Source organism: Sulfurospirillum arsenophilum NBRC 109478 (genome assembly GCF_000813345.1).
Taxonomy (GTDB): Bacteria; Campylobacterota; Campylobacteria; order Campylobacterales; family Sulfurospirillaceae; genus Sulfurospirillum; species Sulfurospirillum arsenophilum.
On the sequence record NZ_BBQF01000002.1, the window covers coordinates 1 to 56,327 of the forward strand.

60 protein-coding genes (1 of these 60 running past the window's edge) are annotated in these 56,327 nt (G+C 39.5%); 36 read left to right on the forward strand and 24 right to left on the reverse strand.

All coding sequences use genetic code 11. The features are described from left to right. The first annotated feature begins 79 nt into the window (after nt 1-79). From SAR02S_RS04395 to SAR02S_RS13420, 3 genes are all read left to right on the forward strand, one after another. Nucleotides 80-3,208 carry an efflux RND transporter permease subunit gene (locus SAR02S_RS04395; RefSeq protein WP_041957371.1) on the forward strand — a complete coding sequence of 1,043 codons (3,129 nt, stop codon included), beginning with the start codon at nt 80-82 and terminating at the stop codon, nt 3,206-3,208. Further along, on the forward strand, nt 3,198-4,622 hold the full coding sequence (locus SAR02S_RS04400) for an efflux transporter outer membrane subunit (protein WP_041957373.1): 1,425 nt from the start codon (nt 3,198-3,200) through the stop codon (nt 4,620-4,622). The genes SAR02S_RS04395 and SAR02S_RS04400 overlap by 11 nt, the downstream gene beginning before the upstream one ends. A gap of 158 nt (nt 4,623-4,780) precedes the next feature. Beyond that, entirely contained in the window at nt 4,781-4,942 is a 162-nt protein-coding gene (locus tag SAR02S_RS13420) for a hypothetical protein (protein ID WP_156961443.1), read from the forward strand. A 49-nt stretch (nt 4,943-4,991) separates the two neighbouring features. Here the strand turns inward: SAR02S_RS13420 and SAR02S_RS04405 are convergent, their stop codons facing one another. The 3 genes from SAR02S_RS04405 to SAR02S_RS04415 form a co-directional block, all read right to left on the reverse strand. Beyond that, complete coding sequence (locus tag SAR02S_RS04405; RefSeq protein WP_041957375.1) at nt 4,992-5,729, reverse strand: TIGR03915 family putative DNA repair protein; 738 nt, start codon at nt 5,727-5,729, stop codon at nt 4,992-4,994. Then, on the reverse strand, nt 5,729-6,961 hold the full coding sequence (locus tag SAR02S_RS04410) for a putative DNA modification/repair radical SAM protein (protein WP_041957377.1): 1,233 nt from the start codon (nt 6,959-6,961) through the stop codon (nt 5,729-5,731). The genes SAR02S_RS04405 and SAR02S_RS04410 overlap by 1 nt, the downstream gene beginning before the upstream one ends. 98 nt (nt 6,962-7,059) lie before the next feature. Further along, nucleotides 7,060-7,689, reverse strand: a complete 630-nt coding sequence (locus SAR02S_RS04415; RefSeq protein ID WP_041957379.1) for an NAD(P)H-dependent oxidoreductase — start codon at nt 7,687-7,689, stop codon at nt 7,060-7,062. Nucleotides 7,690-7,888: 199 nt separating this feature from the next. On the opposite strand from SAR02S_RS04415, the gene SAR02S_RS04420 reads away from it, so the two are divergent. Next, on the forward strand, nt 7,889-8,512 hold the full coding sequence (locus SAR02S_RS04420) for an NAD(P)H-dependent oxidoreductase (RefSeq protein ID WP_041957381.1): 624 nt from the start codon (nt 7,889-7,891) through the stop codon (nt 8,510-8,512). Here the strand turns inward: SAR02S_RS04420 and SAR02S_RS04425 are convergent. Both SAR02S_RS04425 and SAR02S_RS04430 read right to left on the reverse strand, forming a co-directional pair. Further along, nucleotides 8,502-9,854 carry a cryptochrome/photolyase family protein gene (locus tag SAR02S_RS04425; RefSeq protein ID WP_041957383.1) on the reverse strand — a complete coding sequence of 451 codons (1,353 nt, stop codon included), beginning with the start codon at nt 9,852-9,854 and terminating at the stop codon, nt 8,502-8,504. The two genes, SAR02S_RS04420 and SAR02S_RS04425, sit on opposite strands and share 11 nt — an antisense overlap. A 2-nt stretch (nt 9,855-9,856) precedes the next feature. After that, nucleotides 9,857-10,804 carry a YbgA family protein gene (locus tag SAR02S_RS04430; protein WP_041957385.1) on the reverse strand — a complete coding sequence of 316 codons (948 nt, stop codon included), beginning with the start codon at nt 10,802-10,804 and terminating at the stop codon, nt 9,857-9,859. A 134-nt stretch (nt 10,805-10,938) separates the two neighbouring features. On the opposite strand from SAR02S_RS04430, the gene SAR02S_RS04435 reads away from it, so the two are divergent. Beyond that, nucleotides 10,939-11,871, forward strand: a complete 933-nt coding sequence (locus SAR02S_RS04435; protein ID WP_041957387.1) for a hypothetical protein — start codon at nt 10,939-10,941, stop codon at nt 11,869-11,871. An 18-nt stretch (nt 11,872-11,889) separates the two neighbouring features. Next, on the forward strand, nt 11,890-12,918 hold the full coding sequence (locus tag SAR02S_RS04440; RefSeq protein WP_041957389.1) for a virulence RhuM family protein: 1,029 nt from the start codon (nt 11,890-11,892) through the stop codon (nt 12,916-12,918). Nucleotides 12,919-12,969: 51 nt separating this feature from the next. On the opposite strand, the gene SAR02S_RS04445 is transcribed toward SAR02S_RS04440, so the two are convergent. The 5 genes from SAR02S_RS04445 to SAR02S_RS04465 are packed head-to-tail and all read right to left on the reverse strand — an operon-like array spanning nt 12,970 to nt 18,356. Continuing rightward, entirely contained in the window at nt 12,970-14,268 is a 1,299-nt protein-coding gene (locus tag SAR02S_RS04445) for a phenylacetate--CoA ligase family protein (protein WP_041957391.1), read from the reverse strand. Nucleotides 14,269-14,277: 9 nt separating this feature from the next. Further along, the gene (locus tag SAR02S_RS04450) at nt 14,278-14,712 is read right to left on the reverse strand and encodes an ACT domain-containing protein (protein WP_041957393.1); all 435 of its coding nucleotides are present in this window, start codon (nt 14,710-14,712) and stop codon (nt 14,278-14,280) included. Then, nucleotides 14,712-16,010: a phenylacetate--CoA ligase family protein gene (locus SAR02S_RS04455; protein WP_156961444.1), complete on the reverse strand. Its 1,299-nt coding sequence runs from the start codon at nt 16,008-16,010 to the stop codon at nt 14,712-14,714. Before SAR02S_RS04455 ends, SAR02S_RS04450 begins: the two co-directional genes overlap by 1 nt. Next, entirely contained in the window at nt 16,007-16,543 is a 537-nt protein-coding gene (locus SAR02S_RS04460) for a 2-oxoacid:acceptor oxidoreductase family protein (RefSeq protein ID WP_041957395.1), read from the reverse strand. The genes SAR02S_RS04455 and SAR02S_RS04460 overlap by 4 nt, the downstream gene beginning before the upstream one ends. Nucleotide 16,544: 1 nt before the next feature. Then, the gene (locus SAR02S_RS04465; RefSeq protein ID WP_041957396.1) at nt 16,545-18,356 is read right to left on the reverse strand and encodes a thiamine pyrophosphate-dependent enzyme; all 1,812 of its coding nucleotides are present in this window, start codon (nt 18,354-18,356) and stop codon (nt 16,545-16,547) included. A gap of 218 nt (nt 18,357-18,574) precedes the next feature. Here SAR02S_RS04465 and SAR02S_RS13480 point away from each other — a divergent pair, with 218 nt between their 5' ends. Both SAR02S_RS13480 and SAR02S_RS04470 read left to right on the forward strand, forming a co-directional pair. After that, nucleotides 18,575-18,742 (forward strand): symporter small accessory protein, encoded by a 168-nt coding sequence (locus SAR02S_RS13480; RefSeq protein WP_198133081.1) that lies wholly within the window; start codon nt 18,575-18,577, stop codon nt 18,740-18,742. Then, on the forward strand, nt 18,742-20,382 hold the full coding sequence (locus SAR02S_RS04470; RefSeq protein WP_041957398.1) for a sodium:solute symporter family protein: 1,641 nt from the start codon (nt 18,742-18,744) through the stop codon (nt 20,380-20,382). The genes SAR02S_RS13480 and SAR02S_RS04470 overlap by 1 nt, the downstream gene beginning before the upstream one ends. A 25-nt stretch (nt 20,383-20,407) precedes the next feature. Here SAR02S_RS04470 and SAR02S_RS04475 read toward each other — a convergent pair whose 3' ends face one another. Genes SAR02S_RS04475 through SAR02S_RS04490 form a run of 4 tightly spaced genes read right to left on the reverse strand, consistent with a single transcriptional unit; the run spans nt 20,408 to nt 23,093 of the window. Beyond that, nucleotides 20,408-20,659, reverse strand: coding sequence for a hypothetical protein (locus SAR02S_RS04475; protein ID WP_041957400.1), 252 nt, complete (start codon nt 20,657-20,659; stop codon nt 20,408-20,410). Further along, nucleotides 20,646-21,023 (reverse strand): flagellar export chaperone FliS, encoded by a 378-nt coding sequence (gene fliS / locus SAR02S_RS04480; protein WP_041957402.1) that lies wholly within the window; start codon nt 21,021-21,023, stop codon nt 20,646-20,648. Before fliS ends, SAR02S_RS04475 begins: the two co-directional genes overlap by 14 nt. A gap of 15 nt (nt 21,024-21,038) precedes the next feature. Then, entirely contained in the window at nt 21,039-22,727 is a 1,689-nt protein-coding gene (gene fliD, locus SAR02S_RS04485; RefSeq protein ID WP_041957404.1) for a flagellar filament capping protein FliD, read from the reverse strand. Nucleotides 22,728-22,730: 3 nt separating this feature from the next. After that, nucleotides 22,731-23,093 carry a flagellar protein FlaG gene (locus SAR02S_RS04490; protein ID WP_041957406.1) on the reverse strand — a complete coding sequence of 121 codons (363 nt, stop codon included), beginning with the start codon at nt 23,091-23,093 and terminating at the stop codon, nt 22,731-22,733. Between the two features lie 196 nt (nt 23,094-23,289). Between SAR02S_RS04490 and SAR02S_RS04495 the strand changes: the two genes are divergently transcribed. The 19 genes from SAR02S_RS04495 to SAR02S_RS04585 all read left to right on the forward strand — a co-directional run bounded on the left by SAR02S_RS04495 (nt 23,290) and on the right by SAR02S_RS04585 (nt 38,595). Next, nucleotides 23,290-23,652, forward strand: a complete 363-nt coding sequence (locus SAR02S_RS04495) for a hypothetical protein (protein ID WP_041957409.1) — start codon at nt 23,290-23,292, stop codon at nt 23,650-23,652. Then, on the forward strand, nt 23,642-24,217 hold the full coding sequence (rsmD, locus tag SAR02S_RS04500; protein ID WP_041957410.1) for a 16S rRNA (guanine(966)-N(2))-methyltransferase RsmD: 576 nt from the start codon (nt 23,642-23,644) through the stop codon (nt 24,215-24,217). The genes SAR02S_RS04495 and rsmD overlap by 11 nt, the downstream gene beginning before the upstream one ends. A gap of 1 nt (nt 24,218) precedes the next feature. After that, nucleotides 24,219-24,938: a DUF1003 domain-containing protein gene (locus SAR02S_RS04505; protein ID WP_041957411.1), complete on the forward strand. Its 720-nt coding sequence runs from the start codon at nt 24,219-24,221 to the stop codon at nt 24,936-24,938. A gap of 41 nt (nt 24,939-24,979) precedes the next feature. After that, the gene (locus tag SAR02S_RS04510) at nt 24,980-26,032 is read left to right on the forward strand and encodes a flagellar basal body P-ring protein FlgI (RefSeq protein WP_198133082.1); all 1,053 of its coding nucleotides are present in this window, start codon (nt 24,980-24,982) and stop codon (nt 26,030-26,032) included. Next, nucleotides 26,032-26,334, forward strand: coding sequence for a rod-binding protein (locus SAR02S_RS04515; protein WP_041957413.1), 303 nt, complete (start codon nt 26,032-26,034; stop codon nt 26,332-26,334). Before SAR02S_RS04510 ends, SAR02S_RS04515 begins: the two co-directional genes overlap by 1 nt. Nucleotides 26,335-26,395: 61 nt before the next feature. Further along, nucleotides 26,396-26,596 (forward strand): flagellar biosynthesis anti-sigma factor FlgM, encoded by a 201-nt coding sequence (locus SAR02S_RS04520; protein ID WP_041957414.1) that lies wholly within the window; start codon nt 26,396-26,398, stop codon nt 26,594-26,596. 26 nt (nt 26,597-26,622) lie between these two features. Beyond that, complete coding sequence (locus SAR02S_RS04525) at nt 26,623-27,051, forward strand: hypothetical protein (protein ID WP_041957415.1); 429 nt, start codon at nt 26,623-26,625, stop codon at nt 27,049-27,051. Nucleotides 27,052-27,053: 2 nt separating this feature from the next. After that, a complete protein-coding gene (flgK, locus tag SAR02S_RS04530) occupies nt 27,054-28,901 on the forward strand; it encodes a flagellar hook-associated protein FlgK (RefSeq protein ID WP_041957416.1) in 1,848 nt (615 codons plus the stop codon). Between the two features lie 26 nt (nt 28,902-28,927). Then, the gene (locus SAR02S_RS04535; RefSeq protein WP_041958333.1) at nt 28,928-29,713 is read left to right on the forward strand and encodes an ABC transporter permease; all 786 of its coding nucleotides are present in this window, start codon (nt 28,928-28,930) and stop codon (nt 29,711-29,713) included. Further along, nucleotides 29,703-30,458 (forward strand): TIGR02757 family protein, encoded by a 756-nt coding sequence (locus tag SAR02S_RS04540; protein ID WP_041957417.1) that lies wholly within the window; start codon nt 29,703-29,705, stop codon nt 30,456-30,458. Before SAR02S_RS04535 ends, SAR02S_RS04540 begins: the two co-directional genes overlap by 11 nt. A gap of 47 nt (nt 30,459-30,505) precedes the next feature. After that, entirely contained in the window at nt 30,506-32,161 is a 1,656-nt protein-coding gene (locus SAR02S_RS04545; protein ID WP_041958335.1) for a SulP family inorganic anion transporter, read from the forward strand. A 2-nt stretch (nt 32,162-32,163) separates the two neighbouring features. Continuing rightward, on the forward strand, nt 32,164-32,370 hold the full coding sequence (locus tag SAR02S_RS04550) for a tautomerase family protein (RefSeq protein ID WP_041957418.1): 207 nt from the start codon (nt 32,164-32,166) through the stop codon (nt 32,368-32,370). Nucleotides 32,371-32,430: 60 nt separating this feature from the next. Continuing rightward, nucleotides 32,431-33,108, forward strand: a complete 678-nt coding sequence (locus SAR02S_RS04555) for a F0F1 ATP synthase subunit A (protein WP_041957419.1) — start codon at nt 32,431-32,433, stop codon at nt 33,106-33,108. 11 nt (nt 33,109-33,119) lie between these two features. Next, nucleotides 33,120-33,404 (forward strand): hypothetical protein, encoded by a 285-nt coding sequence (locus SAR02S_RS04560; protein WP_041957420.1) that lies wholly within the window; start codon nt 33,120-33,122, stop codon nt 33,402-33,404. After that, complete coding sequence (locus SAR02S_RS04565; protein ID WP_052433533.1) at nt 33,379-33,936, forward strand: thiamine phosphate synthase; 558 nt, start codon at nt 33,379-33,381, stop codon at nt 33,934-33,936. The genes SAR02S_RS04560 and SAR02S_RS04565 overlap by 26 nt, the downstream gene beginning before the upstream one ends. A gap of 15 nt (nt 33,937-33,951) precedes the next feature. Beyond that, nucleotides 33,952-35,382: an Asp-tRNA(Asn)/Glu-tRNA(Gln) amidotransferase subunit GatB gene (gene gatB / locus SAR02S_RS04570; RefSeq protein ID WP_041957421.1), complete on the forward strand. Its 1,431-nt coding sequence runs from the start codon at nt 33,952-33,954 to the stop codon at nt 35,380-35,382. Nucleotides 35,383-35,394: 12 nt separating this feature from the next. After that, nucleotides 35,395-36,282 (forward strand): NAD(P)H-dependent glycerol-3-phosphate dehydrogenase, encoded by an 888-nt coding sequence (locus SAR02S_RS04575; RefSeq protein WP_041957422.1) that lies wholly within the window; start codon nt 35,395-35,397, stop codon nt 36,280-36,282. Next, on the forward strand, nt 36,282-37,376 hold the full coding sequence (locus SAR02S_RS04580; RefSeq protein WP_041958340.1) for a glycoside hydrolase family 3 N-terminal domain-containing protein: 1,095 nt from the start codon (nt 36,282-36,284) through the stop codon (nt 37,374-37,376). The genes SAR02S_RS04575 and SAR02S_RS04580 overlap by 1 nt, the downstream gene beginning before the upstream one ends. Further along, entirely contained in the window at nt 37,366-38,595 is a 1,230-nt protein-coding gene (locus tag SAR02S_RS04585) for an amidohydrolase family protein (RefSeq protein ID WP_041957423.1), read from the forward strand. Before SAR02S_RS04580 ends, SAR02S_RS04585 begins: the two co-directional genes overlap by 11 nt. Here SAR02S_RS04585 and truA read toward each other — a convergent pair. The 6 genes from truA to glmU are packed head-to-tail and all read right to left on the reverse strand — an operon-like array spanning nt 38,589 to nt 44,307. Then, a complete protein-coding gene (truA, locus tag SAR02S_RS04590; protein ID WP_041957424.1) occupies nt 38,589-39,323 on the reverse strand; it encodes a tRNA pseudouridine(38-40) synthase TruA in 735 nt (244 codons plus the stop codon). The two genes, SAR02S_RS04585 and truA, sit on opposite strands and share 7 nt — an antisense overlap. A 6-nt stretch (nt 39,324-39,329) precedes the next feature. Continuing rightward, nucleotides 39,330-40,355, reverse strand: a complete 1,026-nt coding sequence (locus SAR02S_RS04595; protein WP_041957425.1) for an LptF/LptG family permease — start codon at nt 40,353-40,355, stop codon at nt 39,330-39,332. Then, nucleotides 40,348-41,076, reverse strand: coding sequence for a prepilin peptidase (locus SAR02S_RS04600; protein WP_041957426.1), 729 nt, complete (start codon nt 41,074-41,076; stop codon nt 40,348-40,350). Before SAR02S_RS04600 ends, SAR02S_RS04595 begins: the two co-directional genes overlap by 8 nt. A gap of 6 nt (nt 41,077-41,082) precedes the next feature. After that, nucleotides 41,083-41,805, reverse strand: coding sequence for a hypothetical protein (locus tag SAR02S_RS04605; protein ID WP_041957427.1), 723 nt, complete (start codon nt 41,803-41,805; stop codon nt 41,083-41,085). Further along, a complete protein-coding gene (gene coaBC, locus SAR02S_RS04610) occupies nt 41,802-43,013 on the reverse strand; it encodes a bifunctional phosphopantothenoylcysteine decarboxylase/phosphopantothenate--cysteine ligase CoaBC (RefSeq protein WP_041958342.1) in 1,212 nt (403 codons plus the stop codon). Before coaBC ends, SAR02S_RS04605 begins: the two co-directional genes overlap by 4 nt. Beyond that, complete coding sequence (glmU, locus tag SAR02S_RS04615) at nt 43,006-44,307, reverse strand: bifunctional UDP-N-acetylglucosamine diphosphorylase/glucosamine-1-phosphate N-acetyltransferase GlmU (protein WP_041957428.1); 1,302 nt, start codon at nt 44,305-44,307, stop codon at nt 43,006-43,008. Before glmU ends, coaBC begins: the two co-directional genes overlap by 8 nt. Before the next feature lie 157 nt (nt 44,308-44,464). On the opposite strand from glmU, the gene fliP reads away from it, so the two are divergent. The 3 genes from fliP (at nt 44,465) to SAR02S_RS04630 (ending at nt 46,641) form a co-directional block, all read left to right on the forward strand. Then, nucleotides 44,465-45,166 (forward strand): flagellar type III secretion system pore protein FliP, encoded by a 702-nt coding sequence (gene fliP, locus SAR02S_RS04620; RefSeq protein WP_041957429.1) that lies wholly within the window; start codon nt 44,465-44,467, stop codon nt 45,164-45,166. Next, nucleotides 45,120-45,983, forward strand: a complete 864-nt coding sequence (locus SAR02S_RS04625; RefSeq protein ID WP_052433534.1) for a D-hexose-6-phosphate mutarotase — start codon at nt 45,120-45,122, stop codon at nt 45,981-45,983. Before fliP ends, SAR02S_RS04625 begins: the two co-directional genes overlap by 47 nt. Before the next feature lie 67 nt (nt 45,984-46,050). After that, nucleotides 46,051-46,641 carry an NAD(P)H-dependent oxidoreductase gene (locus tag SAR02S_RS04630; RefSeq protein WP_041957430.1) on the forward strand — a complete coding sequence of 197 codons (591 nt, stop codon included), beginning with the start codon at nt 46,051-46,053 and terminating at the stop codon, nt 46,639-46,641. Nucleotides 46,642-46,676: 35 nt separating this feature from the next. On the opposite strand, the gene SAR02S_RS04635 is transcribed toward SAR02S_RS04630, so the two are convergent. From SAR02S_RS04635 to SAR02S_RS04645, 3 genes are read right to left on the reverse strand one after another with little or no spacing between them, the layout of a single operon-like run. Beyond that, a complete protein-coding gene (locus tag SAR02S_RS04635; RefSeq protein ID WP_041957431.1) occupies nt 46,677-47,198 on the reverse strand; it encodes a restriction endonuclease subunit S domain-containing protein in 522 nt (173 codons plus the stop codon). A 47-nt stretch (nt 47,199-47,245) separates the two neighbouring features. Continuing rightward, nucleotides 47,246-47,557: a thiamine-binding protein gene (locus SAR02S_RS04640; RefSeq protein WP_041957432.1), complete on the reverse strand. Its 312-nt coding sequence runs from the start codon at nt 47,555-47,557 to the stop codon at nt 47,246-47,248. A gap of 26 nt (nt 47,558-47,583) precedes the next feature. Further along, nucleotides 47,584-49,299: a YgiQ family radical SAM protein gene (locus SAR02S_RS04645; RefSeq protein ID WP_084218449.1), complete on the reverse strand. Its 1,716-nt coding sequence runs from the start codon at nt 49,297-49,299 to the stop codon at nt 47,584-47,586. A 113-nt stretch (nt 49,300-49,412) separates the two neighbouring features. Here SAR02S_RS04645 and SAR02S_RS04650 point away from each other — a divergent pair, with 113 nt between their 5' ends. Then, the gene (locus SAR02S_RS04650) at nt 49,413-50,672 is read left to right on the forward strand and encodes a glucose-6-phosphate isomerase (protein WP_041957433.1); all 1,260 of its coding nucleotides are present in this window, start codon (nt 49,413-49,415) and stop codon (nt 50,670-50,672) included. Between the two features lie 31 nt (nt 50,673-50,703). Here the strand turns inward: SAR02S_RS04650 and SAR02S_RS04655 are convergent, their stop codons facing one another. Further along, complete coding sequence (locus SAR02S_RS04655; protein WP_232294008.1) at nt 50,704-51,093, reverse strand: TerB family tellurite resistance protein; 390 nt, start codon at nt 51,091-51,093, stop codon at nt 50,704-50,706. 116 nt (nt 51,094-51,209) lie between these two features. On the opposite strand from SAR02S_RS04655, the gene SAR02S_RS04660 reads away from it, so the two are divergent. From SAR02S_RS04660 to SAR02S_RS04680, 5 genes are all read left to right on the forward strand, one after another. Continuing rightward, complete coding sequence (locus tag SAR02S_RS04660; protein ID WP_369384986.1) at nt 51,210-51,797, forward strand: TetR/AcrR family transcriptional regulator; 588 nt, start codon at nt 51,210-51,212, stop codon at nt 51,795-51,797. Then, entirely contained in the window at nt 51,797-52,687 is an 891-nt protein-coding gene (locus SAR02S_RS04665) for an NADH-quinone oxidoreductase subunit B family protein (RefSeq protein WP_052433535.1), read from the forward strand. Before SAR02S_RS04660 ends, SAR02S_RS04665 begins: the two co-directional genes overlap by 1 nt. Beyond that, a complete protein-coding gene (locus SAR02S_RS04670; protein WP_041957435.1) occupies nt 52,674-54,017 on the forward strand; it encodes a nickel-dependent hydrogenase large subunit in 1,344 nt (447 codons plus the stop codon). The genes SAR02S_RS04665 and SAR02S_RS04670 overlap by 14 nt, the downstream gene beginning before the upstream one ends. A 242-nt stretch (nt 54,018-54,259) precedes the next feature. Further along, on the forward strand, nt 54,260-55,417 hold the full coding sequence (locus SAR02S_RS04675) for a hydrogenase small subunit (protein WP_041957436.1): 1,158 nt from the start codon (nt 54,260-54,262) through the stop codon (nt 55,415-55,417). 15 nt (nt 55,418-55,432) lie between these two features. Then, nucleotides 55,433-56,327, forward strand: partial view of a nickel-dependent hydrogenase large subunit gene (locus SAR02S_RS04680; protein WP_041957437.1) — the 5' portion only. 854 nt of this gene lie beyond the right edge of the window; only the first 895 of its 1,749 coding nucleotides appear in the window; the start codon lies at nt 55,433-55,435; the stop codon falls past the right edge of the window.

Here is a 56,327-nt window from a genome sequence, read left to right on the forward strand (position 1 = left end):
TGATGTGGTTATTACGAATAACCTAACAAAGATACGTCCAGGTTCTGCCATTAACCTTGCAGAAGCGAAGGAATAAGCTATGTTTTCAAAATTCTTTATCAACCGTCCAATCTTTGCAACCGTTCTATCGATTGTTGTGATTATTGCGGGGTTAATGGGTATAAGAGGTTTATCCATTGAAGAGTATCCTAAGGTAACACCACCGCAAGTCAGTGTTCAAGCTTCCTATGCAGGTGCTAGTGCAGAGACGATTGCTAAAACCGTTGCAGCACCGCTTGAACAACAGATTAATGGTGTTGAAGATATGATTTATATGTCTTCAACCGCATCTTCTTCAGGAACATTGACCATCAATGTCTATTTTAAGATTGGTACCGATCCTGATCTAGCGACGATTAACGTCAATAACCGTGTGCAATCCGCACTCAATAAACTACCTTCTGAAGTCCAAGCGCAGGGTGTAACGGTTACGAAACAATCTTCAACGATTCTTGAAGTTATTTCAATTATTTCACCGAACAATAGCTACGATGAAATTTATATGGCTAACTATGCACTGATTAATGTCATTGATGAGTTGAAGCGTGTTTCTGGTGTTGGTAATGCTTCATTGTTTGGGAATCAAAACTATTCGATGCGTATCTGGATGAAACCTGACCAACTTGCTAAGTATAATTTAACACCTAATGATGTCATCTCCGCTATTTCTGAGCAAAACGCTCAATTTGCTACAGGACGTTTCAATCAAACGCCTACAAAAGGTTCTCAGGCTTATACCTACACGGTAACTACCCAAGGGCGGTTTGATAAGGTAGATGAGTTTGAAAATATCATTTTAAAATCGAACAAAGATGGCTCGACCCTTCGCCTTAAAGATGTTGCTCGTGCAGAGTTAGGCGCGGAGTCGTATAATGTTACTGCAACTCAAAATGGGCAAACAATGGTGCCTATTGGTATCTATTTACAATCAGGTGCCAATGCGCTTGATACGGCTAAAAAAGTTAAAGAAACGATGGATCGTGTAGCAAAATCTTTTCCTGAAAATATGGCGTACAATATTCCTTATGATACAACAACGTTCATTCAAATTTCAGTTAATGAGGTGGTTAAAACCTTCATTGAAGCTTTGCTTTTAGTCATTGCGATTGTCTATCTTTTCTTGCAGAATATGCGTGCAACCATCATTCCTGTGCTTGCTATTCCTGTTTCGATTATTGGAACGTTTGCGGGGATGTATGCGCTTGGTTATTCGATTAACCTTTTAACGCTTTTTGGGCTGGTGCTTGCCATTGGTATCGTAGTCGATGATGCTATTATTGTTATCGAAAACGTTGAGCGTATCTTACACTCTGAGCATGACATTAGTGTTAAAGATGCAACGATTAAAGCGATGCAAGAGGTCACTGGACCTGTTGTAGCGATTGTATTGGTTTTATGTGCCGTGTTTATCCCTGTTTCTTTTATGGGTGGTTTTACGGGACAAATGTACCAACAATTTGCGATTACCATTGTTATCTCAGTCGTTATCTCGGGTATGGTGGCTTTGACATTAACACCTGCCTTGTGCGCAATTTTTCTGAAAAAACAAGAGCCAAAACCGTTTTGGTTTGTGAAGAAATTTAATGAGTTCTTTGATGCCTCAACCAACTGGTTCACCAGTGGTGTCAGTCTGGTTGTTCGTCATGGAGTCATTAGTATTATTGTTTTTGCGGCACTGATGGGCGTTACCTATGAATTGTTCCAAAAAGTTCCAAGTGCCCTTGTTCCGATGGAAGATAAAGGGTATCTGATTGCGGTGACTTCATTGCCACCAGCAGCTACCCTAGGTCGTACAGAAGCGGTGAGTGCACAAGTCAGTGGGATTACCAAGGCAATGCCTGATATTGAATATAATATGGCGATTACAGGGTTTGATCTTTTAAGTGGTGCAGCAAAAACCAATGCGGCAACGTCATTTTTAATCTTGAACGATTGGAGTACACGTAAAGCGCCTAATCAACACTCTCAAGCAATCAGCGGTGCTTTAAATGGCGCGTTATTTGGTGTTTCCGATGCAACGATTTTTGCGTTAAATCCTCCTCCAATTATGGGTCTTAGTATCTCTGGTGGATTTGAAATGTACTTGCAAGATAGAACAGGTGGAACACTCCAAGCGCTTGGTGCTGTAACACAAAAAATTGTTGAAAAAGCAAGCCAACGACCTGAAATGATGATGGTTAGAAGTACATTTAATATGAATATACCTCAGTATAAAGTCACTTTGGATCGTGAAAAAGCGAAAGCAATGGGCGTTTCGATTAGCGATGCCTTTAAAACCTTGCAGTCCACTTTTGGTGCTTACTATGTGAATGACTTTAACCTCTTTGGTCGTACCTATCAGGTCAATGTACAGTCTGATGTTGATTTCAGAGAAAAACCTGAAGATATGAAAAATGTCTTTGTCAAATCAAGCTCAGGTAAACTCATTCCTCTAAGTTCATTGGTCAGTTATGAAAGAAGTGTAGGGGCAGATGTTCTTGAGCGTTTTAACGTTTTTGCTGCGGCGAAAATCGAAGGTGAACCAGCTCCTGGTTATACTTCCGGTGATGCATTAAAAGCTATCGAAGAGGTCGTAAAAGAAGTTGCACCAGAAGGATATACTCCATCATGGGCAGGAACATCTTACCAAGAAAAAGAGATGGCAGGTAGCGGTTCTCAAGCGTTCATCTTCGGAATCGTCTTTATCTTCTTGATTTTGGCAGCGCAGTACGAACGATGGTTGATGCCACTCGCCGTCGTAACAGCAGTACCCTTTGCCGTCTTTGGAGCGATTATGGCTGTGTACTTAAGAGGTCTTAGCAATGACATCTACTTCCAAATCGGTCTGTTAGTCCTCATTGGTCTTTCAGCAAAGAATGCCATCTTGATCGTTGAGTTTGCGATGCAAGCCCAAGAGAGAGGTAAGTCCATCTTTGATGCAACCCTAGAAGCGGCACGTCTTCGTTTCCGTCCGATTGTTATGACATCACTTGCCTTTACGATTGGTGTTTTACCACTAGCACTTAGTTCAGGTGCAGGAGCAGGAAGTCGTCATGCGATAGGGACTGGTGTTATTGGTGGAATGATCGCCGCAACAACCATTGCGATCTTCTTTATTCCACTCTTTTACAACTGGCTCGCACAGCTTAATGCGAAGTTTGCACGTAAAGGAAAAAAAGATGAAGAATAGTCTCTATTACAGTGCTGTTATAGCCTTAATTCTAAGTGGATGTTCACTCTCTCCAGAGCTGAACATCCCAACAACACAGTTTCCTGAAGCGTACCGCGCTGATGTAAAAAGTGAATCACCGTATGTGGACGCAGCATGGTGGAGTAGTTACCATGATGCAAAGCTTTCAGCTCTTATTGAAGAGGCACTGGCAAATAACTATGACCTTCAAACGTCTATGGCAAATATCTCTTTAGCTAGAGCAACGCTTTCCAGCAGTACCTCCAATCGTTACCCAAGCCTTGATGTCCAAGGTTCAGGTCAAAGAATCAGAAGTAGTGCCGATACGTATAACTCTAAAGCGCATAACACGTACAATGACTTCTCACTCAGTGCAGTGCTAAGTTATGAGCTAGACCTATGGGGCAAATATAAAGAAGCAGAAGCCTCTTCAAGATCTTCACTTATAGCAACCTATGCTGCTAAAGATACGGTGAAGATCTCTTTAGCTTCCAGTGTGGTGGACAGTTACTTTACCCTTATTAGTTTGTATGAACAACTGGACATTACCAATGAGACCATCAAAGCAAGAGAAGAAGGACTTAAACGTAATGAGTCTAAGTACACCCTTGGAGCTATCTCTAAAGGAACGCTTTTATCAGAACGTGCAGAACTTAACAGTGCTCAAATCACAAAAGATGCCTTAGAACAATCTATTGCTTTACAACAAAGTGCACTTGCCGTTTTAGTAGGTAAATCACCTGAAGCCATAGCTGCTTTTAGTCAAGATGGCTTACCAAGAGTATTGCCAAGTGATATCGTGGTACCGTCTAACTTACCATCAGAACTGTTAACCAAACGTCCTGATATCAAACAAGCCGAAGAGAATCTCAAAGCGGCGAATGCAAACATCGGTGTGGCACGTGCTGCTTATTTTCCAAGCATTAGTCTCTCAGGCGCACTTGGGTTTGAAAGCACGCAGCTTTCTAACTTGATGAAATCACAATCAGCCATGAACAGCTTTGGTGGAAGCCTTGCCTCACCACTGTTTAATATGGGTAAAACCAGCTCCAACGTTGAGAGTGCCAAAGCCAATAAAGAGCTAGCAGAGATCGCGTATGCTAAGACAGTGCAACAAGCGTTTCAAGAAGCGTATGATGCGCTCAATACTCGTCATACACTCACTCAAAAACTTGAGCATCAACTCTCTTATGAGAAGAACATTGAGCAAGTGTACTTACTGGCTAAGAAACAGTATGAGAATGGTTATGGAGATTACTTAACGCTCTTAGATGCCAAGCGTAATCTGCTCTCGGCCAAACTCGCCACATCACAAACCAAACAAGCCTTGCTGAGTTCGGGTGTATCTCTTTACAAATCACTTGGTGGTGGTTGGGATAAAGAGGTCTTTGAAAGACACGCTGATACCTTATAATTTTTAACATGTCAAATGCTCTAACGTAAGATAGAGCGTTTGACACTTCTATAAATCGTTTAAAAAATACTAAAAAATCATAAATTTACAGAAAAAGACTCTTTGAAGAACCTTTGAGTTATTACAATTCTTGTGATAATTCAAATAAGGTTAAAAAAATGAAATTTAAACTTCTTTCTTTTTGTGTTCTTTTTGTTTGGTGTTTTAGTGTTAATTTTATTTTCAATGGAAAAACACCTAGGTATGTTGACATCGTTGAGCTTCACGCTCAAGAGATACTTAATGCACATGCTCAAGGCATGCTTGTTGTGAGTGCATAGGTTCTTTTAACAATGTAACGGTGGCTTTTAGCAGCCACCGTCACAAAAATTAAATATCGTCCATAAACTCACTCATATACGTTCTATAAAGCAATGGAACCCAGCTTTTTTGAAGCTTGGGATTGTACCTGCTTTCCACTGCCGCCGCTTTAAAAAAGCTCTTCCATAATGCTTTAAATTTTTCCTCTTCGCTTGAATAGATGGGTGCATCAAAAGAGGCAATAGAGCGAATTTCTCGCAGTTCATTATTTTTGACAAAAGCAAGAGCACGTTTAACATCGTGGATGATGAAAGGTATGTTTCCTAAACGTTTGCAAAAATGCTCACCCAAAAAAGGGACAATGTTAAACTTCGTTTCAATCTTGGCATAGAGCGTTCCATCTTCTAATTCCTCAAAGCGGGTAAAACCGTACATTTTATGCACCAAACACAAAAGCTCTTTTTCGAGATTTTGGATGTAAAAAAGGTTGGTGTTGTTAATGTTACGAAGCTCTTTTTTGTTTTTAAACCCGATGCGAAGATATTCCAAAAGCGCCATCTCATAGTCTCGCGTGTCGCATAAAACAATGTGAAAGATAGTATGTTGTTGCTCTTTGGTAAAGTGCTTGGTAATGGCGTCTAAGACTTTTCCCGCTTTGGCTTCATCGGTAAAAATCTCATGAAAACGCTCAAATAGAAGCGTTTCGGGCATTTTTTTGACAATAGAATTTACCTGTAACTTTTCATAATAAACCTCATACACCAAGGACAAAAACCCTTCAAAACTGCCATCGTAGAGCAAGATCATCACAGCTCTCCCGTGTAGATGGAAGTGTCAAACAATGTAGGCTGAATGATGTTCGAGCCTTGATGAATGAGGGCTAGTTTGATCTTCTCCGTATAAAGAGAGGAACTTCTGTGAAAATCTTTGCCTGCTATGATGAAATAACGCGCTTTCTTGAGTGAGATTTTAAGGTTTACGAGGTCTTCAAAGCAAAGTTTCTTAAAGCGTCGTGCTTGCAAAATTTTCAGCGCTCCACGGATGCCAATACCCGGAATGCGTACTAAAATCTCTTGGGGTGCATGGTTGACATCGATGGGAAAAAGGTGAAGATTTGAGAGTGCCCAAAAGGTTTTTGGGTCAAACTGAATGTCGAGGTTTTGGTTCTCACTCAAAATCTCATCGTACGAAAAACCGTAAAATCGCAACAACCAATCGGCTTGATAAAGCCTATGTTCACGTAGAAGTGGTGGCTTGGAAAGCTCAGGTACGGGTAGATGCTTGTGATTATTGACCGCGATATACGCAGAGTAATAGACACGCTTTAACAGTGCTTTTTCATACAACGAGGAAGAGAGTTTTAATATCTCAAAATCACTCTCGCTGGTTGCTCCTATAATCATCTGTGTACTCATAGATATGGGCTTTGCGCTTCGTTGCAGTGTGATGTCACGCGCGTGTTTGAGGGGTGAGAGAAGCTTCTCTTTGGTTTTGTCAGGTGCGAGTAGGGCAAGGCTTTTGGAGCTAGGAAGTTCGATGTTGGAGCTGACACGGTGTGCTAAAAGGGTGGCTTCTTCGATGAGTTCTTTGGATGCCCCAGGGATGAGTTTGACATGAATATAGCCGTTAAAACGGTACTCATGGCGCAATATACGCAAGGTTTGAAGCAGTAAACTCATCGTGTGGTCTTCATTTTTGATGATGCCAGAGCTTAAAAAAAGTCCTTCTATGTAGTTGCGTTTGTAAAAGTTGATGGTAAGGTCTGCCAGTTCTCTTGGGGTAAATGCCGTTCTTGGAGTGTCATTGCTCACACGGTTGATGCAATAGGCACAGTCGTAAATGCAAACATTGGTAAGCAAAACTTTTAAAAGTGAAACACACCGTCCATCGCTGGTGAAACTGTGGCAAATACCACTGGTATGCGCACAGCCAAGTTCGCCTGTTTTGTAGTTGTTCTCACTGCCACTGGAGGAGCATGAGACATCGTACTTGGCACTGCCTGCTAAGAGGGAGAGTTTATCTTCGGTGGTTAATTTCATACTGGGATGATAGAATTTTTTTACATGTAAAGGCTAAAATATTTCAAAATGAAATATGAAAGGGGAGAGGAGAGCCTAATTTCTAGGCTCTGGGTGTGTTACTTAATAAACTCTACTGCTTCGTTAAATGGTACGCGAAGTTGCGGAGATTGTGGGTTGATGCGGTAACCAAAAGGAAGCACCATTGCGAGTTGGTATTTGCTCGTATCAAGTCCCAAAATGGCTTCAACTTTCTCTTTTTCAAAGCCTTCAATCGGGCATGAATCAATGCCGATAAATGCGGCGGCAGTCATCATGTTACCAGCAGCGATGTAGCTTTGTTTTGCTGTCCATGCATAGATGTTTTTATCTGAACTAAGCGTCTCTTGGAGGTGATTGGCGTATAAATTGAGGTAAAAATCTTTTTTCTCTTGTGGCATTTCACGTCTTCCAAAACGAAGCGCTGGTACGCCACTCTCAACTTTGACTGCGTCAATCGCCGCTAGGATAATCACAAGATGTGAACTGGTGGTAACTTGGGGTTGATCCCAGCATACTGGGCGAAGTTTTGCTTTAAGCTCTTCGTTGGTAATGACCAAAAACTTCCACGGCTCCATACCAAACGAAGAGGGCGATTTGTGACCTGCTTCTAGGATAAAGTGCATCTGCTCATCTGTGATCTTTTTAGTTTCGTCAAAGAGTTTGCACGCATGGCGAAAGTCCATCGCTTTTGTAAAGTCGTTTTGCATTATGAATCCTTTTTTGTTTTAATACTGAGGTAATTGTATGAATAATTTACTTTAATTTCCCTTACAGTATTTTTTGTATGTAATGGTGTTTTCTCTTATTAAGTTAATAGATTTCTTAAAAAATAGTGTTGCTTTTTAGCTTAACGCAAAGCGCGTTTGAGTTACATTATAATCTACTAAATTAACAAGGAGATTTTTAATGGATAGCAAAAAACTATTTTTAGCGGCGATGAATTATCGTCATGCATGTAAACTGTTTGATGGCAAAAAAATACCAGCGGAAGACTTAGAATTTATTTTAGAAGCAGGGCGTTTGAGTCCTAGTTCATTTGGTATTGAGCAGTGGAAGTTTGTCGTCGTACAAAACCAAACACTCAAAACTGAAATCGAAAAAGTTTCATGGAATCAACCACAGATCTCTACATGTAGCGACCTTCTCGTTATCCTAGCACGCAAAGATGTTAGAAGTAGTGATGTTTACACCAAAAAGCAATTAAGTCGTTGGGGATTGGCGGAAGATGCGTTTAAAGGTTTGATGGGCATTTATAAAGGTTGGGTTGACGGTAGAGATGACCATACCATCGAGATGTGGAGTGAGAAACAGTGTTATATTGCGGCAGGAAACATGATGACTGCTGCTGCGTTTATCGGCATTGATTCGTGTCCTATTGAAGGCTTCGAGTATGCAAAAGTCGATGCACTTTTGGGTGTTGATACCTCTGTGTATCAAAGCGCACTTGTCATTCCATTTGGCTACCGCGCAAATGAGCAAAGAGGTAAACACCGTTTGTCTCTGAGTGAAGTCGTGGAGTTTAAGAAGTAAACGAACTTAGAAAGCGCCTTCGTGCGCTTTCATGCCCAATAATGGGCTTTGGATAGCTTTCGATATCATGCGTCATTAAGTAATCTTCTTTATGTAAAGATGAGGCTGGAACATCTTTTAAAAGAGGAAGATGTCGCTTAATGTAGCGTGCTTCTTTATCAAACTTCAACGACTGTGCATAAGGGTTAAAGATACGAAAATAAGGTTGCGGGTCTATCCCTGTTCCAGCACACCACTGCCATGAAAGTATGTTTGCCGATGCATCATAATCCAAAAGATACTTCGCAAAAAATGCCTCACCCCTTTGCCACGGTAACATCAAATGCTTCGTAAAAAAAGAACCGATTACCATGCGAGCACGGTTGTGCATCAACCCTGTTGTGAGCAGTTCAGTAACTGCGGCATCAATAAGTGGATAACCCGTTTGAGCCGAGATAAATCGCTCATAGACTTCAGCATCATTTGAAATAGGCGGAGAGTATTTATAATTCTCCCATGCAAGTTTTGGAAAATGGTAGAGCAAATAAGCATAAAATTCGCGAAACATAAGCTGTCTAAAAAAGGGTTCTGTGTCATGCCCTTGTGCTTTGAGTTTCGCTAAAAAGCGCACGACTTCACGAATAGAAAGTGTGCCAAAACGAAGATGAACGCTCAAATGAGACGTGGCATCTGTATCTAAAAAATCACGTTTTTGGGCATATGAATCTACTTTACATGTAAAGATTTCTAACGCTTTTTGAGGCTCTAAAATGTTTACATGTAAAGACTCAAACCCCATACTTTCTATCTTTACATGTAAAGGTTTTTTGTCTCCAATTTGAATACACCAAAGCTCGTTGTACTCGAAGTTTGAAAGGCTTTGTTTGCCTCTTGTGTATTCTAATGCGTAAAATTTTGTGTAAAGTGCTTGAACAGCCCTATAATATGGGGTGAAAACAAGGTAAGGAGAGCCGTCTTTTTTGAGGACTTCGTTTGGCTCAAAAAGGTAACAATCATTGAGTGCATGAAAGCTTAATTGCTCTGCGATTTTAGCATCACGCTCTTTGGCATGAGCATCATAATCCACACTGGCATAAACCTCACTAATCCCTAATGTTTTGAGGTAAGTAAACACTTCTAAAGGCGTGCCATAAAAGAGCGCAAGATCAAGCCCCATCGCTTTAAGATCATCTTTGAGTTTAAGCACCTGCTCAAAAATAAAAGAGACTCTTTTATCACTCTTTTCAAGAGCATTTAAAATGTTCGTATCGAAAATAAAAATGGGTAAAACCTCACCCTCAATCGCTAAAAGCATCGAGTCAAAAACACGCAAATCGCGTCTAAACCAGAGGACTTTTTTCATGCTCATTTGCCTTCTTGTATTATAGAGCGAAGGGAGAGGTCTTTAGGGTAAGGATTCAAAAATTTCTGTCCCAAAAGGTAGGTTGTGTTGTACTTTTTCGCTAAAAATTCAATGGTGCTCATCACCGCGATAAGCGGAATGATCTCGTCGCGAAACTCTTCGATTTGTAAATGTAGTTCTTGTTTTTCACTGCTGGTCAGCTCTTTTTTGAAAAAACCGACCATGTGTTGAAGTACATTGACCGTTTTCCCAATCGTACCTTTATGTGCGATGGTTTGTTTAAAAAGGCTGATGTACTCTTGCGTGATCTCTTTCAAACTCTTTTTCTCATGGTTGGCAACAATTTTGCCCAAAAGGCGGTAGTTCGTCTCATGTTTGCTTTGAAGCAGAAACTTATACGCAGTGTGAAATGCCACAAGCTCTTGCATCGTTTTGATGTTTTTTTGAAGCTGCATTGCATCCTCATACGCAAAGAGTTGCATCACAAAGTTTTCCCTTAGCCAAGGGTCGATCAAACGTGCCTCTTCCTCGATAGGAAAATCCACAAAATGTGCTTTACATGTAAGCGCAAAAAGCCCATCTTTCTTACCTTCGCTCATCTCTTTCATGTAGTACTTGGTACTGCCAAGCCCACAACTGGGTGACTTTGACTTGAGTATGATGCCACAAATCTCTTCGTTTTGAATTTTGTGAAGTTCATGCGCTACCGCATCATTCATGGCTTGTGTAACATCGTTTTTGGAAAAGACAGTGATGACGTTTTTATGCCCCTCTTCAAGCACAATGCGTATGGTCTCGCGTGGTGTTCCAAAGGCTAAATGCTCAGGGCAAAATGGAATAAACGAAGCGTACTTGCCTAACTTGTCGGTAATAAAACGATCTCGTTGTCCTGTTTTATCGTAACGTATAGGCTCACCCAGTAAACAGGCGGAAACGGCGATTTTGAGCATGCAATTCCTTTGAAAAGCTTTTGACTATTATAGCCACTCCTTTTGATAAAAGGCTTAGTGAAAATCTTGTTATAATACGGAGATGTCTGTTCGTGAATACTTTAAGTGATTTTGATATAAAGGTAATATGACTTATGGATAATACTGCGAAAAAGTTCGAATTACACTACTATTTAAAAGATAAGTCGCATTCTATGAATGCTTTCGTAAGGAATAAGGCTGAAAAAGATTTTCTTGAAGCTATCAAACGAATAGGTGAGCTTTTAGATAGTGAACTAAAAATAGAAACAGAGGCATATCAAGAAGGTGGATTAGTTGAAATTTTAACTTTTTCTGGCTTTGTTATAGATAGAACACTAAGTTATTTATCTCCTGCCTTAAACAATATAGTTACACATTATGCGACTCGCAATGCTCAGACTGAGAAGTTAGATATAAAGATAAAACAAGAAACTCTTAAAAGTCTAAAACTTGATAATGTAAAAAAAGAAATAGAAATAGAGAAACAAATTGATGAAAAATTAAATGATAAATTAGTACAAAAATATATTTCAAATTTTTATAAAAAAATTGACTCTTATGAAAAAGTTGAAAAAATTGGATACAGAAGTTTAGAAAACAATGAAGATGAATATCTAGTTGAGAGAAAAGATTTTAAGAACTTTATTTTACATGATGACACAACAACCTTAAAAGACGATGATGCAATAATAGAAATAATATCACCAGTTTTAAAAGAGGGAAAATATAATTGGCGTGGAAAATATAAAAATGAAAAAATTGATTTTAGTATGGCTGATTCTAAGTTCAAACAAGAAGTAATTGAAGGTAAACATACATTTTTAAATGGTTCATCAATCAGTTGTCATTTAGAAATTAAGATTATTTTTGATGAATTCGGGGATGAAAAGAATAAAAATTATCGTGTTTTAATGGTTTATGGAACCAGAGAATTAGATTTAGGAGAATTAAAACTTCGTGAAGCTGGGAAAAAACGAAAATATCAAAAACGTTTAAATGAACGTCAAATGCATTTTTTTGATGAAATTGAGGAAGATACCAAATAAAAATGAGGCAAGTATAATATGACAAACAATCCAACAACATCAAACATTCTTATCTATCAAAGTGAAGATGGTAAAACGAGAATAGAAACGAGGCTTGAAAATGAGACAGTTTGGCTCAATATTGAGCAAATGGCGGAGCTATTTCAAAGAGATAGAACGGTCATATCCAAACATATAAAAAATATTTTTCAAGAGGGAGAACTTGATGAAACTGTGGTATGTGCACAATGTGCACATACCACTAAACACGGTGCGATAGAAAACAAAACACAGATTTCTTACACAAAATATTTCAATCTAGATGTCATCATTTCTGTTGGCTATCGTGTGAAGTCGTTGCAAGGTACAAAGTTTCGCCAATGGGCAACGGCAAGGCTCAAAGAGTACATAGTCAAAGGCTTTACGATGAACGATGAGCTACTGAAACTTGCAGGTGGCGGTAATTATTTTGAAGAGCTTTTAGCGCGCATCCGCGATATACGAAGTAGTGAGAAGATTTTTTGGCGTAAAGTGCTTGATATTTATTCTACGAGCATAGATTATGACTCAAGAGCGGAGCAAAGTATTCTCTTTTTTCAAACAGTGCAAAATAAAATGCACTGGGCAATTCACGGCAACACAGCGGCTGAACTTGTCTATGAAAGGGCAGATAGTGCCAAGCCACATATGGGGCTTACCAATTTCAAAGGCACACATCCCACAAGGCAAGAGATCGGTGTTGCCAAAAATTATCTGAGTGAAGATGAACTCAACCTTTTAAATCGTATGGTAACGGCTTACATCGAACTGGCAGAAATCCAAGCGATGAGTAAAACACCTATGTATATGAGCGATTGGATAGCAAGATTAGATGATTTTTTGAAAATGACAGGCAAAGATATACTAGAACATGCAGGAAAAATTAGCCACGACAAAGCTATCCAAAAAGCATACAATGAATATGAAAAATACAAAGAAAAAACAAAAAATGAACTTTCACGTGTCGAGCAAGATTTTATAGAGTATATTGATACAACGGCGAAGATGCTTAAAAAAGCCAAGTCATAATGCACTAAAAGCATTTTACATGTAAGGCTTTAAAACCTTACATGTAAGAAATTATTTGGGTCGCTTATCCAAAACTCTCACCGCTTTTCCCTCACTTCTTTGCAAAGATTTGGGTGCTACGAGTTTGACTTCGACGTTGATGTAGAGATTGTTCAAAAGGGCGTGTTGGAGCTCCTTTTTGAGGTTTCCTAGGTAGCTGACATCATCGCTGATTAAGTGCTCATCAAGTTCCACGTCGATTTCGAGTTTATCGAGGTAGCCTTTTTTATCGGCGATGATTTGGTAGTTGAGGGTGATGCCTTCTTGCGTGGAGAGTACATGCTCGATTTGCGATGGGAAGACGTTGACACCGTTGATGAGGAGCATATCGTCACTTCTGCCGACGATGCTCTCGATTCTGCCGATGGTTCTGCCACAACGACACGGAATGCGCGTCAGTGAGGTAATGTCACCCGTTCGGTAGCGAATGATCGGCAAACCTTGTTTGGTAAGGGTTGTGATGACAAGTTCGCCTCTTTGACCCTCTGGCAAGACTTCGCCCGTTTCAGGGTTGATGATCTCAGGGTAGAAATGGTCTTCGTGAATGTGCAGTAAGTTTGAGTGTTTGCAGTTGCACGCCACACCCGGTCCGATGATCTCAGAGAGTCCGTAAATCTCGTGGTAGTCGATGCCCCAAATGTGGGCTATCTCATTTTTAAGCCCTTCGCTCGTAGGCTCTGCTCCGAAAAATCCAACGCGTAGTTTAAAGTCTTTTGCGATGTCGTAGCCCTCAGCCTTTGCAACTTCTGCCATGTGTAAGGCAAACGAAGGTGTTGCTGTCAGTACGGTTGCGCCGAAATCTTTTAGAAGCAAAAGTTGGCGAGAGGTAAAACCTGTTGAGCTTGGGATGACGGCGATTTTCATGCGTTCTGCGGCGTTATGAAAGCCTAGACCGCCTGTGAAAAGTCCATATCCGTGGGAGTTTTGCATGATGTCTTGGCATGTCACACCGCCCATCGTAAAAGCACGCCCCATCACTTCCGCCCAGATGTCCATATCGTGCTCAGTATAGCCCACAACGGTAGGTTTGCCTGTCGTGCCACTTGAGCTGTGGATGCGTACAATTTGATCCATATCGACCGAGAACATGCCAAAAGGGTAGTTGTCACGAAGGTCTTTTTTCTTCGTAAAGGGGAGTTTAGCAAGGTCTTCCAAAGATTTGACGTCTTGCGGTAAAACACCGTGTTCATCGAACTTATTTTTGTAAAAAGGAACGAGATGATAGACCCTAAGCAGTGTCTCTTTAAGATGTTTTAACTGTAACGCTTGAAGCTCATCTTTGCAAAGGCTTTCGTTTTTACTAAATGTCATAGAAACCCTTTACATGTAAAAGTGTTTGGCTTGAACGATCTCAATATTTTTAGCTTGCAATGCTTTGATAGCATCATCAAAGCGATCTTTATCGACGCTGAAAATGAAAATACCCGTACTTGCCTCATAAAAGCTGTACGTGTAAAGAATGTTAATGCCAGCTTCGGAGAGGGCACTCACGGCTTTATCAAAGCTTCCCACAACATCTTCGATCTTGACACCAAAAACATCGGTAAAACGCACGCTAAAGCCTTCATCTTCGAGCACGGTTTTGGCTTTTTCAGGATTGTCCACGATGGTGCGAACCAAACCAAAGTCGGTCGAATCTGCGAGTAAAATGGACTTGATAGAGATGCCATTTTTGGAGAGAATGTGAGTAAGAACGGAAAGCTCACCCGCCTTATTTTCTAAAAAAATCGTTAGTTGTTTAATGTTGCATTTCATTATAGACTCCTTTTATCGATGACGCGGACGGCTTTGCCGACACTGCGCTCTATGGTTCGTGGCTCAACAAGTTTGATCTCTGCGTTAATGTAGAGGTTGTTGAGCAGTTCATGTTGGATTTTCTTTTTCAAGGCTTCGAGTTGTCCGATGCTATCAAGAGGCATATCTTCAGTGACTTCCACCATAATTTCAAGCTTATCGAGGTAGCCTTTTTTATCAGCGATGATTTGGTAGTTCAGTGTAATGCCTTCGATGTTGGAGAGCACATGTTCTACTTGTGAAGGGAAGACATTGACACCATTGACGATGAGCATGTCATCGACACGCCCCATAACGCTTTTCATGCGTACATGCGTTCTGCCACACTTGCACGGAGTTTGGTCAAGCGAGGTGATGTCACCTGTTCGGTAGCGAATGATCGGAAACGCTTGCTTGGTAAGACTGGTGATGACCAACTCACCTTTTTCGCCATACGGCAACACTTCAAGCGTTTTAGGGTCGATGATCTCAGGGTAGAAATGATCTTCAAAAACGTGCAGGTCTTTGCTCTCAAAACAGTTAGAAGAAACGCCCGGTCCGATGATCTCAGAAAGACCGTAAATCTCGCAGTAGTGAATGCCCCATACACGGGCTACTTCTTCTTTGAGTCCAAGACTTGTGGGTTCTGCTCCAAAGATGCCGCATTTGAGTTTGAAATCTTTTTGGATGTCATAACCTTCAGCAAGCGCCGCTTCTGCCATGTGGAGCGCAAAAGAGGGCGTAGAAGTCAAAACGGTTGCTTCAAAGTCTTTCATAAGCATCAGCTGACGTGACGTAAAACCACCACTGCTTGGAACAACCGTAGCTCCCACGGTTTCAGCGCCATAATGAAGCCCTAAGCCACCCGTGAAAAGCCCATATCCATAAGCATTATGCGATGTATCTTCGCTTGTGACTCCTGCCATTGTAAAGACACGAGCCATCACTTCGTTCCATGTGTCAAGATCGGCTTTGGTGTAGCCAACAACCGTTGGTTTTCCTGTTGTGCCACTAGAGCTATGAATACGCACCACGGCATCTTTTTTAACTGCGAAAAGCCCGAAAGGGTAGTTGTCGCGCAAATCTTGTTTTTTGGTAAAGGGAAGTTTTGCGATGTCGTCAATAGCGGTAATATCCGAAGGCGTAATGCCAAGTTCTGCAAACTTTTTTTGGTAAAAAGGCACATGCGCATAGACGCGTGCTACAGTGTCTTGAAGCCTTTGGCTTTGAAGTTCAGTGAGTTTATGGCGTGGAAGCGTCTCTTCTTTCGACCAGATCATTTCTTATCCTTTGCATCGTTAATGCCTTGATGAAGTACTACGATATTTTTCTCCGCTACTTTCGCGTTCATTTGCGTAATGGCTTCTTCGATCTCTTTACAAGAAAATGGAAAATGAGGATCGAGTGCAAGTGTTACACCTAACATATAAACATTTAAAGCGTCTATTGGAAACTCATTGGCTTTTGCTTTTTTAAACGCATCAACGCTATGGGTTTCAAAGCTGACTTTTGGGAAGTTTTTAGGCGCATTCATCACAATGACACCTTTGTCTTTGTTCAAATATTGGATGTTGCGAAGTGCTTCATTGCCCTCAAGTGCGATGAGAAGATCGGCTTGTCCTTCATCAATAGCTGGGGCGTAAAAGTCACCGATTTTAACGTAGCACGAAACAGAACCTCCGCGTTGGCTCATACCGTGATTTTCCGTTCCTAAACATTTTTGATGCGCAAGTGCAGAGGCGATACTCAGAACTTTGACCAAAAAGACAGCACCTTGTCCGCCGATGCCTGCGATAACAATTTGATACTTCATCTTACTTCTCCTCTTTTTTGACAAACGCATCGGTGGGGCAGATCACATCAAGGCATGAACCACAACCCGCACACAAGAATGGGTCAATTTCCATTTTACCAGCATCGTTGTAGTGCATTGGAGGGCATTTGTAGTTAGTGATGCACGAATCACACGCGACACATTTATCCTCATCAACTTCTACAGTCACATTTCCAAGACGACCCATAGCATTTTCTCTATCCAGAACACAAAATTCACGTACTACCGCTACAACAGGAGCGGTTGCCGTCTTATACATCTCGTGAAGTGATTTCATAAAGTCAACAGTTTTGTTAATATCTTGTACATACACATACTCGTGGCAACTCACGCCACATCCCTCAACAATGCGTTTGATGTCAATTTGATGTGGATTAGTGCGTTCAGGTGTCGTTTGACGACCCGTCATGGCAGTCGTGGAGTTGTCTAAGATGACAAGAATAAATTTATGGTTTTGATACACAGCATTAATGAGTGGCGCAACACCCGAGTGCATAAACGTACTATCTCCAATGGTTGCAATAACAGTTTTATCAGGATCAGAGATGCTAAAACCACTCGCCATGGAAATGCTCGCCCCCATACACAAAATCGTATCGATCGCCGCTTGATTGAGTCCTAGTGTGTAGCAACCAATGTCGGATGTGTAGATAGACTTTTTCTTTTTAAAGACTTTGGTAATGGCATAGTGAACATCACGGTGAGGACAGCCTGGGCACATATTGGGTGGGCGTTTGGGAAGTTCTTCGGTGTATTTTTCACTTTTATACGCATGACTTGGCGCTATAACACCCGCATTTGCAAAAGCGGAAAGTACTTTGTCTTTGGAAAATTCATCAATAACATGAACATGCTTGGTCAGTTTTCCATACAGTTTTGGCGAGCTTAACTGCTCTTCAATACAGGGAAAGCTCTCTTCAAAAACAATGACTTTGTTGTAATGGACAAAGAGTTCTTCGAGCTTTTCTTTGGGAAGCGGGTAGGGCATATCGAGTTTGAGCACATCGGCATGAATGTCAAGTTCACTAATGGCTTCACGGACATAACCATCACCCGTTCCACTGGTAAGGCAGAGAACATTTTCACCTTTAAGTGCATGGGTTTTAGGCTTAATGAGATGATCCCAGTTCCATGCTTTGATGGCTTCCAAACGATCGATCTGTTCCAAACCTTGTCTAAATCTTCCAGCAGGTGGTACAGCGCCCCAACGTGGAATGTTACGCTCAAAATTGCCTTGATTTGCCTTTACATGTAAACTATCATCGACTTCACAAATCTCTCTGGCATGGCTGACACGCATGACAGGGCGAAGCATGACAATCGATTCAAATTGATGGGAAAGTTCAACTCCAAGTTTAACCATGTCATAGGCTTCTTGTGGCGTGGAAGGGTCAAGCACAGGAATGCGCGCAAATTTGGCAAAACTTCGGCTATCTTGCTCGGTTTGAGAGGAGTAAAAACCAGGATCATCGCACGAGATGAGTAGCATGGCACCCTTAAGTCCGATGTAAGAAGCACTCATTAAAGGGTCACTCGCCACGTTGAGTCCGACTTGCTTCATGGTTGCACAGGTGCGTTTACCAGAGATGGCTCCCGCATAAGCTACTTCAAAACCTACTTTTTCATTGGTCGCCCACTGTGCGTATGCTTCTAGTTTAAATTTATCTCTAAATTTTTGAAAATTTCCCAAAATTTCACTTGAAGGCGTTCCTGGGTAACCTGAAACCATATCAACCCCTGCGTGAATCAAACCAAGGGCGATGGCGTCATTTCCCATCAAAATCTGTTTCATAATCGTTGTGCTCCGTTGCTGATAGATAGTAATGGTTTAAAGAGTATTGAAACTTACTTTATAAAATACTTATCTAAGTATATGTGTCAAAAGTGTAACGCTTAAAGTGAGCAATTTTGAAACTTATAGTTTTTTTACAAATGTTTTAAGATAAAAATAAAGTTTCATTAAAGGATTTTATATTACTTTTAAGGAACTTTTAAAAGGAAGGGATTGTGATGGGAACATTTGATTTGGGCGTTGGATCGGCATTTTGGTTAATGAATGCAAGTGCTCTTTTGTGCGTTATTTACGGTGTAATAAACTGGAATAAGGACAAAGAGGAGAAGGTGCTAAACACGAAATCTTGGGATAAAGATGAAGCTCGAATCAATGAGGATCTATGATGAGTATACTTGAAAATATCATCATCATTATTTACCTAGCCGTATTGGGTTATCTTGGCTTTGTGGGCTATAAACAGACAAAAAGTTCAGCAGATTACCTCATAGCAGGTGGCGATACGCATCCATTTGTTATGGCATTAAGCTATGGTGCTACTTTTATCTCCACAGCAGCGATCGTAGGTTTTGGTGGTGTGGCTGCATGGCTAGGAAATTCGCTTCTTTGGCTTACCTTTTGTAACATCTTCATTGGTGTCTTTATTGCATTTGTCTTCTTGGGCAATCCTACCCGTAAAATGGGCATTCGCCTTAATGCACACACCTTTCCTGAATTACTAGGACGACGTTTTAACTCTAAGTTTATTCAGATGTTTGGTGGTGTTTTGATTACAATTTTTATGCCTTTGTACACTTCGGCTGTTCTAATTGGTGGAACAGAGTTCTTGGTGGCTTACTTTAAAGTAGATTATCATCTAGCCCTTTTAGTCATGTCCGTTATCGTGACAGGTTATGTTTTAGCGGGTGGCCTTAAAGGGGTAATGCTCACCGATGCCTTGCAAGGTGTCATCATGTTTGTAGCAATGCTTATGCTTTTGTTTATGGTTTTTGATGCTGTAGGTGGTATTGATATAGGTTTTACTAAACTTGAAACCGTCTGGAATGAAACGGTAGCATCGCTTGGTAGTGTCAACATCAAAGATCTTAACGCAGGTAGCCCTGATTTTATGATGAAACTCTCTATGAATTGGGGTTTTCAAGGATGGAATAAGATGCCTGTTTTCCTCTCTGAAGGATGGCTTTTTGTTATTACGACGATTACTATGGGCGTAGGTGTCGGCGTTTTAGCACAACCTCAGTTGGTTGTTCGTTTTATGACCGTTAAAAGTAAAAATGAACTCAATCGTGCGGTTTTAATTGGGGGTGTTTTTATCATTGCGATGACGGGCATCATCTTTATTGTAGGGGCACTTACCAACGTTTGGTACTATGAGTTTAATGAAGGTAAAAATGCACTTCAAAGTGCTGGTGGCATTGGTAAAGTCATTCCTCATTTCATTAATGCAGCGATGCCAAAATGGTTTGCATTTATCTTTTTATTTGCGCTTATTTCTGCGGCTATGAGTACACTCTCAAGCCAATTTCATGCGATGGGAACAGCCATAGGTCGTGATGTTTATGAGCAGATTGCAGGAAAACATAACCCTAATTCACTGCTTATTACACGTGTGGGTATTGTGGTGATGATCGTTATTTCTGTAACCTTAGCCTATATTTTTGATGATCAACCAGCGATTATTGCACGAAGCACTGCTATCTTTTTTGCTCTGTGTGCGAGCATCTTTTTGCCGACCTATTTTGGTGGACTTTTTTGGAAACGTATGACTAAAAAAGGAGCTATTGCCTCAATGATTGTGGGTACAATTGTTACCACTTTTTGGCTTTTGTTTGTTCACTTTCAAGAGGCAAAAGAGTTGGGTCTTTGTAAAATGCTTTTTGGCGTCAATACGCTTTTAATGGGGAAAATAACTTTTGTAGACGCCATGATTGTTGCTTTACCACTCTCTGCACTAACAGCAGTTGTTGTTTCGTTAATGACAAAGCCAGAGAGTTCTTCGTTAATTAAAAAGTGTTTTGAAGATTAAGAATTAAGAAGAGGAGGGTAAGGTTTTACCCTCTGTATTCTTGTAAGTATGAGTCGGGGGATGTATCAATAAATTTACGTGTTTTTTTAAGTTTTTGCATAGCTTCAAATGTATTTGCTTTCTCTCTTTCCATAATCACCAAAGCTTCTTGAATCAATGCACATGCTGTTTGTGCTTCTTCAAGGGTTTCAAAATGAGGCATAGTATCTATAAGCTCACCAATATTTGTGTAATTCTCTTCTACGATAGCAATCGTAAAATTTTTAATCCACGACATACTCAGTCTCTTCTTTCCAAGCTTGTAATAATTCTCTAGCAACATTAATGACTTCATCCAGTTTGGTTGTATCATTGTACATATTGGCTTCTGCAAGAAGTTTCACTTGGTGAATGTAAAGACCACTAAGATAATGCGCTATTTGACCCCCATCGTAATTGAGTGAGTTAATAAGCTCTGTGTAGATAGCTGATGTACGATTGATCCAATACGTTCGTTTCTCAATATTTCCATCTTCAATGGCTTTTTTTGCTTGTGATGCAAAGCGTAAGACACCTTCGTATAGCATTCTAATCAACTTTTCAGAAGATTCAATAGAGGCGTTGTTTTGTGAGTAAGTTGAGTATGCTAAATTGGTATACATAATGGTTTCCTTGAATTAGTTGCTGGTGCTATAAGATTGTTTGATCATACTAGAGAGTGAACTAAACTGATTGGTTAGTTTACTAATAATACTATCATAGGCGGCAAATTTTGTTGCCATAGCTTCATATTTTGTATCTAGTCGTGTAACAGCGGTTGCTCTTGTTTTTGTTAATGTGGTTTTTTCTGTCGCCAAACTTTTGTTATATTGTGTTAGGGTTCCATCCGTAGTATTCACATAACCTGTGAGCATCGAATTAAACTTTGTAAAAAGGCCCTCTTTCGTGGTTGGCGAAGAGTAAATATTGGCTGTTTGCAATCCTAGAGAAGAGAGTGCCGTGCTATCACCTGTAATGACAATATCCGCACCTTTAGCACCGTTTATAACGATATTATTATTGGTTCCAAGGCTTGCTTCAATACCTGTGATGCCAGCATTATTAATGGCTGTTTTAATAGCAGCTAAATTATCGTCTATGGTTGCGGTTGAAAGTGTTGTAAAGGTAATAGCCTTGCCATTAATCGAAAATGCGCTAGCACCAATACTCAACCCTCCAGCTGCAACGGAAGCTCCTTTATAGGATGTGGTGCTATAAGTTGTTGAACCTAAAAAATAGTCTTTAACATCTGCAGGATCAGCTGCTACTTTGGCATTGAATGTTGTTGCATTAAACTCAAGTTTACCCTCAGTATTCATGCTAACACCATAGTCACTAAGACCTCTGCCTTCACTATCAACACCTAAAACTTGCTTACGAATATCGGCACTTAATGTGTTGATTTGTGTAATGCCTTGGAATGTTCCTGCTGTTTTTGCTGTTGTATCAAAGGCCGTTGCTGTTTTTAATTTTGTCATCAAATCATTGTATGACGTTACAAGTGATTTCAGATTGGTACTAATATTGCTCCAATCTTGTGTAATTGAAACAGTTGTATTGGTTGACGCATCTGTTTGTTCTTTGTTTAATACAATACTTGTACCCACAACAAGATCATCAATGGTATTTGATGAGCGTGATACGGTAACACCATTGTAAATAAGAGAAGCATCTCTCGCAGTTTTGAGATGATTGGCGCTTTGATCTAATCCTAAATCGGTCAGAGCAGTTCCTGTTGCTGATAATGTAATGGCATTATCAGCCCCTGTCGAATTTGATTTGATAACAAGTTTATACGGATTGGTTCCACCAACATTAAGGATAGAAGCAGTGACCTTACCACCAGCTTTTTCATTGATCATGCTTTGAAGCTCAGTCAGTGTTGTAGCCGATGTTACATTAATAGCATATGTGTTGGTTCCAATTGCAAGAGTAAGCGTGTCACTCGCAGATGTAAATGTACTTGTTTTACTCGCAAAACTGGTTGATTGATAAATATCTTGCTGTGCAAGTTTGTCAACATGCAGTGTAAAATTGTCTACCGTTGTACCTGCTTTTGTTGTTACCGATACGGCATCATTTGAAACAGTGGTAGTTCTTTGAAGGTAGTTGTTCTCTGTTGATAATGCAGATGTTGATGACTTCAAGGTGTTCGCCAATGACGTAAGTGTCGCTAAATCTGTCGTTTTGGTCGTGTTTGTGGTTATCTTTGCATCAATAGGATTAAGTATAGCTTTCTCATCGACTGCTCTTAATTTATCAATTGTATCGTATGAAAGTGCACCATCACTACCAAGACCTAATGAGCTTAAGCTTGAAGTTGCCATCGTCTATCCTTTTTTATCAAAAATTATTCCTACGATCTCTTTCATTTTGGCAGAAAGGCTCATCGCTTCTTCTGTAGGAAATTTGCGAATGACTTTGCCTGTACTTTTTTCTATAACGTTAATAAACATTTGATTTATTTTATCGTTATATCCAAACGTAATATTGGTATTAAGTAAGTCCATCTGTTTATTAAGCTCACTAACCGTTTCACTTAATGCTTTTGGATCTTCTTGTTCCTTATTATTTTGCTGATTCACTTTGGATGTATCAGCCGTTTGTTCGACTTGCCTCATTGGAGCTGAATTTTCTACCTTAGGAGCAGTTGCAGCTTCAACTTGTTTACTTGTTGCGCTAAAGATGTCCATAATTGTCCTCCTTGTCGTTTTGTAATTTTCCTACTAGCTAGATCGACACATCTTTTTTTTTGTTTAATTGCTTATAGCGATATGCTTCATAATAAACACATCGTTTTCATAAATATATTATACTTTAATAGACTATACAAGAAGTCTATTAAGATTTAGTGTGTTACTATTTCAGGTATATAAAAAGAGGAATATCATGAAAGTAGCTTTAGTTTGCCAATCATTGCTGTTAAGTCGCGCACTGAAAAGTTTTTTAGGAGATATCGTTGTTCCTTATAAACAGTGTGATTTTGTGATCAGTGATAAAAAAATTGAACTTGACAAACCTATCTTTTATATCTCTTCCACGGAAGGCAATTTAATCATTCCTTTTTCGAAATCATCACTGTTCATAGAGCTTGATAAATTTTTTCAGCATCTGCTTATGTTACACGGTAATGTGGATGATATGATGCCTCAATCCAAAACAACCCATGCTCTTGAAGAAAAAATTACGGCTTTGACTGAAAAGTTTAGAACAGAGCTTATTCAAACGATTCGAGGCTATTATGGCAATTAAGCCTCTGATGGCAACGATTAGTGCTGGCAAATACAAAGGCAAGAAGATAATGCTTCCTTCTCTTGAAAGTACCAGAAGTACGAAAGGTATTCTCAAGGGCTCTTTGTTTGATACATTACAATATGATATTGTGGATGAAGTTTTCGTTGAAGTCTTTGGTGGTAGCGGTTCTATGGGGCTTGAAGCACTCAGCCGTGGAGCAAAGCATGCTTATTTTATTGAAAAAGACAAAGCCGCATTTGGAACGCTTAAAAGTAACTGTAAAGTAATTGATGAAGCACATACAACACCGCTTTATGGCGATAGTTTTATCATATTTCCAACACTCATTCCAACCTTTACATGTAAAGCCTATTTCTATTTTGATCCTCCTTTTTCGATTCGAGAGGGAATGGAAGAAATTTATGTAAAAGTGATTGATCTTATTGCTTCAATTCCCCCTGAAAAAGCTCATTTGATCGTCATTGAACATATGAGTACACTTGCACTTCCTGAGCGTATTGGTGCCTTTGGGTTACAAAAAACTAAAAAATTTGGAAATAGCTCTCTAAGCTATTACATGTAATATGGAAAACAGTACTTTTATAAGCGATATATCTCATAAAGCGTTTCCCCTCTCTGAACGTATTTCTGCTACCACCATTCGTCACTCTATCTTGAAATCTATTCAAGAAAAATATCCTGATTTTGGTGAGAACAGTTATGTAGCCAATAGCGAACTCAATGTTTTTCGTGAAAAATATATTACGGATTATTTGACAAAAGAGTTAGGACAGCTCTCCGATTTGGAACAACGTGTTCTAAGTTCGTTTCAAAACAATTCAACACTGAGTGATAAAGTCGAGAATGACGACAATACGGCATTGACCTTTGGTCAAAAAGTAGCGGATAAAGTCGCAACTTTTGGTGGTAGTTGGACCTTTATTATCTCTTTTTGTTCTTTTCTGCTCGTTTGGATTTTAATCAACATCTTTTGGTTTAAAAATCAAGGTTTTGATCCTTATCCTTACATCTTACTCAATTTAATATTGTCGTGTATCGCAGCATTACAAGCTCCTGTTATTATGATGAGTCAAAACAGGCAAGAAGAAAAAGATAGAATCCGCGCAAAAAATGACTATATGATCAATCTCAAATCAGAACTTGAAATTCGTATGCTTCACGAAAAAATTGACCATCTTATCATGCATCAACAAGAAGAATTGCTTGAAATTCAAAAAGTTCAAATCGATATGATGCAAGATATTTTACAACGCGTTAACCAAAAGGAATTATTGGAACATTAATTGCTTTAAATTGGCAAGAATGTCAAATTTAAAGGAAATTGATGAAGATCCTCACATTATCTTTAGTATTAATTTCAACGCTTAGTACACTGTATGCACAACGATTAGGTGATATTGCCAATGTTATAGGCGTACGTGATAACCAATTGATAGGATATGGTCTTGTTGTTGGTCTTAATGGAACAGGCGATGGCTCTTCTTCTCAATTTACATTACGTTCACTCTCAAACCTTTTGCAAACCGTAAACGTCAAAATTGATCCTGCTGATATTAAATCTAAAAACGTTGCAGCTGTTATGGTTACAGCAAAACTTCCAGCATTTGCAAGACAAGGTGATAAACTGGATGTTTCTGTATCCTCTATTGGCGATGCAAAATCATTGCAAGGTGGAAATCTCCTCCTTACCGCGCTTAAAGGTGTGGATGGAAAAATCTACTCTTTAGCACAAGGTTCACTGACTATCGGTGGCATGAATGGTAAAGAAAAAGGCCAACTTAATCACCCATTATCTGCAAATATCTTTTCAGGTGCTTTAGTCGAGCGTGAAATCGAAAATGACCTCCATGAACAAGAATTTGTTAATCTCTCTTTAAAAGAAGCCAATTTTAATACGGCCGTTTCTGTCCAAAATGTACTCAACTCGATGTTTGGTAAAAAAATTGCCGTTGCAACTGACTCTCGCACCATTCGATTGATGCGTCCAGAAAATCTTTCAACGGTTGAGTTTTTAGCAAAAACATTAGACGCTGATGTTAAATATGAAAAAGAATACAAAATCGTGATAGATGAACGAACAGGCACTATTGTTTCAGGTGTTAATATTAAAGTTGATCCAGTGGTTGTCACTCACGGCGACATTACCATCAAAATTGAAGCAAGCAATGCACCTCTTGATGATAAAAGCGTTGATATTGGTGGCGATGTTCAGATAGCCAGTACCGAAAATCGTATTAAGATCAAAGAAGAGAGTATGACGGTTGCAAATATTGCACGCGCACTTACCAAGCTGGGTGCAAAACCAAAAGACATTATCTCGATTTTAGAAAATATCAAACGTTCAGGTGCCATTACTGCACCATTGGAGATCATCTAATGCAAACAGCCGATAACAGTGTTGCTCTTTTAAATGCCAATTTCAATGGTTCCATGAGCAAACTAGACACCAAGAGCAAAAGTGATGCGTCACTAAAAGAGCAGACCGACAAATTTGAAGCCTATTTTGTGAAACAAATCCTTGATATTGCTATGAACAGTGAAGAAGAGAATGGCCTTTACCCAAAAGATGCAGGAGATAAAATCTATAAATCTATGTATAACGATACGATGAGTACAGCTTTAAGTGGAAATTTGGGTTTGAGTCAAATGTTATTTACTTATTTGAAAGAAGGGCGTTAAAGTTTTATCATTTTGGACGATATGGTTGTAGACAACTACAATCTAAAATAAAGGGTTTAAAATGATTTCAAAAATTCAATCGTCCAACGTGGCGTATTTACAACAGAGTACTCCTAAAGATGATTCATCTAAAGGTGTCTCAAAAACAGAAAAAAGTGAAGGGGTAGACAAAGTCTCCGCACTCAAAGAGCAGATCGCAAATGGAACGTATAAAGTCGATCTAGCAAAAACTGCTCAAGCAGTCGCGGAAGAGTTGATCTAGATCCTTACATGTAAAAGGATAATAAGATGTTGACGCACTATTTACACAATGCTATTAAAGATATAGAGAATCTCATTGAACAAACACACAAAGATATAGCAGACATCAAAGTCGCAAAACATAGTGAGGTTTTTGAGAGAGCAAAAATTAAAAATGATTTAATTCAATCCTTTGAAACTAAAAAGTCTCTTTTAGACAATGAACTGATGAAGATGCTCAAAGAGAGCGGTCAAACTTCATTAGAAGAGTTGCTAAGTGTTGAACAAAAAGAGCTTTTAGCACAAATGAAAGTAAAACTCTCAGAGCTTAAGATTTGTAATAAGCAATATGCAAAATATGTCGTCACCATCAGCCAATTTTACAACGTACTCCTCGATAGTATTTTCCCACGCGATATGGAAGGCTACAAAGTCGCAAATCATAAGCCAGCGTCTTTACTCAAAGTAAGGGCTTAGTCATGAGTAACTTATTTGGGATTTTCAATACAGGTAATTCAGGACTAAATGCTGCTCAAGTAGCCGTTGCAACTACCAGTCAAAATATTGCTAATGCCAAAAATGAGTTTTATACACGCCAAAGGGTAAATTTTTCTGCAAGCCCTGCGCTAAGTGGACAAGGTGTCAGTGTAGGTTCTGGTGTCACGGTGACATCTATTGTTCGTATCCATGATGAATTTGTTTTTGCAAAATTAAGAAGTGCTTCTACAAATCTCTCATACGATACCTATTCTTCTCAGTCACTTCAAGAAGTTGCAAAAAATTTCCCAGACCTAGCCGATGCTGGTATCTCCAAAGATTTAACCAATTATTTTACACAGTGGAATAATCTTGCTTCCAATGCAACCGCTGGTTCTCAAAAGATTGCTTTAACTCAAGCTGCAACGACATTAAGTGGAGACATCCAATCAACAAGAGAAGCCATTAGGGGGATTCAAGACTCTATCAATACACAGCTAAAATCATCTCTTGATGAAATCAATAGTCTTGGTGAGCGAATCGCAAATGTTAATAAACAAATTGCTAATATTGAATCTGACAAAGGAAATTATGCGAATGACCTTCGTGATAAACGGGATGAACTAGAACTTACATTATCTAAAATGCTTGATATTACAGTTGCTAAGGGTAATATTACCAGTAACAATACCGTTGATGCAAATATGACAGACTCTGGTACACAATACTATCTTAATATTGCAGGTGCTTCTTTTGTTGATGGCTCAACGTTTCATCCTTTGGTTATTGATAATACGTCTAATGGCAGTAATTACTATTCTATTTATTCTGAAATACAAGATGGCACACGCTATAACCTTACAGAGCAGTTATCTGGAGGGAAAGTTGGCGCAATGCTAGATCTTCGTGGTCGTGTTATTTCTCCAAATGTGAATGGTGGTTATCCTCAAGATGGAACGATTCAAAATTATGTTGATAACCTTGATAGTCTTGCTCAAACCATTATTACAGAGACCAATAACATTTACGCAAAAAGTGCTCAAACCAGTATGCAATCACCTAATTTGGATATTAAAAGTAATACTTCGTTACAAAATGCCTATAATAACATTGAAGATGGTTCGTTCGATATGATTGTTTATGATAATTCTGGCAAAGAAGTAGCACGTAAAACTATTAATATAAATAATACAACAAGCATGGGTGATGATACTTTTTCTTCTAGCATATTGACTCAAATGAATAAAAGTACCGATGATAATAAGGATAATAACTCGCTTAACGACGTGGATGACTATTATAAAGCGACATTTATGGATAATGGAACATTCTCTCTTTCGCCTACTTCACTTAATAATGGTTATACAATAGCACTTCAAGACAATGGAACTAACTTCCCTGGTGCAATTGGTGTCAGTCAATTTTTCACAGGAACGGATGGCTCCAATATTGATGTCAAAACCGAATATAAGAAAAATCCGCTGTTAATGCAAGCATATGCTGCACCTGTTGTTGGTAATCATGATGTTGCCAACGCTATGGTACAGCTACAATATAATTCATTGAATTTTTATGCAAAGGATGGTAGTTCATCTAAAGAGACAGTAGCTGGGTATTACAGTTCCTTAACAACAACCGTGGCAACAGATGCTTCAGCTGCATCAACAAGTTATGATACCAATGAAGCATTGCATAATACAATCAATACGCAATTCCTATCCATAAGTGGTGTTAACAAAGATGAAGAGTTAGCCAATTTGATGCAATATCAAAGTTCTTACAGTGCGGCTGCAAAGATCATTACAACAATAGATGAAATGCTACAAACTCTCTTAGGCATTAAACAATAGTGAAACGATTTCCTTTTGTGAGCACCATGCTTTTGGTGCTCATCTTCTTATTTTGCTTTCTCTTCCCTTATTTTTATGCAGGGTCAGCGTATGATCTCAATCCCACCGCTATTTTGTTGCCTCTAAGTTATGAACATTTTTTAGGAACCGATAGGCTAGGGCGTGATCTTTTAGCTCGTTTGATGGTAGGTGGTCAAGTTTCACTGATGATTGGTATTTTAAGTGCCTTGATTTCGAGTTTTGTAGGGCTTATGATTGGTATTAGTGCGGGATTTTTTCAAAAGAGTGTTGATAAGCTCATTATCGTTGTGATTGATCTTTTTTTAACCTTTCCGACGTTTTTTCTTCTTTTGGCATTGATTAGTTATATGAGTGCTTCGGTGTGGGTTCTTATTTTTATCATCTCTATTACAGGTTGGATGGGTATGGCGAGAATGATACGAAGTGAGAGCTTCGCGATTTCGAATGCTCCTTTTATTAAAATTCTTAAACTCTCCAACGTCAATACATTCAAAATTATTTTTAAATACTTTGCTCCCCTGCTTGCTCCTATCTTTTTCATTAGCTTTACCTTTGGTGTGAGTGGAGCGATTTTAGCAGAGAGTGGGCTTAGCTTTTTAGGTATTGGTATTACGCCTCCACAGATGAGTTGGGGTGTGATTATCAGTGAAGGTAAAGAAGTGATCGATATTGCATGGTGGCTGAGTTTTTTCCCAGGTTTTCTCATCTTTCTTGTCACCTTTTCTTTGATTAATCTCTCTGATTATCTGCAAAGTAAGAGTAACGAAAAAGATGTCTTAAATGACGTTTGATCAGGTTGCGAAACTTTTAAACGAAGAGGCCAATAAGCGTAATCATGTAGAAGAGATCAGTTTAAATCGTCCAGACCCTCTCATGGTCGCATCACGTTATAAAGATGAATTTAGCGCATTGATTTGTGCGCTATTTGCTTATGGTAACGTTCCTGCAATCATTCAATTTTTAGAGAGTTTAGATTTTTCACTACTGGATACTGATGATCAAACCATTGAGACAACATTAGCACATCACTATTACCGTTTTCAAAATGCTAAAGATATTCAAGCACTTTTTACAACGCTAAGACGTGTTAAACACGACATTGGATCATTCGAGTCAATTTTTCTCCCTGCATATCAAAAAAAATCAGATGTGATGGACGGTTTACGTGCCGTTATTGGTTTACTCTATGATATTAATGCGTATCGTTCACGTGGCTATCAGTTTTTATTGGGTACAATACCTCCCATAACCCCAGTATCTCCTTATAAACGATGGCATATGTATCTTAGATGGATGGTTCGTAAAGATCATCTTGACCTTGGTCTTTGGCATGGTGTTGATACCAAAGATCTGCTCGTTCCTCTTGATACCCATACCTTTGCGTTGGGAAAAAAACTGGGCTTGATTCAGCGAAAGTCGTATGATTTTAAAGCTGTGTTAGAGTTGAGTCACGCACTCCAAAAGATTGATCCGAGTGATCCTGTCAAATATGATTTTGCACTCTATCGCTTAGGACAAGAGAAAATTCTTCTTTAAGGTTCACAATGAATGTGAAGTATTGGCTCCCTAGGAGCTTTACGGTTTTGAGGGAAGGGTATAGCCTCGCAAAATTATCGTCTGATATAGTAGCTGGCTCTACGGTTGCAATTATTGCTTTGCCTTTAGCCATGGCATTTGCCATAGCCAGTGGTGTTAGTCCTGAAAAAGGACTGTTTACAGCGGTTGTCGCTGGGTTGATTATCTCTCTCTTTGGAGGGAGTAGGTACCAGATTGGAGGTCCTACGGGGGCTTTTGTTGTGGTACTCTATGCGGTTATTTTAAAACATGGATACGATGGCTTAGTGATTGCCACGTTTTTAGCCGGCATCATGCTTTTTTTTATGGGTGTTTTTAAGCTTGGAAATATCATCAAGTATATTCCCTATCCCGTTACAGTTGGGTTTACCACAGGTATAGCACTCATTATCTTTTCTTCACAGATCAAAGATTTTTTTGGGCTTCCTATTGCAAAAATGCCAGCTGAATTTGTAGATCAGTGGAAGCTTTATTCTACTGAGTTTTTACATGTAAACTATTATGCATTGGCTATTGGCGTTATTAGTATTGCGCTTTTGCTTAAATTGCGCCATCGTTTTCCTCATATTCCTACACCTATTATTGTCATTATTCTTTCAGCACTTGCCGTCTATCTTTTTAAACTCCCCGTTGAAACGATTGGTTCTAAATTTGGAGCATTGCCTTCTACCTTGCCATACCCATCCATTCCTGCGTTTTCATTGGAAAAAGTGCGTGCTGTTTTCCCAGATGCTATCACGATTGCGCTGTTAGGAGCCATTGAATCTCTACTTTCGTGTGTTGTGGCAGATGGTATGACAGGAGATCGTCACCACTCTAATAAAGAGCTTATGGCACAGGGTACGGCTAATATTTTTTCTGTCCTTTTTGGTGGTATTGCAGCAACGGGAGCCATTGCAAGGACAGCGACTAACATCAAAGCTGGTGCATATAGCCCTATTGCTGGCGTTATTCATTCTTTAATGTTACTTATTTTTATGTTCTTGTTTTCTAAATTCATTGTGCTGATTCCTTTAGCAACATTGGCTGCTATCTTAATCGTGGTGGCTTGGAATATGAGTGAATTTCACCACTTTAAAGCGATTGCTCTTAAGTCTGAGCGTAACGATACTGTTGTACTTTTAATGACGTTTTTCTTAACCGTCTTAATCGATCTTAACACGGGTGTTCAAACAGGCATTATGTTAGCAGGTCTGCTATTTATTAAGCGCATGATTGATGTTACGGGTATTGTCGATACGAAAAATACGATTGGCATGCCTTTAGATGAAGACGATGAGCCTATTGAAATGGATGATGTGAATGCCATTTCTAAGAAAATTGTCCCTAAAGATGTGGAAGTGTATGAGATCGATGGACCTTTCTTCTTTGGTGTTGCCGATCGTCTTAAAAATGTACTAGGAGAAGTGAGCAATCCTCCAAAAGTCTTTATATTACGTATGCGTCACGTTCCTATGATTGATGCAACGGGACTTCATGCCTTAGAGGAGTTTTTTGATCTTTGCCAAAGCAACGGAACGATTCTTGTACTTTCAGGGGTCAATGAGCACATTAAGCTTAAAATGCGACGTCTTGGCTTTGAGAAAAAAATAGGGTTAGAAAACATTACTGACAATATTGATATGGCACTTTCACGTGCACATAGACTATTAATCAAGGAGTAAAAATGCCTTATGTTAACATCAAAATCACCAAAGAGGGTGCAACAAAAGAGCAAAAAGAGAAGCTTATTGCAGGGGTAACAAACCTCTTAGTGAGTGTTTTGGGTAAGAACCCAGCCACAACGGTTGTCACGATTGACGAAGTTGATATGGATAATTGGGGTATAGGTGGGCAACAGGTCAGCGAACTTCGCAAAAAACCGAAGCCTTAAACTACTATTAAATGATTTAACGATACAATCACGCAAAATTATTAACGAAGGAAATGTGTAATGGGCGAAATGTTTACATTTTTAGGTCTTATTAATCACACTCATGACTTCATCTTTGTATCCCATATTGTTTTAGTCGGTGTTATCAGTTTTGTCTTGGCAAAACTTGCAACGTCTAAAATGCAACTGGTACCAAGTGGTGTTCAAAATGTCATGGAAGCGTATCTTGAGAGTGTCATCTCTATGGGTAAAGATGTCATTGGAGAAGAATTGGCGCGTAAATACCTACCACTTGTAGCAACACTTGGTTTGATGGTATTTATTGCAAACGTTATTGGTATTATCCCTGGTTTTGAAGCTCCTTCAAGCAACCTAAACATGACATTGGCACTAGCGCTTATGGTCTTTGTTTACTATAACTTTGAGGGTATCCGTGTAAACGGTGTTGTTCATTATTTTGCACACTTTATGGGACCATTGAAAGTTTTGGCTCCATTAATGTTCCCAATCGAGATCGTTTCACATCTTTCTCGTATTGTCTCTTTGTCTTTCCGACTTTTCGGTAACATCAAAGGTGATGATCTTTTCTTAGCAGTTGTCTTGATGCTTGCTCCTTGGGTAGCACCACTTCCTGCGTATGCACTTTTAACATTCTCTGCATTCTTGCAGACATTTATTTTTATGATCTTAACATACGTTTATCTTGCAGGTGCTGTTTTAATTAGCGAAGAGCACTAAAAAGTACTCTCGTGTTGCAACACCAACAAACGCGTTTTGAAAAACTCCTCAGTTTATTGCAAGGAGCCTCTTGGGCTCTTGCATTGGCTGGTGGAGGTTATACCTTCCTACTTTTTCTTCCTTTTGGCACTATCATCGCTTCCATTATTGCTCTTTTCTTCTTTCTGAGTGGCTGCTTTTTTGTCATTATCTTTGAAATGGCACAACTGCAACTGGATAAATTTGAAGAGCTTAAAAAGCAGACGCATCTCTTAGAAAAACTTAGCCTCAATGATCAAACAGTATCTCATCACTGATCCCTCATTTTATACTTCCAACCCAACCGAAGTCGTTCAAAAACTTTTACATGTAAAGGCAAAGTATCAGCCTGATTACATCTGTTTGCGCGATAAACAGACAACAGATTATATTTCTTTAGCCACTATGGTTGCAAAGGCTTCTTTGCAAGATGAACGAACAAAACTCTACTTACATACAGATTTTAAACTCGCATATGAATTAGGCTGTGATGGTGTGCATCTGCCATCCAATGCTTTACATGTAACCCCAAATGCCAAAGCCTTAGGTTTAGAAGTGATTGTAAGTACGCACACTTTTGAGGAAGTAGAAGAAGCTCAAAAAAGAGGAGCAGATGCGATCACATTTAGTCCTATTTTTGCAACGCCAAACAAGGGAGAACCGCTTGGTTTAGAGAAGTTAAAAGAAATAAATGATAGAATCCGCGTTAAATGTTTCGCGCTTGGTGGCATCATCAACATAGAGCAAGTGAAAGCTTGTGAAGAGGTTGGCGTGTACGGTTTTGCCTCAATTCGCTTTTTTATAGATTAATCCCAAAGGGTATTTATGCAATTTGAAGTTGTCATTGGACTAGAGGTTCATGCTCAGTTAAACACAAAAACCAAGATTTTTTGCAGTTGTCCAACCAGTTTTGGAGACGAGCCTAATACCAATGTGTGTGAAGTCTGTTTAGGACTTCCTGGAGCTTTACCTGTTTTAAACAAAGAAGCTGTAAAAAAAGCCATTGCCTTAGGTACGGCTATTAATGCAACCATTAATCAAAAATCTATTTTTAACCGTAAAAACTACTTCTACCCAGACCTTCCAAAGGGTTATCAGATCAGCCAATTTGAGATACCTATCGTTGAAGCGGGTGAAATTTACATTGACTTTGAAGATGGTACAACGAAGCGTATTGGCGTTACAAGAGCGCACCTTGAAGAAGATGCAGGTAAAAACATTCACCATGGCAATGTCTCTCATGTGGACTTAAACCGTGCTGGAACACCGCTTCTTGAGATCGTAAGCGAGCCAGATATGAGAAGCAGCGAAGAGGCAATTTTGTACCTTAAAAAGCTCCATGCCATTTTACGTTACCTCGACATCAGCGATGCGAATATGCAAGAGGGGAGCTTCCGTTGTGATGCCAACGTTTCCATTCGTCCTAAGGGCGATACGAAGCTTTATACCAGAGCTGAGATTAAGAACCTAAACTCATTTAAATTTATTCAAAAAGCGATTGACTACGAAGTAGAGCGTCAAAGTAATGCATGGGAAGATGGCGTTTATGAAAGAGAAGTGGTTCAAGAAACCAGACTTTACGATACCGAAAAAAATGAAACAAGAAGCATGAGAGGTAAAGAGGATAGTGCGGAATATCGTTATTTCCCAGATCCTGATTTGCTTCCTGTTCTTATTCCTGAAGAAATGCTTGCAGAGTGTATCCAAATTCCAGAACTCCCCGATCAAAAACGTGATCGTTTCTTAAAAGAGTATGGCATTAAAGAGTACGATGCCAATGTGATTACATCCAGCGTTGAAATGGCACGTTTTTACGAGACAATGATAACGGAGGGGGCAGGGGCTAAGAACTCTGTAACATGGCTTACGGTTGAACTTCAAGCACGATTAAGTCATGGTATGACCCTTGTGACTTCGCCTGTGGATGCGGTTAAATTGGCAGCGATTGTCAAACGCATCGAAGATGGAACTATCAGTGGTAAAGCGGCGAAAGAGGTGCTTGATTATTTGATGGAAAACAGTGCAAGTGTTGATGACGCGATTGAAAAATTGGGTCTTAAACAAGTCAGCGATGATGGTGCAATTTTAGCGATCATCGATGCGATCATTAGTGCAAATGCTGATAAAGTAGCAGAATACAGGAGTGGAAAAGATAAACTTTTTGGTTTCTTTGTCGGTCAAACGATGAAAGAGAGCAAAGGGGCCGCCAATCCTGCTAAAGTAAACGAACTTTTAAAATCTAGACTTGATGTATAAGCGAGAAAGAGCGTGAGTATAGCAGTCATTGGAGCGGGAAAATGGGGACAAGCACTTCAGTTTGCACTTTCTCGCAATTTTACATGTAAGATCACCTCACGTCAAACAAAACCTCTTGAAAACTTTGTCAGCCTTGAAGAGGCTTTAAAGTGTGAGTACCTTATCTTTGCACTTCCTGCTCAAGTCGTTCGTGGTTGGCTTGAGGCACATTTTACGTTTAGCGGACAAAAAATTTTGGTTGCAGCCAAAGGTATAGAGCAGGGCAGTGGTGCATTTCTCAATGAGATTTTTGCTAAGCATGTCCCCGAAGATCATCTTAGTTTTTTATCGGGCCCATCATTCGCAAGTGAGGTCATGCAAGGTCTTCCCACAGCCGTTGTTATCAATTCGATCAATGAAACCCTTTCAAAAGAGTTTGCCGCATTTTTCCCTTCCTTTATCAAAACATACACTTCCAAAGATGTTATTGGTGCCGAAGTGTGTGGCGCTTATAAAAACGTTCTTGCCATTGCCAGTGGTATTTGTGATGGACTAAAGCTTGGCAATAATGCAAGAGCAAGTTTAATAGCACGTGGTCTTGTTGAGATGCGCCGTTTTGGAAAATTTTTTGGAGCCCAAGATGAGACTTTCTTAGGCTTAAGCGGAGCAGGGGATCTTTTTTTAACAGCTTCTAGTACGCTTTCACGAAATTACCGTGTCGGTCTTTTCTTGGCCGAGGGTAAAAAGCTTGATGATATCCTGGTGGCTTTAGGCGAAGTTGCTGAGGGTGTTTTTACCTCTGAAGCAATTTTTGAGCTTTCTGGCAAACATACTATTTATACGCCTATCGCACATGAAATAGCACTCATCTTAAAAGGTAAAGAACCTCGTATGAGTGTGAAAGACTTATTGGCCGATTGATGCTAAAATTCCTTCTCACTTGCCTACTTTTTGCCTCATTTTTACACGCTAAAACACCTCCTTTAGAAGATATGATTGCTCAGATGATTATCATTGGCTTTGATGGAACCAAAGAGGGCGATAAATGGGTTGATCAGATTGCCAAAGACATTAAGCGTGAAAAAATTGGCGGTGTTTTTTTAATGGATAAAAACATTCAAAATCCAGTACAACTTAAAAAACTGAATGAGTATCTAAAAGCACAAGCACCTAAAGATCTGCCCCTCATCGTTGCCGTAGAGCATGAAGGTGGAGAAAAGAGTCTTTTTGAGGCTAAAAAGGGCTTTAGTGAAGTTCCTTCTGCCTATGAACTCTTTAAAAATAAAGATATCGCAGAAGCAGAACAACTTTACCAAAAGCTAAGCCATGACCTTGCTAAAAGTGGGATCAATGTCAACTTTGCGCCCGTGCTCGATCTCCAACCCAAAAAAGACGTCTACGAAAACGCTAAATTGCAACGTAGCTACTCAAGTTATGAAGAAATTGTAACCACTTATGCAATGCTTTTTATCAATGCACTTCATGCGGAAGGTGTGACACCCGTTGTGAAATATTTCCCCACAGCAGGTGCTAATCTTTGGAACAATTTTTCAAGCGAAGAAGATGTAACATCAACATGGCGATTTGAGCAGTTAAAACCTTATTATGATCTGATTGCTTATGGTAAAATGGATGCCGTTTTGATGTCTCATGCAATGCACAAAGAGATTGACTCCAACAATCCAACTCTTTTTTCAAAACTCGTTATTCAGGGCTTACTGAGAGATAAAATGCACTTTGAAGGTGTTGTCTTTACCGATAATTTGAGAACACATTCCATTGCGAGTAGTGTTGATTTTAAACAGCGCGTCATTCGTAGCATTGATGCAGGTGCGGATATATTAGTCTTTACAAATTATTTTGCCGATAATGCAAGTATGACATTTACAATTAATAAAATTATAACAGATGCCATTAAAAGCGGTGAGTTAAGTACGGAGCGCATAGCACTTTCCTATGAGCGCATTGTGAGTTTCAAACAAAAACTATCAAAAAGAGGAAGCCATGTTAATTAAAAATGCTTTAGTGTCAACCACGCAAGGTCTTGTGAGCCAAGATGTGCTGATAGAAGAGGGTAAAATTGTCGCAGTAGCGCAAAAACTGGATGCTTCTACGCATGAGGTGATTGATGCGAGTGGACTTTACCTTCTTCCTGGTCTTATTGATCTTAATGTTCGTTTTTCCAATAGTACCCTTAATCAAGAGCATATTGATAAATTAGCAAGTAGCTGTTTAAAAGGTGGTGTTACAACAGCTGTTGTTATGTCTGATTTTAGCCCACGTCTTGAGAGTGCGACACTGTTGGAATTGGTAAAATTTAAGATCGATCAAGCCAAAATTGACCTCAAAATGAGTGCTCCTCTTGCCGATGAAAAAGAAGATCAACTCCATAATATTGCAACGCTTTTAAACAACGGTGCCGCAGCTATTTTGGCAGATTCTCATCGTAATGCCAATCTTCTAAGACGAGGTATGCAGTATGCAACGATGAAAAAAAGACCTCTTTTTGTACAGTGTTATGAGCCAAATCTGGATGACAATGGACTGATGAATGATGGTGCCATTGCTTCAAAACTAGGGCTTTCAGGTATCTCTAAAATCTCGGAAACGGCAGAAGTGGCAAAAGTGGCAGAAATGGCACATTTTTACGGTGCAACAGTGGTTTTGAAATCACTCTCAACGAAGCGCTCTTTAGAGATTGCAAAAGCACATAAAGCACTCAAATCGGACCTTTATACGGAAGTTTCCATTCATCATTTTTCTAAAAATGATAGCAGTTGTGATGGCTTTAATACCTATGCAAAATTGATGCCTCCCTTGCGTGAAGAAGAAGAACGTCAAGCATTGGTAAGCGCACTCAAAGAAGGAGCTGTTGATATTTTAACCTCTGCCCACTCTCCTAAATCTATTTTATACAAAGATGTAGCCTTTGAAGATGCTGCGTTTGGTATTGGATCTATTGAAGAGTTTTTAACACTTGCGTATACATTTTTAGTGAAGAATGATGTCATTGGTTTGAATGAACTTATTCGCATCTGTTGCTACAATCCAGCTAAAGTCTTAGGTCTGTCTCAAAAAGGTGTCATTGCCGTAGGTTACGATGCTGATTTAGTTCTATTTGATCCAAAAGAGAGTTATGAAGTCACCAACAAACATTCACTCTACTGCGGTAATACACTGCATGGCAAAGTCAAAAAAGTGGTTGTGGGTGGAGCGTTACTGCTTAATCAATAAAAGACGCGTGAAAGGTAAAGTCCACAGGCTGGAATGAGTGATGTGGACACTTTCATTTGACGATCACGTTGTGCTTTAAGATCGTCATAGCTAAGTATTCCATCGCATGCTTTGATCAAACTTCCACACATCATTCGTACTTGAGAGCGTAAAAAGGCATCGCCTAAAAAATAGATAATAATGAGATTTTGATGTCGATAAGCACCTGCTTTTAAAATGGTACGTTCGTCTTTTGTATTTCCTCCACCAAGCTTCTTAAAATACTCAAAGTTATGTAATCCAACAAAAACTTGTGCGTAATCATTTAATTTCATAATATCTAATGGTTTTACATGTAAAGCATAATTGGCTAAAAAAGGCTGATACGCTCCATCATAAAGTACATAGCGATAGAGTCTTTTTTTGGCATCAAAACGAGCATGAAACGAAGAAGGAACAGGCATAATGTTCTGAATATAAATAGAAGGTTCAAGAAAGCCATTGAGATGGGATTGCAGTTTTGAGAGATCACTCCAAAAAGAGGGAAGGTCTACATGTAAGACTTGATGTGTTGCATGAACTCCTGCATCGGTTCGTCCACTTCCAACGAGGGTTGAATTGACATTAACGCGTCTAAGAGCTCTTGTAATTGCTCCTGCAATGCTCTGTGAAGTTTTGGTTTCATTTTTTTGGATTTGGAAGCCATTGAAATGGCTTCCATCATAACTTAAAGTAATTTTAACACGCATGAGAGCCTAGAACATAGCACGAATGCGCTTTTTGTAAATTTGATAGGCAATAAAAAATGTTGTAAGAAAAACAATGATTGGAGCACTTTGTGGATGCCATGTAGATACTAGTGTTGTGAGTATAAGGTAAAGTGCAATCGTTGAGAACATAGCAACGTAAATACTTCCTTTATCGTATCGATACGTCACAATACCAATACTAAGAGCAATTAGTGTTGATGCGACAGGAAAAAGGGCGATAAGTAAGAAAAATGAGAGATCATACGCACGCTTTTGATCCACAAAAACGCCATTCCAATACTCTTCAATACTTTGCATAGCTCCTATAGGTGTTTTTGGCCTAGCGTTGATGTGCATACGTTCAAAATTTATTTGTTGAATATCTTCTTTGGTAAATTCAAAAATTTTACCTTGATCAAGATTGAGCCTAAGGGTACCTTTTTCATTGAAAATGGCAGCATTACTTGCAACGATCAGTTTTTCATCCTCTTTTTCAGTGGGCGATTGATAAAGCGTAATACCTCTGTAGTTTTGATTGCTATCACTGTGTTCGATATAGACAAGCAAGTCAGAAAATTTTTGTCCAAATTCATTCGCTTTGATGTTGAATTTTGCTTCCGCTTTTTTATATTCAAAAAAGTTGGTATTGAGTTGTTTTGAAATAGGAATAAGAACAAATATATCAATAATCAGTAAGACCGAAAGTACGGAAGATAGCGTTAAAAAGAGTTGCGCAATCTTTTTAGGATTATATCCTAGTGTAAACAGAACGATCGTTTCATTCTCTTTTGAGAGGTTGAATAAGGTTATACACAGTGCAATGAAAAAAGTCAATGGCAGTGTATAAATCAAAGTTCGTGGTAACAAATAGATATATAGCGTTCCAAGCTCTAAAAAATTCATCTTTATAATGGCAGTCATTGCCGTTAACTTGATAAAAAAGACCACGGATGTGATAAAAAAGAGGATAAAAAACAGTGAACTAAAAAGCTCACTAAAATGTTTTAAAAGATAACGACTGACTCTATTCATAAATAAATTCCATTACATGTAAAATTGGTGTATTAAAAAGCCACGTGAACAAAAGTCCAAGTGCAAGGAACGGTATAAACGCAAGCTCATAGCCACGTTTACGTACAATAACAAATGCTATCAGAGCAATAACTGCTGCAATATAAATGGCAGCAAAGCCTAGTTTTATACCAAGAATGGCGCCTATAATACCAGCGATAATGATATCAGCTTCCCCCATGACTTCTTTTTTTAAAAGCGCAGAGAGAAGAAAGCGAAGAAGCGTAAAAGCTCCCATAAACAAAAGCCCATTTTGAAAAGACACTAAAGGGTTTCCTACACAAAAAGCCAGTAAAAGTCCAGGCATACTGAGTGTATCAGGTACTGCCTTGTATCGTAAATCTATAATGCTTAAAGCCAGTAAAAGTGCAAAGACTGAACCGATTAACAAGGCTTGCGTTACACTCTCTAAACGTATATAGCTTAGTCCATACAGCATTGCGGTGCCAAGTTCAACAAAGGGATACTGACGTGAAATAGCACTCTTACAAAATGCACATTTTCCTCTTAGAAAGAGCCACGAGAAAAGAGGAATATTATGGTACCACTTCAAAGGATGCAAACACGTTGGACAGTGCGATGCAGGAAGTGTGATGCTTTCATTTTTGGGTAAGCGCAAAATAGCAACGTTGAGAAACGATCCTATGCATAAGCCAAAAATAATGACTAAAACACCTTCCATAACAGATTAGCCCTTCACATCTAAAACTAAATCACTTACATCAAAAAGAGATTTAATCTCTTTTTGGAGAGTAAGGTGTGTAATCATACCCAATTTAGGGCTCTCTTTTTGTAAATAATGCAAACTTTTTTCATACATTGTGGCTATTTCAAACTCTGAGGGAGTGATAATTCCTCTAAGTGGTCCTAAATGTTCATAAGCAATATAGAAAATGAGTGATGCATCTGCTTGTTTTTGAAACTGTACCATTACCTTTTTTCCTCCATAGATCAAAGGAAGATGAATGGTCGCTTTGGAGAGGGCTAATAGCATATACGAATAGGTTTTAAAGAGTTCACGGCTCAGTTGTTCATCGCTCAGCTGTTTAAATAAAAAAGCCTTAAAATCACTGTAACTAAAGCTTCTGGACTCAAATAATTGATCAAAAGAAACAGGTAAAAAGTACGCTTCCTCTTCAAAAAGTTGAGGCTGTTTCCAAAGATTGGAGATCGTTAAGATACCGCCTTTACCTTCGGAAAAATTTGCCCAGTACTTTTGTCCCTCTTTGAGGTTTTTACTGCTTTTAGTAGTGAGCTCTTTTCGTCCAAGTTTTAAACGAAAGCGTGTTGCATCGATTTGTTTGAGAACTTCAAGACTCACCGGTAAGTTGGCATTGAAATTGATACTAGAGCTACTGGTATGCCCAATATCTGAGCCAATGCCAGCTAACTTGTGAAGTGTGGAGATCATAGGTGACTACATTGCTCCACGATTTGTTCTGCGATTTCAAATTTACCCGCTAAGGAGAATTTTTGGACATGAGAAGCGGTGATAAAGCTTACTTCATTTTTACTGCTCCCAAAGGTGTTGTGCTCTTTGAGAACGTTGAGACATACCGCATCTAACCCTTTTTTCTCTAGCATCGCTCCTGCATTACCCAGTGCTTTGCTTTCATCCATTTCTGCTTTAAAGCCGATGACTTTGAACCCTTTTTTGGGAAGTATTGAGAGTACATCGACATTGCGTTTAAGCTCTAGGCTGTAATGCTCACCCAACTCTTCTTTTTTGAGTTTACCTTCGTGCGTTTGAACAGGTACAAAATCGCTCACGGCAGCCGCCATAAGAAGATAAGGGGTTTTATCGTTTTTATTGACATATTGCATTTGTGAGAGAAGGGCGCTTTGAAGCTCATGCGTGCTTTTTACATGTAACGTATTAATCGCATTGACCATTGGCGTTTCACCACTGCTAATGAGTGTGACATTCGCACCTCTTAGGTAAAACGCAAGGGCAAGGGCAGAAGCTTGTTTTCCGCTGGAAAAGTTGGTGAGGCATCTGACATCATCAATTTTTTCCATCGTACCACCGCCGGTGATAATGACTTCTCGATCCATCCAAAAAGGCTCTTTTAAAAGTAGCCTTGCGCATGTGTAGAAAATCTGTTCAACATCAGCAAGAGCGCCCACACCTTCGTCATTACACGCAAGTAATTTAGATTGTGGAGCGATGATTTGATAACCCAGTGATGTAAGCTTGGTAAGGCTCTCTTGCGTGATGGGGTTTAGCATCATATTGGTATTAGCTGATGGGGCTAGAACAATGGTTTTGGTAAAGGCAATGGCTGTTTGTGTTAAAAGATTGTCCGCAATGCCATGACTTAGTTTATTGATCGTATTAACTGAAGCGGGGGCTATAATGAAAAGGTCTGCCCATTTGCCCGTATGAATGTGACTTAGCCCTTCGCTCCACGATTCGGTTTCTACATGTAAGACCTTATTTTGACTAATCGCCTCAAAGGTAAGCGGTGCTATAAAACGCTTGGCATCTTCGCTCATCAGCACTTTGACTTCAGCGCCCGCTTTGATAAAAAGACGAATCAGCTCTAATGCTTTATAGATCGCAATGCTTCCGGTCACGCCTAAAAGGATTTTTTTACCTGTGAGTTGGTTGTTACGCATCTTTTTTCCCGAAGAATTTGTAAAAGAAACCCTCAATGATTTTGAGCGGTTCACGATTGATCGCTAGGGCTCCTTTAGGGATGTCTTTTGTGACCGTTGTACCTGAAGCAATGAGGACATCATCCGCAATGGTAACAGGTGCGACAAGTTGAGTATCGCTTCCGACGAAGACGTTTTTGCCGATGATGGTTTTGTATTTGCTTTTGCCATCGTAGTTACATGTAATCGTCCCACAGCCGATGTTTGTTCCCTCATCAATGGTTGCATCACCAAGGTAGCTTAGGTGTCCCGCTTTGACACCTTTAAGGGTGGATTTTTTGATCTCAACAAAGTTTCCGATGTGGGTATCTTCGATGATTGAGTCGGGGCGAACACGAGCCATAGGTCCTATGTCAGAGTTTTTGATGACACTTTTTTCAATGACTGAGTGCGCTTTAATATGCGCATTTTCCAAAACGGTACCTTTAAGCAGGGTGACACCGTTTTCAAGTTTACATTCACCTTTTATCTGCACATCCGCTTCGATGTAGATGGTTTGAGGTAAGCGCATACTTACACCTTGCTCCATAAAACGGCGTTTAATGCGATCTTGCATCAGCTCTTCAGCTTGGGAGAGGTGATACTTGGAGTTGACACCCATAAAGGTTGCTTCATCAACAAAAAGGGCTTTGACTGTTTTATCTTCAGCATTGGCTAAAGCAATTAAGTCTGTGATGTAGTACTCTTTTTGACTGTTCTGGTTGGAGAGTTTAGGAAGATTCTCTTTTAGAAAATCGGTCTTAAAGAGGTAAACACCTGCATTTACCGCAGTTACTTTTTTCTCTTCAACACTCGCATCTTTCTCTTCGACAATTTTTTCAACGTTATAATGGGTATCCATAATGACACGACCATACCCAAATGGCTCTTTACATGTAAAAGCGCTCATCACAACATCGGCATCCAAATGTGTAAAATTTTGCATATTTTCGGCTTCAAGCAGGGGCATATCGCCATTGAGTACCAGCAAACGCTCGTATTTTGGTACAACACCGCGGATCGCACCACCCGTACCTGGGAAGTTTTGATGGTCTTGTATGCTATAGTGGATATTTTTAAAATGACGGTTCATTTTTTCTTGAACAAGGTCTGCTTGATGGTATAAAATGACATGGATGTCATCACTGATCTTTTGTGCCTCTTTGATGATGTGGTACAACATCTCAAAACCGCTGATCTCGTGAAGTACCTTTGGAAGTGTGGACTTCATGCGAGTACCAAGTCCCGCAGCCATAATCGCAATAGAAATATTCATTAAGTGTGTTCCTAACAGTCAGATGAAATCTATTTTAACGAAAAGTTGTTTAAAGATTAAATGGATTTTAACGCAAAACCAACTAAAATCATAAGATAATATTCAAGGAACCCATTTGAAAAACCTAAAGAGAATTATACTTTTACTATTGATCTGTATGACACCGATGGCTTTTGGTGCCGATACAATCCCTACCGTTAACCTCTCTTTGAGCGCACCAAATTCACCTCAGCAGCTTGTTACCAGCATGAACTTAGTGTTGGTTTTAACGATTCTTGTTCTTGCCCCTTCGCTTATTTTTATGATGACCAGTTTTTTACGTCTCTTGATCGTTTTCTCTTTTCTTCGCCAAGCACTTGGAACACAGCAAATGCCTCCTTCTCAAGTTATGGTCTCTTTGGCGATGATTTTGACGTTTTTTATTATGGAACCCGTTATGAATGAGTCGTATGAGGTAGCTATAAAGCCTTATTTGGCAGAGAAGATGAGTTACCAAGAAGCGTTTGAAAAAGGCTCTGCGCCTTTTAAAGCTTTTATGATTCGCAATACACGTGAAAAAGACTTAGCCCTTTTCTTTCGTATTCGCAACCTCGAAAACCCTAAAAACATTGAAGATGTGCCTTTGACTGTGGCAATGCCTGCTTTTATGATCAGTGAGCTAAAGACTGCTTTTGAGATTGGCTTTTTGCTCTATCTTCCTTTTCTTGTTATCGACATGGTGGTCAGTTCCGTTTTGATGGCAATGGGTATGATGATGCTACCTCCTGTTATGATCTCTTTACCGTTTAAGCTGCTTATTTTTGTACTCGTAGATGGTTGGAATTTGCTGGTGCAAAAACTCGTGGAGAGCTTCCATTAACGCTCACTCTATTAAAAACACAGCAATAGGTTTTGAACTTCACCATCCTCTCTTTGATGCAACTGTTTTAAGACAAGGAGCACAACTGATTCATTTTCAGCTCAAAGGCGGTGAACCACTTTTTTGGTCAGCGGAGCTTTCAACATTTGAAAAAGGCAAGGCGTTTCGTGGAGGCATTCCTCTGTGTTGGCCATGGTTTGGAAAAGCGGGCAGTCCCTCTCATGGATTTGCCCGTCTTGTTGAGTGGGATTTACTCAAACATACCCAAAGCGAAGAGGGCATGCAACTACTCTTTGAACTGCATGACTCTGCAATGACACGCGCTATGTGGCCTTATGCGTTTACCATACGACTCGAGATGAATTTGGGACGAGATGTTGAGCTTTCTTTACATGTAAACGCGGAAAAAGAGAGCACCGCTGCACTTCACTCCTACTTTACATGTAAACATATCAATGATGTCAACGTCACTGGTCTTGGTGGCATTTATACGGACTCTTTGCAAAAGGGAAAGTCTTGGGAAAGCCCAGATGAGCTTTTACATGTAAACCAAGCGATTGATCGTATCTACACACAACCCGAAGTCAAAACCATTCTTCAAGAGAAAGAGCGAACCATAAGCATTTCTCACGAAAATCACAGCGATGTTGTTGTCTGGAACCCGTGGGTTGAAGGTTCAGCAAACATTTCAGATATGAAAAAAGATGACTACACTAAGATGCTTTGCATCGAAAGTGCGAGAATTTCAAAGCCTCTTAACCGTAAAGATCATTTACATGTAAAGATACAACCCAAAGCCATTTCAATACTTACCTAAAATACTGTAAAGATAAATTAAGTATATTGCAGTTATACTTTTCCAAAAATAAACGGAAAGGTTATACATGAAAAATGTACTTATCATCAATGGTCATCAATACTATCCAAACGTTGCAGAGGGAAAACTAACACAGTTTTACATCGACACGGCTACGGAGTTCTTTCAAAAAGAAGGGTATGCCATCAAGCATAGCGTTGTCGAGAGTGACTACAGTATTAAAGAAGAGGTTGACAAATTTGCTTGGGCAGACATCATACTCTTTCAATATCCTGTTTATTGGATGGGCGTGCCTTGGTTGACTAAAAAGTATATCGATGAGATCTTTTCTATGGGTAAAGATACTGTAACGTATGCCAGTGATGGAAGAACCAGAAGTGACGCAACAAAGCGTTATGGTAGTGGCGGTTTGATGCAAGGCAAAAAATACATGCTCTCGTTAACCTATAACTGCCCAACAACAGAGTTTAGCAATAAAGAGGGATTCTTTGAAGGACTTAGTCTTGATGAAGCCAATGTTGCAACACATAAAACATTCCAGTTTTGTGGAGCAGAACCATTGGAAACATACTCTGTACATGATATTTTCAAAGGTGATTTAGATTTAGAAAATGAGAAAGCACGTTTCCGTGCGCATTTAGCTAAAAACTTCAACTAGCCAAAATACGGTGGTATGAAAGTACCACCACTACTTTAGATGTAAAGTTCAAAACCCTTTTGTTGTTTCAAAATGCTATCAAAAAGCTTTTGCGCTTCTTGGAGTAGTTTTTCATTCTGCTTTTGTGCTTTTTCTAAAATCTTATCAAGGCTTTTGAGTATCGAATCATTCGCATAATTTTGGGTGTTGAGCTCTTCAATAGTAGGTAGTTTTGAATTAATGTCATACGCTGTGTTGGTCGTTTTTGCTTGTGTCGTAGAATTTCCGCTTTCCTCTACATTTTTGAGGTACTCATCCATCATCGGCTGAATCAGCTTCATTGCCGCATCAATCTCTTTTTGATCGTTTGCATCAATACCATCGCCTTTGTACTGAAAACTATAGCCATAGGCATGGGAGAGTGACAACGAGGTGCTTGAGGTATTGCCACTTTGTTCTTGCGAAACTTCAAGAGAGCGTTCATCATACATACTAAGATCAATAGTATCTCCACTACTGGTTTGAAGTGAAAAGTCCAAACTATTGTAACTGTAATTGCTTGCGCTTATACTCTGCATGATGACTCCTTTAGTTGAATCTACATCGGCATAAGTGTCGTTTTGATTTAGATACTAATGAGACAATCGAGTTTATGTTGTACCGATTCGATTTTCTGCTGCATTCCATCTTCACGATTTGGTCTGATATCAAACTTTAAACAGGCATAAACACGTCCGCATGCTTCTAACAGCGCGTAAGCATTTTCTACTAGCTTCAGTGCTTCACTCATGGTTGGTGTTTCAACAACGGTACTCATAGGAGTTAGTTTGTAGCTATAACCACTTTCATGAATCATTTGAACGATGCGTGCAACATCGGCACTCTTACTGTCTTCTCCTTCTAGGGGGAACATACTAAATTCCATTAAAACACTCATAGATACTCCTTTACATGTAAAGACTTTTAGCTATCAAATCCACTGTAAAACTTACGCTCTTTGGAGACAACGATCTCTTTTTGACGCTCTTTTTTATGCATATCTTTTTCAACAAAAAGAGGTTTTCGTGTTATAGGGTGTAAGCCCGTGTAGTACATGAGTGTTGCATAAGTTGAAGGTGTTGGGGTAAAGATTTGTGCTTGTTCAGGATTGATCTTCAAAACAGTACTCGCAAACTGTTTTAAAGAATGCATATGTTTCTCTTCACACCCAGGATGTGCGGCGATGAGATAGTAAGTGAGGAACTGTTTTTTACCAGACTCACGACTCAACCTATCAAAAAGCGCTTTAAACTCGACTAAGGACTCTTTGCCTGGTTTTCCCATGAGCGCTAAGATCTCATCATCGATATGCTCAGGGGCTATTTTCATCTGACCGCTAAGGTGATGCTCAACAATCTCTTTAAGATATTCATAGCCATACATTTTATCATCGCTGATGAGATCGTAGCGAATACCTGAAGCCACAAACGCTTTTTTAATGCCCGGAAGCGCTCTGACTTTTCGCAGTAGATCGAGTTGTTTCTTATGCGTTGGTTTGAGTGCCTTACAGAGTTTTGGAAACATACAGCTTTTCTCTTCGCATGTTCCTTTGGTGACTTTCTTATGGCACTCATAGCCGTACATATTCGCCGTTGGCCCTCCAAGATCGGAGATAATACCTTTAAAATCTTTATAGGTCGTAAAGTGTTTAGCTTCTTTGAGAATAGAATTTTCTGAGCGAGAACGAATCGTTCTTCCTTGATGCACGCTGATGGCACAAAAACTGCATTCGCCATAACAGCCTTGGTGCGTTGAAATGGAAAATTTAATCGTTTCAAGTGCTTTGACCGCTCCATCTTTTTTATGGTAGGGGTGAACATCTCTCATAAACGCAAGCGCGCTTACTTCATCCATCTCTTCTGTGGTAAGGTAAAGGGAAGGTGGGTTTTGGATGAGGTAGCGATCATCCACTTTTTGACACAGTCCTTTGGCTGAAATCGGATCATTATTGTGGTAAAAAATGTCAAACATATCCATAAATTTGAGCTTGTCTGCCAGTGTTTCAGCATGACTCGGAAGGGTAAGATACTCCTCTTTTGGCTCTTTGGAAATGTAGCAAAGTCCTTTTACATGTAAAGGCTGGGTTCCCTCTTTGAGAGCATCGGCAAACTCGATGATGCTTTTGTCTGACATGCCATAAAGCAGGTAGTCTGCCTTGGCATCAAACAAAATGGGTTTACGAAGTTTGTTACTCCAAAAGTCATAGTGCGTCACACGTCTCAGACTTGCTTCAATGCCGCCTAGCATAATGGGTACGGTATTTTTAAAGTTTTGGCGGATGAGGTTGGTGTAAACCAAGCTTGCACGATCAGGGCGTTTGTTGTTAATGCCTCCTGGCGTGTAGTCATCAGAATTGCGAAACTTCTTGGTGGCTGTATAGTTAGAGACCATAGAATCCACACTGCCGCCACTCACTCCCCAAAAGAGTTTAGGCTCTCCCAAACGGCTAATGTCATCTTTACATGTAATGTCTGGTTGTCCGATAATGCCGACTTTATAACCAGCCTTTTCCAACACACGACCTACAACAGAAACTCCCATGTAGGGGCTGTCTATATAGGCATCAGAGGTGATAAGTATGATGTCGAGTTGAGTCCATCCTCTCTGATTCATCTCTTCTTTGGTGGTTGGTAAAAACATGCTTTTCCTAGGTGTTTGATAATAGGTGGAAATATAGCACAACGCCTCTATGTTTTGGCTTTTTTAAGATTGTTAATAGTAATATCTCACCAATTATCATTTGGAGGATAAGTTTGAAAAATTCACTCTATTTTAACATTAAAGTGGAAGAGGGCATCTTCGATAAAATCATCGCTGAGCAAAATACCATTGGCTACTATGCTCTGCCAGATCAAGATATTAGCGCTCTTGAAGACTACTTAACAGATTTTAAATCAAAAAATGATTACGATGCGATCAAAGATATCGCTATTATCGGTATTGGTGGAAGCTCATTAGGACCAAAAGCGATCTTTAGAGCTCTTCAAGGTATTCGCGATTTTGACAAACGTTTACACCTTTTTGAGAGTACTGATCCTGCTTCTATTCGCTCAACACTCAACAAATTGGACATTAAAAACACCCACTTTTTTGTCATCAGTAAATCAGGTACAACCATCGAGACAATCTCGGTTTACAAATACGTTCTTTCCCTTTTGAAAGCCAAAGATATTCCCCTTGATTATCGTTTTACCTTTGTCACCGATGATGGCTCAAAATTGGAAGCGCATGCTAAAACATTTAACTCTTTTGTTCTGCATATTCCTATCAATGTTGGTGGACGTTTCTCTGTTTTAAGTGCAGCGGGGCTTGCGCCATTGCTTTTGGTAGGTGTGGATATTCAACGCTTACTTGATGGTGCAAAGGCGATTAAAAAAAGCTTCTTTGAAGATGGCTACATCAAAGAGACGTTGATGAAAAAAGCGACCTATTACGCTAAAAATTCTATGCATTACAACATCAATACACTCTTTGCATACTCTGAGAGTTTGGACTGCTTTACGGATTGGTATGTTCAGCTTTGGGGTGAGAGTTTGGGTAAAAAACAACGCCATAGCAGTTTTAACGTGGGTCTTACACCGGTTGGTTTGATTGGTCCAAAAGATCAACACTCCTTCTTACAACTTATTGTTGAAGGACTTCGCGATAAAAGTGTAACCGTACTTAAAATTGAAAATTTTGATGATAAGATCAAAATTCCAGCGATTACGCTTAAAGAGCTTGAGGGCTTGGATTTGATGAATGGTATTGCTTTTTGCGATCTTATCAATATGCAAGCAGATTCGACCATTGAAGCGCTTTTGGATAAAAAAGATATTCCAATCGACACCATTACCCTTCAACACATTGATGAAGAGAACATTGGAAAGTTGATTTTCTATTATGAGCTTTTAACATCTCTTGTTGGTCAAATGATGAATGTTAATACCTATGATCAACCCGGTGTTGAGAGTGGTAAGAAGATATTAGAAGGTAAACTAATCGAAGAAAAAAAGAGTAAGAAAAATCGTTAAAACATTCTAGGCTGGGAAAATTCCCAGCCTTTTAAACTGTCGTAAAAACAAGCGCTTGCTCATACAGTGCTGAACCTGCTTTCCCCCACATTGAAAAAAGATGCATTTCTTGTTCACTGAAATTGAACGTCTGAGCGATTTTATCCATAATTTTATGTTCATTAATGCCAAACTTATCATCGATGTGAACCAGTACCATCAATCCAAGAATTGCTATTTTTCGACTTTGAGGTGTTCTAAAGACAGAGAGACTCTCTTCTAGCACAAATTGATCTAAATTCATTTCCATATTATCAATGCCCATTTCAGTACAGTATTCTTCCACCACTTCACGCTCTTTAAGACCGTATTCTCCATCTTGTTTTGCAACATATTGCGCCAGTTGCAAAAAAGCAAATTTCTCTTCAGTTTTAAGTTTCATAAGTAACAATTTGTACTCCTTTGATAATGAATCGATAAAATTATAGTGAAACATTTTAAATGAACATTAATAAAAATGGTAAAATGAGCCAAAGCGCAGTAAGAAGGATCGTATTCGTGGATAAAAAATTACGTAAAAGTGAAAAGATTTTAGATGCGGCATTGATGCTGTTTTCAACGCAAGGTTTTTATGCAACAACGATTCCCGATATTGCCAAAGCGATGGGTATGAGTGTGGGTAACATATATAATTATTTTTCTTCCAAAGAGTTGCTCGCTAAAGAGATCATCAAGTACTCATCTGACATTTTGGGCGCTGAAATTCGAAAAGTCAATGAAGAAGAGGGAAGTGCAAAAGAAAAAATTCGTAAAATTGTCGCACTCTATTTTGAAATGGCAACGTTAAAGCCTCAGCATATTAACTACTTTTTACGCGTTTACCTTGCCAATAAAGAGGTCTTCAAAGAGGGTTGCGAAGGAATGATTTGTGTCTCTTCTTTTGTAACAGAACTGATGATTTTCTTTGAAGAAGGTGTTGCTAAGGGTGAGTTACGCAACCAAGACTTTTTTTCTGCTTTTGGTCTTTTTATGGGCTATCTAGGTGGTTTTGTTTTCTTAAGTGGCGAAGGTGTGCTCGATAAAGTACTAAGCGCTTATGTGGATGAAATTTCACTCAATATCTATAATGCTTTGAAACAATACTAATGCCTCACAAATCATCCATCATCTGGCTTCAAGGTCTTACATGTAATGGCAATAGCCACTCGTTTTTAAATTATGCTTACATGCCAAGCTTTGCTGCTTCGTTTGATATGCTTTACCATCCATTATGGTGTGGGGCAGAGGATTTTATGAGCCTTTTAAGGAGTGATGAAACCTTTGATTTTCTCATATTAGAGGGTGCTCTGAGCCATGATGAACGTTTAATTCAACGCTTTAACCTCCCGTTTTACGAAATTCTCGATACTTTAGCTGCACGTGCCAAATATATTATCTGTGCCGGAAGTTGTGCCAGTTTTGGCGGTGTCTTTCGTTTGCGCGATCCTGAAAAGATTACAGGCGCACTCTTTAGTGGAAAAGAGAAGGGTGGGTATTGGTTGGAGAGAAACAATGTCATTAACATTTCAGGCTGTCCTGTGCATCCACGGTGGCTTGTTGAGACTCTTTTGGCGCTGCATAATGGAGAAAAGGTGCTTTTAGATGAATTTTTACGCCCCAAAGAGGTCTTTTCATACCTCGCCCATCATGGGTGTTTACGCAATGAGTATTTTGAATGGAAGGTCGATAGTAAACAACTTGGGCAAAAAGAAGGGTGTCTGTTTTATGATCATGGTTGTTTGGGTCCCATGAGCCATGCTAATTGCAATAAGATTTTGTGGAATGATGTGAGTTCAAAAACCAGAGCAGGATCTCCGTGTTTAGGATGTACTGAGTTTGATTTTCCTCGCCTTGCACTGTATGAAACGCAAAAAAATATGTCTCTACCGCAAACACCCTTTGGCATCTCCAAACGTGCTTACTATACGCTTGCTGGAGTGGCAAAAAGTTTTAAGATAGAGAGACTTGAAAAGAAGCTGATTGATGAAGATAACTAAAGAGATTATTCAAAGAATTGAAGGTGAAGCGACCTTGGAGCTTGAGTGGGAAAAAGAGCAGGTTAGTTTTGCCAAAATCAAATTTTTTAATTACCGTGGCATTGAAGAGATTCTCAAAAAGCGCCCTTTGCTTGATGCTTTAGCATTGACACCTAAAGTATGTGGCATTTGCTCGCATTCACATGCTATCGCTTCTGTGTTAGCCATAGAAGAGTGTTTTAAAAGTGCAGGCGAATCTTTACATGTAAACCAAAAAGCCAAAGATATTCGCGAAATTGCACTCAATGCTGAGAAGATTCAAAACCATATTAAATGGTATTTTTTTACCATTTTGCCAGAACTGAAAAGAGTCTCTGATCCAACATACAAAGGCAATGCTTTTAAAGAGAAACAGTGGTTTCAAGCACAACGTGCCATTATGGATAGCTTGAAAATGGGGGCACACTTTACCGGTCAGTGGCCGCATGGTTCGTTTGTCATGGCGGGTGGTGTTACGTGCGATCCACTTCGAAGTGATCTTATCAGTGCTCATGGATGTTTGGATGCTGTGATCGCTTTTTGTGAGGAGCATTTTTATGGCATGAGCTTAGAAGAGTTTTTGAGTTTTGACTCAGCACTGCAAGTGATGTCAGTTCCTTCGGCTCTTTCCTTCGGAATTGATGAAATGCTTAAACATGGTTTTGATCGTTTAGGGCGTAGTTTTGACCGTTTTTTAGCGCTTGGTGAATCTTTTATGTATGAAGGAAGCCTTAAGGCCTCTAAAACGACGGTATTGGGAGCTGATGTTAAGTATGTGCATGAAAGTTTAGATCATACTTTTTTTGCCGATAAGAACAGCGGATATACCTATTCTAAAAGTGCAATGTATAAAAAGAGTTTCTGCGAAGTAGGACCTTTGTCGCGTTTAATGGTGGCTAAAGAGCCATTGATGCGTGATTTTCACAGACGTTTTAAAGACGCGGCATTAACACGCGTTGTTGCAAGAGCTGTTGAGTGTGCGCATTTGTTGTGGCGTACAAAAGCGCTCCTTCAGAGTATTGATTTGAAAGAAGCTTCTTTGATTCCTCCTAAAAAAGAGATTCATGGTTTGAGTGGTGAAGGGGTTGGTGTGATTGAAGCACCAAGAGGCTCACTCATACACCATGTTGTTGTCCATCAAGGTATTATAGAGTCCTACGACATTATCACGCCAACAGTATGGAATTTGGGAAATGGTGATAAACAAAATCCTTCGACGGCTCAAAAAGCTTTAATTGGTCTAAATTCGTTTACCAAAGCGGATTTTGTTCTTAAAAGTTTTGACGTTTGTTCGGTCTGTACCACGCAATAAACGTATTATTCCCCGTGTGACAATTTAGCCATTTTTAATATAATACACTTTTTATCCTCTTTTTTTGTTACATTTCTACTCTATTGCTTTAAACAAGCCTTAATAGCGTGCATTCCCAGCATATTGTGAAACGTTTTTTGATTTAATGCTAAATGAATACTCATTCAGGTAAATAACTATTGTCTGTTTTCTGAATGATGCCTTAACTTTTTGATCTTGGAAAATTTACACAGGAGAGATTTATGGAACACGCAAAACTGTACGAAAGGCTTGCTGAGAGACTTAGCAATCTTGAGAAGTTCCCCCGAATTAAGGAGGAAAAATCTATTGCGGCACTGATGGAAGAACATGGTATCAGCCGTAGAGATTTTATGAAGTGGGCAGCAGGTGTTACTGCAATGTTGTCATTACCTTCAACATTTACACCGCTTATGGCACAAGCAGCTGAGTTGACAGATCGTTTACCGGTTATTTGGTTGCACATGGCTGAGTGTACAGGCTGTAGTGAGAGTTTATTAAGAACGGACGCTCCAACAATCGATAGTTTGATCTTTGATCACATTTCACTAGAGTATCACGAGACGCTTATGGTTGCTGCGGGCTGGCAAGCAGAGCACAATCTTGAGAGTGCTATTGAAAAATACAAAGGTAAATATATCTTAATGGTTGAAGGCGGCATTCCAGCAGGAAGCAGCGACTTCTACTTAACCGTTGGACCACACGGTCAAACAGGCCAAGCAAGTGCCAAAAAAGCTTCAGATTCTGCAGCAGCAATCTTTGCGATTGGTTCTTGTTCAAGTTTTGGTGGTATCCAAGCGGCTCATCCAAACCCAACAAACGCACAACCACTCAGTAAAATTACTAATAAACCTGTCATTAACGTTCCAGGTTGTCCTCCAAGTGAGAAAAACATTGTCGGTAACGTACTTCACTATATCCTTTTTGGCACACTTCCAGCACTTGATGCTTACAATCGTCCAAAATGGGCTTATGGTCTTAGAATTCATGATCTTTGCGAAAGACGTGGTCACTTCGATGCGGGCGAATTCGTTCAAGAGTTCGGTGATGCAGGTGCTAAAAAAGGTTTCTGTCTTTATAAAGTGGGTTGTAAAGGTCCTTATACCTTCAATAACTGTTCACGTGAGAGATTTAACCAACATACTTCTTGGCCAGTTCAAGCAGGTCACGGCTGTATTGGTTGTTCAGAGCCTGGTTTCTGGGATAATATGGGACCATTTGAAGAGCCTCTTGGTGATAGATTATACAACACTGTTTACGGTGAGGGCGCTGATAAGACTGCCGATAAAGTTGGCGTAGCACTCTTAACTGCGACTGCAGTAGGTATTGCGGCTCATGCGGCGATTGCTGCGGTTAAGGGCAGTGGAAAAACTGAAGAATAATAGAAGGATAAGATAATGAGCAAAAGAATCGTAGTTGATCCAATCACCAGAATCGAAGGACACTTAAGAGTTGAAGTTATTGTAGATGACAACAATGTTGTTACCGAAGCATACTCTTCTTCAACACTTTGGAGAGGAATTGAGACTATCCTTAAAGGCAGAGATCCAAGAGATGCTGGCTTTATGGTACAAAGAATTTGTGGTGTTTGTACGTACTCACACTACAAAGCAGGTATTATGGCAGTTGAAGATGCTCTAGGAATTGAGCCTCCACTTAATGCAAAATTGACACGTACATTGATGAACAATGCACTTTTCTTACATGATCACGTTGTACACTTTTATCATCTTCATGGTCTTGACTGGGTTGATGTTGTTTCTGCTCTTAAAGCGGATCCGCACAAAGCTGCTGCTGAGTCATTTAAGTACACAGATGCTCCAATTGCCTGTGGTGCTGATGATCTTGTTGCAACTCAAAAAAGAGTATCAGAATTTGTTAAAAAAGGAAATCTTGGACCATTCGCGAATGCGTACTGGGGACATGCAACCTATAAATTAACACCTGAGCAAAACTTGATCGCAGTTTCTCACTACCTTAAAGCACTAGAACTTCAAAGAACAATCGCTCAAATGATGGCTATTTTTGGTGCAAAACAACCACACCCACAAAGCTTAACGGTTGGTGGTGTAACGTGTGTTATGGATCTTCAATCTCCTTCACGTTTAGGCGAATATATGACTAAATTTAAAGAAGTTGCAGATTTCGTTAATCGTGCTTACTATCCTGACGTTGTTATGGCTGGTCTTGCTTATGCAAAAGAACCAAGTGTAACAGGAGGCTTGGGTGTACCAAATCTCTTTACACAAAAAGAGTTCCAAATCAATGCAAAAGAGTTCTTATTTGACAGTG

Excerpts from the sequence above, each read along its gene's own strand:
- SAR02S_RS04395 (WP_041957371.1), top strand. The coding sequence starts at position 80 with ATGTTTTCAAAATTCTTTATCAACCGTCCAATCTTTGCAACCGTTCTA.
- SAR02S_RS04400 (WP_041957373.1), top strand. The coding sequence starts at position 3,198 with ATGAAGAATAGTCTCTATTACAGTGCTGTTATAGCCTTAATTCTAAGT.
- SAR02S_RS13420 (WP_156961443.1), top strand. The coding sequence starts at position 4,781 with ATGAAATTTAAACTTCTTTCTTTTTGTGTTCTTTTTGTTTGGTGTTTT.
- SAR02S_RS04405 (WP_041957375.1), bottom strand. The coding sequence starts at position 5,729 with ATGATCTTGCTCTACGATGGCAGTTTTGAAGGGTTTTTGTCCTTGGTG.
- SAR02S_RS04410 (WP_041957377.1), bottom strand. The coding sequence starts at position 6,961 with ATGAAATTAACCACCGAAGATAAACTCTCCCTCTTAGCAGGCAGTGCC.
- SAR02S_RS04415 (WP_041957379.1), bottom strand. The coding sequence starts at position 7,689 with ATGCAAAACGACTTTACAAAAGCGATGGACTTTCGCCATGCGTGCAAA.
- SAR02S_RS04420 (WP_041957381.1), top strand. The coding sequence starts at position 7,889 with ATGGATAGCAAAAAACTATTTTTAGCGGCGATGAATTATCGTCATGCA.
- SAR02S_RS04425 (WP_041957383.1), bottom strand. The coding sequence starts at position 9,854 with ATGAAAAAAGTCCTCTGGTTTAGACGCGATTTGCGTGTTTTTGACTCG.
- SAR02S_RS04430 (WP_041957385.1), bottom strand. The coding sequence starts at position 10,804 with ATGCTCAAAATCGCCGTTTCCGCCTGTTTACTGGGTGAGCCTATACGT.
- SAR02S_RS04435 (WP_041957387.1), top strand. The coding sequence starts at position 10,939 with ATGGATAATACTGCGAAAAAGTTCGAATTACACTACTATTTAAAAGAT.
- SAR02S_RS04440 (WP_041957389.1), top strand. The coding sequence starts at position 11,890 with ATGACAAACAATCCAACAACATCAAACATTCTTATCTATCAAAGTGAA.
- SAR02S_RS04445 (WP_041957391.1), bottom strand. The coding sequence starts at position 14,268 with ATGACATTTAGTAAAAACGAAAGCCTTTGCAAAGATGAGCTTCAAGCG.
- SAR02S_RS04450 (WP_041957393.1), bottom strand. The coding sequence starts at position 14,712 with ATGAAATGCAACATTAAACAACTAACGATTTTTTTAGAAAATAAGGCG.
- SAR02S_RS04455 (WP_156961444.1), bottom strand. The coding sequence starts at position 16,010 with ATGATCTGGTCGAAAGAAGAGACGCTTCCACGCCATAAACTCACTGAA.
- SAR02S_RS04460 (WP_041957395.1), bottom strand. The coding sequence starts at position 16,543 with ATGAAGTATCAAATTGTTATCGCAGGCATCGGCGGACAAGGTGCTGTC.
- SAR02S_RS04465 (WP_041957396.1), bottom strand. The coding sequence starts at position 18,356 with ATGAAACAGATTTTGATGGGAAATGACGCCATCGCCCTTGGTTTGATT.
- SAR02S_RS13480 (WP_198133081.1), top strand. The coding sequence starts at position 18,575 with ATGGGAACATTTGATTTGGGCGTTGGATCGGCATTTTGGTTAATGAAT.
- SAR02S_RS04470 (WP_041957398.1), top strand. The coding sequence starts at position 18,742 with ATGAGTATACTTGAAAATATCATCATCATTATTTACCTAGCCGTATTG.
- SAR02S_RS04475 (WP_041957400.1), bottom strand. The coding sequence starts at position 20,659 with ATGTCGTGGATTAAAAATTTTACGATTGCTATCGTAGAAGAGAATTAC.
- fliS (WP_041957402.1), bottom strand. The coding sequence starts at position 21,023 with ATGTATACCAATTTAGCATACTCAACTTACTCACAAAACAACGCCTCT.
- fliD (WP_041957404.1), bottom strand. The coding sequence starts at position 22,727 with ATGGCAACTTCAAGCTTAAGCTCATTAGGTCTTGGTAGTGATGGTGCA.
- SAR02S_RS04490 (WP_041957406.1), bottom strand. The coding sequence starts at position 23,093 with ATGGACATCTTTAGCGCAACAAGTAAACAAGTTGAAGCTGCAACTGCT.
- SAR02S_RS04495 (WP_041957409.1), top strand. The coding sequence starts at position 23,290 with ATGAAAGTAGCTTTAGTTTGCCAATCATTGCTGTTAAGTCGCGCACTG.
- rsmD (WP_041957410.1), top strand. The coding sequence starts at position 23,642 with ATGGCAATTAAGCCTCTGATGGCAACGATTAGTGCTGGCAAATACAAA.
- SAR02S_RS04505 (WP_041957411.1), top strand. The coding sequence starts at position 24,219 with ATGGAAAACAGTACTTTTATAAGCGATATATCTCATAAAGCGTTTCCC.
- SAR02S_RS04510 (WP_198133082.1), top strand. The coding sequence starts at position 24,980 with ATGAAGATCCTCACATTATCTTTAGTATTAATTTCAACGCTTAGTACA.
- SAR02S_RS04515 (WP_041957413.1), top strand. The coding sequence starts at position 26,032 with ATGCAAACAGCCGATAACAGTGTTGCTCTTTTAAATGCCAATTTCAAT.
- SAR02S_RS04520 (WP_041957414.1), top strand. The coding sequence starts at position 26,396 with ATGATTTCAAAAATTCAATCGTCCAACGTGGCGTATTTACAACAGAGT.
- SAR02S_RS04525 (WP_041957415.1), top strand. The coding sequence starts at position 26,623 with ATGTTGACGCACTATTTACACAATGCTATTAAAGATATAGAGAATCTC.
- flgK (WP_041957416.1), top strand. The coding sequence starts at position 27,054 with ATGAGTAACTTATTTGGGATTTTCAATACAGGTAATTCAGGACTAAAT.
- SAR02S_RS04535 (WP_041958333.1), top strand. The coding sequence starts at position 28,928 with ATGCTTTTGGTGCTCATCTTCTTATTTTGCTTTCTCTTCCCTTATTTT.
- SAR02S_RS04540 (WP_041957417.1), top strand. The coding sequence starts at position 29,703 with ATGACGTTTGATCAGGTTGCGAAACTTTTAAACGAAGAGGCCAATAAG.
- SAR02S_RS04550 (WP_041957418.1), top strand. The coding sequence starts at position 32,164 with ATGCCTTATGTTAACATCAAAATCACCAAAGAGGGTGCAACAAAAGAG.
- SAR02S_RS04555 (WP_041957419.1), top strand. The coding sequence starts at position 32,431 with ATGGGCGAAATGTTTACATTTTTAGGTCTTATTAATCACACTCATGAC.
- SAR02S_RS04565 (WP_052433533.1), top strand. The coding sequence starts at position 33,379 with ATGATCAAACAGTATCTCATCACTGATCCCTCATTTTATACTTCCAAC.
- gatB (WP_041957421.1), top strand. The coding sequence starts at position 33,952 with ATGCAATTTGAAGTTGTCATTGGACTAGAGGTTCATGCTCAGTTAAAC.
- SAR02S_RS04580 (WP_041958340.1), top strand. The coding sequence starts at position 36,282 with ATGCTAAAATTCCTTCTCACTTGCCTACTTTTTGCCTCATTTTTACAC.
- SAR02S_RS04585 (WP_041957423.1), top strand. The coding sequence starts at position 37,366 with ATGTTAATTAAAAATGCTTTAGTGTCAACCACGCAAGGTCTTGTGAGC.
- truA (WP_041957424.1), bottom strand. The coding sequence starts at position 39,323 with ATGCGTGTTAAAATTACTTTAAGTTATGATGGAAGCCATTTCAATGGC.
- SAR02S_RS04595 (WP_041957425.1), bottom strand. The coding sequence starts at position 40,355 with ATGAATAGAGTCAGTCGTTATCTTTTAAAACATTTTAGTGAGCTTTTT.
- SAR02S_RS04600 (WP_041957426.1), bottom strand. The coding sequence starts at position 41,076 with ATGGAAGGTGTTTTAGTCATTATTTTTGGCTTATGCATAGGATCGTTT.
- SAR02S_RS04605 (WP_041957427.1), bottom strand. The coding sequence starts at position 41,805 with ATGATCTCCACACTTCACAAGTTAGCTGGCATTGGCTCAGATATTGGG.
- coaBC (WP_041958342.1), bottom strand. The coding sequence starts at position 43,013 with ATGCGTAACAACCAACTCACAGGTAAAAAAATCCTTTTAGGCGTGACC.
- glmU (WP_041957428.1), bottom strand. The coding sequence starts at position 44,307 with ATGAATATTTCTATTGCGATTATGGCTGCGGGACTTGGTACTCGCATG.
- fliP (WP_041957429.1), top strand. The coding sequence starts at position 44,465 with ATGACACCGATGGCTTTTGGTGCCGATACAATCCCTACCGTTAACCTC.
- SAR02S_RS04625 (WP_052433534.1), top strand. The coding sequence starts at position 45,120 with ATGGTTGGAATTTGCTGGTGCAAAAACTCGTGGAGAGCTTCCATTAAC.
- SAR02S_RS04630 (WP_041957430.1), top strand. The coding sequence starts at position 46,051 with ATGAAAAATGTACTTATCATCAATGGTCATCAATACTATCCAAACGTT.
- SAR02S_RS04635 (WP_041957431.1), bottom strand. The coding sequence starts at position 47,198 with ATGCAGAGTATAAGCGCAAGCAATTACAGTTACAATAGTTTGGACTTT.
- SAR02S_RS04640 (WP_041957432.1), bottom strand. The coding sequence starts at position 47,557 with ATGAGTGTTTTAATGGAATTTAGTATGTTCCCCCTAGAAGGAGAAGAC.
- SAR02S_RS04645 (WP_084218449.1), bottom strand. The coding sequence starts at position 49,299 with ATGTTTTTACCAACCACCAAAGAAGAGATGAATCAGAGAGGATGGACT.
- SAR02S_RS04655 (WP_232294008.1), bottom strand. The coding sequence starts at position 51,093 with ATGAAACTTAAAACTGAAGAGAAATTTGCTTTTTTGCAACTGGCGCAA.
- SAR02S_RS04665 (WP_052433535.1), top strand. The coding sequence starts at position 51,797 with ATGCCTCACAAATCATCCATCATCTGGCTTCAAGGTCTTACATGTAAT.
- SAR02S_RS04670 (WP_041957435.1), top strand. The coding sequence starts at position 52,674 with ATGAAGATAACTAAAGAGATTATTCAAAGAATTGAAGGTGAAGCGACC.
- SAR02S_RS04675 (WP_041957436.1), top strand. The coding sequence starts at position 54,260 with ATGGAACACGCAAAACTGTACGAAAGGCTTGCTGAGAGACTTAGCAAT.